The organism is Enterobacter cloacae complex sp. 394F7, from assembly GCF_057320385.1.
Genome location: NZ_JBXWCS010000006.1, coordinates 114,512 through 171,466 on the forward strand (window position 1 = coordinate 114,512; position 56,955 = coordinate 171,466).

The window sequence follows — 56,955 nt, forward strand, 5'->3', positions numbered from 1 at the left end:
ACTGATCGATCCGAAAGGCACTGACTTTGAGCGCTATCGCGGCGCAACGCTGCTGACGCCAAATCTCTCTGAGTTTGAAGCGGTGGCGGGCAAGTGCAAGTCGGAGGCGGAGATCGTCGAGCGCGGTATGAAGATCATCGCTGACTTCGAGCTATCTGCACTGCTGGTGACCCGCTCCGAGCAGGGAATGACGCTGCTGCAGCCGGGCAAAGCGCCGCTGCATATGCCAACCCAGGCGCAGGAAGTGTATGACGTGACGGGTGCCGGTGATACGGTGATTGGCGTGCTGGCGGCAACGCTGGCGGCGGGTAACTCCCTCGAAGAAGCGTGCTACTTCGCGAACGCCGCGGCGGGCGTGGTTGTCGGTAAACTCGGGACCTCTACCGTTTCGCCAATCGAACTGGAAAACGCTGTGCGCGGCCGCGCCGATACCGGTTTTGGCGTCATGACGGAAGAAGAGCTGAAAGTGGCCGTTGCCGCCGCGCGTAAACGCGGTGAGAAAGTGGTGATGACCAACGGCGTATTCGACATTCTGCACGCGGGCCATGTCTCTTATCTGGCGAATGCACGCAAGCTGGGCGATCGTCTGATTGTGGCGGTGAACAGCGATGCCTCGACCAAACGTCTGAAGGGCGAAACGCGTCCGGTGAATCCGCTGGAGCAGCGTATGATTGTGCTCGGCGCGCTGGAAGCGGTGGACTGGGTTGTGCCGTTTGAAGAAGACACGCCTCAGCGCCTGATTGCAGGCATTCTGCCTGACCTGCTGGTGAAAGGCGGCGATTACAAACCGGAGCAAATCGCGGGCAGCGAAGAGGTCTGGGCCAACGGCGGTGAAGTGATGGTGCTCAACTTTGAGGACGGGTGTTCAACCACCAACATCATCAAAAAGATCCAGAAAGACAGTCAGTAAAAAACGGGCCAGTTGGCCCGTTATTTCACCCTCTCCCCGTGGGAGAGGGCTGGGGTGAGGGCATCAGGCCGCACTTAGGCCTGGTCATCCACCGGCGGTATCGCTGGTGCCGGCTTCACTTCTTCCGGGGTATTGCGGTTTTCCAGCTCGGTAAGACGCTGTTCCAGTAGCGCCAGCTTTTCACGGGTGCGCAGCAGAACCTGTGTCTGCACGTCAAACTCTTCGCGGCTCACTAAATCAAGGCGAACTAACTGCGCCTGCAGCGTCTGGCGGATTTTCTTCTCAACGTCATCACCAAATTCACGAATGCCTTTTGGCATGGACTCATGAACCTGACGCGCAATTTGCTCAATTTTCTTCGGGTCAATCATAGTGGCTTCCCTTGATAAGACGGTGTTGATGAACATTGTAGCGCGTCATGCTCCAGGATAAAGCAGATTTGTTTGAAGCTTATGCATTGCCCAGGTTAATCAATAGCGTTATAGTTATCTCGCTTATTCTCAGGGCGGGGCGAAATTCCCCACCGGCGGTAAATCAGCGTCATGCTGAAAGCCCGCGAGCGCTTTGGGTGAACTCTCAAAGGTCAGCAGATCCGGTGTAATTCCGGGGCCGACGGTTAAAGTCCGGATGGGAGAGAGTAACGATCCAGTCGGGCATGGGCCCGCTCACGTTATCTTTTTGCCGCTTATACGGCGCTCCTAAGACTGCCCTGATTCTGGTAACCATAATGTTAATGAGGTTTTTTTACCATGAATCAGACGCTACTTTCCTCTTTTGGCACTTCAACTCAACGTGTTGAACATGCACTGGATGCCCTGCGCGAAGGCCGCGGCGTGATGGTGCTTGACGATGAAAACCGTGAAAACGAAGGCGACATGATTTTCGCCGCCGAAAACATGACCGTTGAGCAGATGGCACTGACCATCCGTCACGGCAGCGGCATCGTATGCCTGTGTATTACCGAAGACCGCCGTAAGCAGCTCGAGCTGCCGATGATGGTCGAAAACAACACCAGCGCCTTTGGTACCGGCTTTACCGTGACCATCGAAGCCGCGCATGGTGTGACTACCGGTGTCTCCGCGGCTGACCGTCTGACTACTGTCCGTGCAGCAATTGCCGATGACGCCAAGCCATCCGACCTGCACCGTCCTGGCCACGTCTTCCCGCTGCGTGCGCAGGCGGGCGGTGTGCTGACCCGTGGTGGCCACACTGAAGCGACCATCGATCTGGTGACGCTGGCAGGCTTCAAACCTGCAGGCGTACTGTGTGAACTGACCAACGATGACGGCACCATGGCGCGCGCACCAGAGTGCATTACCTTTGCACGCCTGCACAACATGCCGGTGGTGACAATTGAAGATCTGATCGAGTACCGTCAGGCGCACGAGCGCAAAGCCAGCTGAACGGTGCAAGAATGAAAAAGCCGGGGAAACCCGGCTTTTTTGTCTCTAGTGATAGTTAATTTTAAACAGCACGACCGTTTCAAAAGGGCCAGAATCGATACCCTTTCCCTCTGCACGTGAAAGCTCAGCGGTGTACGTGGTCTCGAAATGCAGCACCGAACCGGTAAAATCAGCGTACTCGTCATACTGATTGAAGGTGTAGGGCTGTGTGCCGTTAAGAATGCGCAGCTTCAGGCCATTACCAATCAGCAACGCCGTATCATTGGCCGTCAGCTCGCTATCGGTATAGAACGACGAGTCGATCTTAAATCCGTCTGAACACTGCGCATCCTGTACTTTACTGGTTTTAACCGAGAACGTTCGCGTACGCGTGCCCTGATTGACGATGTCACGTGCGCTGAAGGTGCCAAAGTCGATCTCCTGATTTTCAGGGTAAATACTGAACGTCGCTCCGCAGTCCAGTACCCTGATGTTTTCCAGCCCGTTAATGTGATATTTGAGGTTTTTGGCATCAGGAAGCGCATTTACGCCGCCTTTGCCGTCAAACTGCACGACGATGTAATCACCAAGCGTGCTGACGTAGCCCTGAGGCGGTATCGCTTTGAGCTTAACGTACAGCCTGAAGCGTGCCGCAAAGGTTCGTGAGGTATGTACATCCCACGCATTCCCCGAACAGATGTATTTCTCCCAGCCCATCGCTTTTAACTGTTCGGCCGTGTATTTGCTCAGGCTGTTGTTGTCCAGACACTGACGGGTATCCACGCCGTAGGTTTGCCCGATGGCATCGTAATCTCCACCCTCGTAGGTTACACCGAGTTCGTAGTAAGGATCCGACACCGAAGGATAAGGGTTCACCCAGGCGAAGACGTCTTCGTTCTCATGGTTTGACGCGGTATTTCTGTCGCAATACACGGGGATTTTGATATCGCTGGATTCCCAAATCTTTTGCCCAACCCTGGCTGTGCTGGGGATTGAGAATTCTGACACCGTTTTGGTTTGCTCCACCGGGCCATTTTGTGTGCCAAGGTAGCAGTTCAGCGCCAGCGCCTGCTTAAGGGGGCACATCACCAGCATAAAAAGGAAAAGCTTAGCGAGATGTCGCATTTTGCCCTGCCTTGCGCGGCGTTAGCGTGCATGGTGTTGACCCGGTACAGGTTAAATTGACCTTGCGTAGCGCACCATAATCATCAATATAACCAATGCTGTAGCCCGTGCCTTCTGTTTCACTCAGCGTCAGCGTACTGGTCGCAAACGGGCTAATCATCAGACTGTCGAAGCCTGGCATCATTGTTTTTCCGTTATTGCTCAGCCACGCCAGCGTAATGAAATAGGGCGTTGGGTTTTTCAGGTGCATGGTTTTGCCCGACAGCGTCACCGACAGCTGCATCTCCGTCTCTTCACCTGATTTTTTACGAATGCTGTCCGGCCGCCAGAACAACTTTATGCGGCTCTGCATAGCCACCTGCATGACGCTGCGCTCCTCTTTCAGGCTCCCGCTTTTGGGCGGCACTTCACGCAGATTGAAATAAAACAGCGTTTCCCGATCTTCAGGCAGCAGTTGCGTCGCGGCCTGTTTCACGATCCGCACCTGTGACGAGGCGCCGGGTTCAATGCGCTGAATAGGCGGCAGGACCATAAAATGGGTGTCCTCTTTGCGCCCGTCCCGATCCTCCACCCAGGCGAGGGCAAGATAGGGAAGCGATTTGCTCTGGTTTTCAATGGTCAGGCTGCTGGCTTTATCGCTTTCGGCAAAGACGATGCGCGTCCTGTCCAGGTTTATTGCCGCCTGCGAGACGCCGGAGCCACAAAACAGGAGTGCTGCTAAATAAACGTATGATTTCATAATGATAAGTTACTGGCAGGGCAGCATCAGCTGCGTAGTGTTGTCGAGAGAAGCTGGCAGGGAGAAATGACACTGCTGATCGTCTCCCCAGGTGACGATAAAGTGCTGTTCAGCTTTTACCGCCCCCAGCCAGATATGTCCGTCCTGGGCGATAATGCCCACCTCTTTGCCTGAATCCTGCTCACGCACCTGGGCGCCGAGAGGCGGCGTGCCGCTGGCGGTACGCACGATCCCGGCAACATCCTGACCCTGACGGGAGGCAATCAGCCGATAACCGATTGCACCCTCGGTCCAGGTGGAGCGAATGACGTGGTTATCGACATCGACACCCTCTGGCAGGTTATTCAGATTGACCTGTACGCTGGCGGGCATATAGCTCGAAAAGGCGGGCAGGACGCCAATACCAAACATGTTGGTGGCATCGCGGGACATATTTAGCGGTATATTGTCGATCCCTTCCGTGCTGACCATCACGCGCGGTTCGTTGCCGTAGCTCCGGCGATGAAGCGACGCCCCGTGGGCGGTTGCGGTAAACGAGCCGTTCCAGCTCGCGCTGACGGAACGGTAGTCATGGGCCTTGTAGCTTCCGGACAGGTTCAGATCTCCCGTCCCGGCATAGTGCTGATAATTGGCGCTGACTTGCGCCCCGGCGTCAGTTTTTTCGCTCTCGGTACCAGCGGATATCCCCCAGGTATTGTTACTGTCTGAAGAGTCATACCAGGAGAGCGTTTGACGCGTCGTGTCGCTGTTTCTCAGATCGTAATTGAGGCGATGATCCGGATCGAGGGGGAGGCTTAAAGAGAAGTAAACCTGCGTGTCATCGCCTTGATCCTGATAATGTGTTTTGCTCCATGAGGCCGTCACGCCAAGATTTTTCCAGCGGCCAAGGTCGAAGTTGTATCCTGCCGTGAGTGTGCCGGTGGTGGAGGGGGCTCTGTCCCACCAGGTCTGGCGCAGCAGACCAAGGTAAAGGTTTAGCGACAGGGCGGGAATGTACTGGCTGGCAGTGATGCTTAGCGTCTGTTTTTCCGTTTCCGCGTGATCCCGGTCTTTTTCAAGAAAGCGGGCATAGCTGAGAAAGCGGCTGTCGGAGTAGCGGTAGCTGGCAAGCGTGAGCTGACTCCCGGTGGTGTCGAAACGCTTGCTGTAGTTGATGCGGTAACTGTATCCCGTCTGCTTTGCTTCTCCCTCTTGCTGGCTGCTGGCCTGGGTGACATCAAATGACAGCGCGCCCAGCATATCCATGTTCTGCCCGATACCAGCCGCCAGCGCGCGGTAATCATTACCGCTGTTCAGGATCCCGCCGTACAGGGAGGTCCGGGACAGTACGCCCCAGGAGAATTCGCTGCTTAAAAAGGCCTCGCTTTCGACCTGATGCGAGCTGTCCTGACGGGGTTTACCGCCCGCCAGCTTATAGCGAACCTGGCCTTTTCGCGTCAGGAAAGGCACAGAAGCAGCAGAAACCTGAAAGGTGCTGGTATGACCGTCTTCTTCGGCGACGATGACATCCAACGTTCCCTGTACGGACTGGTTGATATCCTGGATGACGAAAGGGCCCGGTGGGACTTTGGTTTGATAGATAATTCTGTCTGCCTGGCTGACGGTCACGGTGGCATTCGTCTGAGCAATACCAGAAATTTGTGGCGCGTAGCCGCGCAGAGACCAGGGGAGCATGCGCTCGTCGCTGATAAGTGAGGCTCCGGTGTAGGAAAATCCGTCGAAAATATCCGACTGAAAATCTGACTCACCCAGCGTGAACTTTGAGCCAAGTGCAGGCAGAGGACGAAAAAGGTAGGCGCGAGAAAGGCGGCCGTCGCTCTGCGACCTCCCATCCGTACGGTTAAGGGCGTACTGATAATCTCCCCGCAGTCGCCAGGCGCCCAGGTTGGCGCCAGCGGTCCCGTAGGTATTGACGTTATCGCTGCTTGACCCCTCATCTGGCTGATAGCGGCTGGCAAACAGATTGTAATCCAGCAGCACGCCTGAGACACCGTTGTCCCAGGTCGCGGGTGGCATCCAGTTGGTGGAACGGTACTGTAGCCAGGCCTGAGGTAGGGTGACTTCCAGCGTTTGCGTCGCCTGAATAAACTCGAAACGAACCTGCGGCAGTGGGGAAAAGTCGACACAGCCCGCGTTAACCGTCAGCATGCTGCGGTATTTATCGTCCAGACCAAAAGTGTCCGCCAGATCGGACGGAATGCAGACTTCCGTTGTATCGCCTTTTTTATACCAGGCTAACTGCCAGCCGTTAGCGAGTGGCGTATTATTAATTGCAACGTTAACGAAATAATGACCCGGCGCAACGTGGTTCTTATCTTTGAACTGGGATAAATCAACATTGCCGCGCTGATCTTTATCGATAGCGTTAATATTAAATTCAACGGCGGCCAGTGGAAGAGGCGTAAGAAAGCCAGCAATGATGATCGAGAATGCACTGTATTTCATCATTCAGCTCTCAAATAAAATTACGGCAATGGCTGGCAAATATATTGCCAGCCGAAATATAATTAACGGTATGGGCTTATTTATACAACAGGACGTAATTCGCGGTAGATTCGACCTGGCCTGCCGTTGCTGTTTTACCATCGACCACTTCCATCTGCGCTTTGAAGTGCAGCGTCTGGGTCGTTGAACCCGCAGAAAGATCGACAGTTTGTGCCGTACCAAGCGTGATAGGGGACTCCGCATTATCCAGCAGACGAACGCCCACGTTTTGCGCGCCGCCCGCATAGGTGTTGCTCATCAGGCTGGTATCGGTTGCGTCGGTAGCGGTACTGCTGAAGGTTACGTCCACTTTGGTGACGGGCGTTGCGGTTTCATCCGCTGCGTCTAGCTGGCAGTTTTCCAGGTTGATATCAACCGGTACCGCCGTGGATTTTTTATTCACATTCATCACCGCCGTGGTGAACTGGCCAAGCTCAATCTCTTTATCAATACTGTCTGGTGCAATATTGCATGGTGCGTCAATAATAACGCCCTTAAAGGTGATTTTACCGGAGCCCTGATCGCTTGCCAGTGCATTGCCAGAGATAAAAGAGCCTAAAGCAACCGCCAAAAGTGTTTTTGAAATATTTCGCATGAAATATCCTTGTTATGAATAATATTTAAGAGATATTGATGTTTGAGGCGGTTGTATTCTAAAGCTAATTGTAACAATGCGTGATTAAAAAATAATTAAAGACTCTTTAAGTATGTGTTTATTAATTATTGAAGTGAATGGCTTACGCAGAAAAAAGAGATCGAGGGGCTAAATAAGCAGACCAACAGGAGATGCTGGTCTGCTTTTTGATCAATTATTGATAATTGATTTTGACAATAATGTCTTTACTGAATGGTCCAGGAATAACGGCTTCACCAGGTTTACGGGTTAGCTCCGCCGTATAGTCGTGCGTCAGCGTCGTCTCCGTATCATCAGGATGATAGGTTGCAAAAGGAAGATACTGGTTGTACGTCACGTCGCCGTTGGTTTTATCAATGAGACGCATGAGTAAACCATTTCCCATGTCCAGATGCGTATCATCGTAGAGCGTATCGGTGGTGTAAAAGCTGGTCGTTACGTCAAATTGTTCTGAACAGCCAGCAGTGGCATCCCGGATTGTCGAAATGCTAAACGGTGAGGTGACGGCGTTGGCGTTGACTGCGCTCTCCGTAAACTGGCCAAAATTCACAATCTGATTTTCAGGGTAGATCCGGATATCCACACCGCAGTCCAGGAAGTGAATATTTGACAGCCCGGTAATGTCGTAATGCAGGTTTTTTGCATTCGAAAGCGTGTTGATTCCGCCTGAACCGTCAAACGTCAGCACGGTGACGGAGGGAAAGGTATAGTCAAACTGCTCTTTTGGTATCGCTTTTAGCTTTACGTAGAGACGAAAGCGCACGCTAAACGTGACGTTTTTCTGAATTGTGACGCCATTGCAGGCTGCTTCCTTGTAGTCACCCCACTTATCATCCTGCTTATCAAGGCAGGCTCCCGTATCAATTTTGATATCGGGGATGTCATAGTCAATACCGTTATAGGTTACGCCAAACGCCAGATAGGGATTGTTGGTTATCAGGCTATCGGTGTTATGAAAACTGTCCAGGATATAGGCATAAACGTGTTCACTCCAGGGATCCTGCGAGACAGGTTTTGTACTGTCGCGGGTGGCGTGATCGCAATATACCGTCACCAGCAAATCGCCGCTTTCCCAAATTTTTTGTCCGGCTGGGGCGTTGGCTGGGACCGTGAACGTCGGGAGCGTTGTTGTGACCAGACTTTGGCCGCCCATTGAATCTTTGTAACAGTCCATCGCCCATGCGGAGGATGAGAACAAACATAAAAGGGCAATCACCGCGAGATATATTTTTTTCATCATTATCCCTTATTCACCGGCTTGCTCTGGCAGGCAGGCTGCACCGCGTTACAACTCACCTTAAACATTTCCAGACCGCCATAATCGCTGATATAGCCGACCTGAAATTCAGCGGGCAGATTAGCCAGTGACTGGCTGGCCTGACCAAACGGCTCAATCATTACGCTTTCTGCGCCCGGCAATAAGGTTTTACCGTTCAGTCCGATATAGCCCACGGTGATGTAATAGGGGCTGCTGTTTTTAAACTGCAGCGTACCCGAGGCGCGGGATATAACTACCTTATCCAGCGGAACAAACTGGCCCTCCTTCAGCTCAATGGCTTTTGGCCGCCAGAACAGCTTAAGGCGGCTTTGCATGGCGATTTGCATCACGTTCTTCTGCTCGGCTTTGGGGGGGATTTCCCGCATGTTGTAATAAAACAGCGACTCTCGATCGGCTGGAAGTCGGCTGAGGTTTTGCTGCGCCATCAGGCGAACCTGCGCCTGTTCCTCCGGCTCGATACGCAACAGTGGCGGAACAGGAGAGATAAACTCGCGCGTTTTTTTACCCTCTTTATCCTCAATCCACGACTGAGCCAGATAAGGATCGGTTTTACTCTGGTTTATCAGTCTGACCGACACGCTTTTTGCTGAGGCGTTGAAAATGATGCGTGTTCTGTCGGGCGATACGGTGGCCCAGGCAAAGCTGCACGTGCCAAGGAAACAGATAAGTCCTTTTGAAATCATCGTGATGTTCATTTTATTCATCCTGAATTAATGCACTGTTTTACAAGGTAAAAATATAGCGTCACCGTTAAGGTTACTTTGGTTCGGCGGCGTGATTTCACACGCTTTGTCAGACCAGGTGAGACGTAACGTACTGTTTTCCTGAATCCCGCTGAGATAAACGAACCCTTCTTCGGCAACCAGACCAACCTCTTTACCCGTAGCGCTGTCGACGATACTGACGCCCAAAGGAGGGAACTGACCGTTTTCCTGTCGAATAATGCCGACAATCTGGTAGCCCGTGGTGGCGTTCAGCTTGCTGTAACCAATGGCACCTTCCGTCAGCGTGGTGCGAATAACGGAGGTTGCTATATCCACGCCATCAGGCAGCGTGTTGCTGTTAACGCGCACCGTGGAGGTGGTGTAGTTACTGAGTGAGGGGACGACAGCAATACCGAATGCGTTAGTACGCGTGCGCGAACTGTTGACCTCAATTCCGTCAACACCATCGGCATCGATCATCATGCGGGCGTTATTGGCCGGGCTGTAATCATGCAGGGCTACGCCATGCCGCGTGGCGGTGATTGAGCCGTTCCAGCCCGCGCTGATTGAACGGTATTGATTGGGCTGAACGCTTCCTGAAAGATTGAGGCGTCCGTAAGGGGAATAGTGCTGATACCCGCCGCGTAATGAGGGTTCGCCTTCGCGCAAATCGTCTTCCGTCGTAGAGGCAGAGAGGTTCCACGTATTGTTGCGATCGGAGGCGTCATAGTAAGAAGCCATATGAGATGCGCTGTCGCCGCCTGAGCGCTGGTAGCTGTACATAATGCTACGACTTTGCTCCAGCGGGAGGGTGAAGGCGAAATAGACCTGGTTTTCGTCGCTGTCGTCCCAGCGCACGCGGCTTAGCGCCAGCGATGCGGATAAACCTCTTAAGTTGCCGATATCAAAATTGCGGCTCAGCGAAAAGGAGTAGTTTGTGTTGCTGCTGTTGTCCCAGTAGGTGTTACGGGTGACGTTGAGATAGGTATTTAATGCCAGCGAATCAAGGTACTGGTTGAAGGAGATAACATAACTCTCTTTTTCGTTTGTCGTTGAGGTATCTCCGTCCCGGGAGGCGAGATATTCACTCATTGAGACATATTCTTTATCCGAGAATCGATAACCTGCGAAGGTGATCTGGCTGCCGGTCGCCTCAAAACGTTTTGCGTAGTTGGCGCGATAGCTATACCCACGCTGTGTCTCATTTTTTCCCTGATGGAGCGTGGCCTCGGCGCCCGTCACATCAAAAGAGATCGAGCCGAACGAATCCAGGTTGAAGCCGATACCGGTGGTCATGGCCTGATAATCATCCGCCGTCAGCAGGGTGCCGCCATACAGTGACACATTACTCAGCCAGCCCCACGAGAGTTCACCTGTCCAGAAAAGCGGGTTATTGATGTCGTTATGGCCCGTAGCGGTGGGCTTACCGAGGGATGTTTTATAGCGCACCTGGCCTTTTCGGGTCAGGAAGGGGATTGAGGATGAACCCACCTGGAAGGTGGTTTTGCGCCCATCTTCCTCTTCGACCACCACATCCAGCTGTCCCTGGTAGGTTTCACCCAGGTCTGAAATGGTGAACGGGCCCGGCGCGACGGTTGTTTGATAAAGAACGCGGCCAGACTGGGAGACGGTCACTTTGGCATTGGTCTGTGCGATGCCGCTAATTTGTGGTGCATAACCTTGTAAATCAGGCGGCAGCATACTTTCATCACTTTCCAGTGAGGCACCGGTAAAGTGGAAGGTATCAAAAATATCTGAGCTTAAATCATATTGCCCCAGCGTCACTTTTGATGACAGCGAAGGGATAGGGCGGTAGAGATAGGTTCGTGCCAGACTGCTGTCGCTGCCTGTAGACTCACCGTGACGAAAGTTTTGGTTATACTGATAATCTGAACGCAGACGCCACGCGCCGAGGTTAAACCCGAGCGTGCCGTAGGCGCTGATATTCTGGCTGTCGTCGCCCCCGTGCGGATCGTACTGGCTGGCATAGAGATTATAATCAAGTAAAACACCCGCAATGCCTTCATCCCAATATTCCGGCGGCGTCCAGTTCTTCGCCTGATATTTCATCCATGCCTGGGGAACGGTGACGGAAAGCACCATCGTCCCTTTATTAAGGGAAAAGCCCAGTTCCGGAACAGCCGAAAGATCAAGGCAACGTCCGTCCTGAGAATAATGGAGCCGCGAAATAAAATCGGTGCTCAGCCCGAAAGCGGATAACTGCCCGGCATTCACGCAAATTTGCGAACCGCTTTCGTTTTCCGTTGCGATCCACTCCATTGTTGCGGATTGAGGCAACGTGTTTTTATTGACCTGAATGCGGACGAGATAGCTACCCGGCGCGATGTGGCCTTTTTTCTCAAACTGTGAAATATCAATATTACTTCGGTCTTCAACGTCAATCATATCTGTGTTGAATTCAACCGCGGAGACTGGCAACACGAATAAAGCTGAGTAAAGTGTGGCACTCAGCGAATACTTTATAAAAGCAGAGAGGCGGGAGAGTTGATGCGCTGAGTGTTTTAGCATAAATCCGTTTCGCTTTTAAAAAGAAGGCATAAAAGCCGATGAGTCCTTCATCGGCTACGTTTTCAGACGGCAATCTAATTACTTGTATTCAAGGATATAGTTCGCCTGGGCCTGAACGTTACCCGGGGTAGCCTGGCTGCCAGCTACCGGTTCCATGCGGGCTTTGAAGTTCAGTTCCTGATAGGCGTTTGTGGTAGGGAATGACACTTCAATCGGCGTACCCAGCGTGACTTTATTGCTGCCGCTATCCAGCAAGCGAACGCCCACACCTGTTGCACCGCCGATGTTGCCATCAAGCGTGTTTTTCATCAGACTGGTGTCGGTCGAAACGGTACTTGCGGAGGCAAAGGTGACCTTGACTTTGTCGATCGTGGTGGTGGTTTGTCCGGTGGTAGAAGAGAGAATGCAATCCTGCAGGTGGATATTCACGTCAACCGGCAGCGAGTTTTTACCGCTGTTCAGCACGCTATCCGCGACTTCACCTAATTCAATCGTCTGATTTTCATCTCCCGGGGTGATAGAGCAAGGCGCACTGATAACTTCACCGGTGAACGTGATCTTCCCCGAGCCCTGGTTATCTGCTGCCATAGCAGTAAATGACAGACCAGAAAGCAATGCAGTTGTCGCAACTGCCAGAATAGTCTTGTTAAACATGAAGATATAATCCTTTATCTAAGAGTGGATGGCGCAATACTTTTAATGAATTAATATTGCAACACTTTTATTTCATTAAAGCGGTCGAAATATACCAGTCGCAATATGGTTCATCTCGTGAGTATTTCTAAATGGGGAATTTAGAGGCTATTAATAAATCATTTGAAATTATAAATGGGAAAAATGCTGTTGCTCTGCAGCCAGAATGCTCGGTTTAAATAGTGATTGACATCAACCTTTTGAGTTTTTTTAAATACACGAAGCGGTAATTATTTTACGGGGAATAGTTATAAATAATATTTCTTAAGTGAATTCTATGGCGATTAGAAAGTATGGTGCCGGACTTTGTATCATTAATACTGATAGTTGGCATTCACTGACATTAAAAGAAATTGCGCTCCCTCAAATAAGGAAGCGCAACCGTTCAACCAATACCCGCCGTTTGTAACAACACCAGGCTTAATCCCATTACAGACATTCCGCACAACACCCCATAACTCGGATTGTTGTTAGGATCGATCTCTTTCGCCAGCGGCATCAGTTCATCAACCGACAGCGCCACCATAATCCCGGCAACCGCGGCCATAATGGCGGCCATCACCACCGGCGAAACCAGGCTTCCCAGTATCAGCCACGCCAGTACGCCCCCGAGAATTTCTGCCATTCCCGATATTCCGGCCCAGAACACGGCGGTGCGTTTTGACCCCGTGGCGGCATAAACCGGCCCGGCAACGGCCAGCCCTTCAGGAATATTGTGTAAGGCCACCGCCAGGGCGATACCCAGCCCCATCTCCAGATTGCTGCTGGCGGTGACATAAGTCGCGACACCCTCCGGGAAGTTGTGCAGGCTGATGCCGAGCGTCAGGAGGATGGCAGTACGTTTAATCTTTTGCGGCACCGGCGCGACGCTTTTTTGCATTAAATCCTGCGGATGTGCATGGGGCAACATGCGATCGAGGGCAAAATAGCCCAGCAGACCAAACACAAACATGCCATAACCCAGTACCGGAGACATGCCTTCTGTGCCCAGTGCGGCAGGCAGCATCTCCATCAGAGAGATGAGCAGCATAATGCCGGCAGCAAATCCCAGTGAAAAGGCCAGCACGCGGTTAGACGGCTTTTGACCAAGCACACCGAGGATCGCACCGATAAAGGTGGCGGCACCCGCCAGGATGGTCAGGATCAAGGGGACGGACATGCAAGGCTCCTTGTGATAATGATTCTCATTAATACTAATAATTCACGTTGGCCAAAGCGAGAGGGGAACCTCTGTTTTACATATTCCTTACATTCAAATTTCCTGATGATGATCTTCACGCTTATCTGCGTTCATCTTTGTCGTGTTAAGCGTAATGTAGCACCATCAAATTGACACCTTCTGTAAGGATATCACCATGACTTCTTCACGTATGCCAGCACTGTTTTTAGGCCACGGTAGCCCAATGAACGTTCTGGAAGACAACGTCTACACCCGCACATGGCGTCACCTGGGCGAGACGTTGCCGCGTCCGAAGGCGATTGTGGTGGTGTCTGCACACTGGTTCACCCGTGGCACTGGCGTAACTGCCATGGAGGCGCCAAAAACAATCCATGATTTTGGCGGTTTCCCGCAGGCGTTGTACGACACGCATTATCCGGCCCCCGGCTCGCCCGAGCTGGCACAGAAGCTGGTGAATTTGCTGGCACCTGTCCCGGTCGCGCTGGATAAAGAGGCCTGGGGCTTTGACCACGGCTCGTGGGGCGTGCTGATAAAAATGTACCCGGACGCCGACATCCCGATGGTGCAGTTGAGTATCGACAGTACTAAACCGGCAGCCTGGCACATGGAGATGGGCCGCAAGCTGGCTACGCTTCGTGATGAAGGCATTATGCTGGTGGCAAGCGGTAACGTGGTACACAACCTGCGCACGGCGCGCTGGCACGGTGAAAATACACCTTACCCATGGGCAACGTCCTTTAACGATTACGTCAAAGACAATCTGACCTGGCAGGGCCCGGTTGAGCAGCATCCGCTGGTGAACTATCTGGATCACGAAGGCGGTTCGCTCTCTAACCCAACGCCGGAACACTTCCTGCCGCTGCTGTACGTTCTTGGCGCGTGGGATGGTCAGGAACCGGTGACGATCCCGGTCGACGGTATTGAGATGGGGAGTTTGAGTATGCTGTCGGTGCAGGTGGGGTAATAAAAGCAAAGCGGCAACCTGCGGTTGCCGTTTTTAGTGTTTACACCCTCTCCCGTGGGAGAGGGCCGGGGTGAGGGCATCAGGCCGCACTCTACTCAACAAAAATATGCGGATAGAACCGTGACAGATCCTGGGTGATCAGCGCGCGATCTTCGCGGATGCCAATCCCGGCTGGCTGATCGTTGATGAGCCAGCTGCCAATCAGCGTATAGCTGTCGCCAAATTTCGGCAGCTGATAAAACGCCTGGACGATCATTCCTTCTTCGCCGTAAGGCCCTTCAACCGCTTCCAGCGTTTTACCGTTTTCGATAATGGAGACGTTTGCCCCCTCGCGGGAGAAGATTGGCTTCACGACATATTTTTTCATTTGCGGATAATCATCTTCCGCAAAGTATGCCGGCAGCAGGTTCGGGTGGTTCGGGAACATTTCCCACAGCATCGGCAGCAGGGCTTTGTTGGAGATGATGCTCTTCCACGCCGGTTCCAGCCAGCGCACGCCAGCGTCTTCCAGCTTGGTGGAGAACATCTCACGCAGCATATATTCCCACGGGTAGAGCTTGAACAGGTTACTGATCACCTGATCCTGCAGGTCAGTAAACTGACCTTTCTCGCCCAGACCGATATCTTCTATATAGAGAAACTCGGTGGCGACTTCCGCTTCGGCAGCACAATCCTGCAGATACTGAACCGTTCCACGATCTTCTTCCGTGTCACGGCAGCAGGCGAGATGCAGCAGGTTGAAACCGTGCTGTTCACGCAGCTCGGCGAAACGCTCAATCAACTTTTCCTGCAGGCTATTGAACTGGTCGCTCTCTTCCGGCAGGTTTCCGGCGTTCATCTGGTCTTCCAGCCAGATCCACTGGAAGAAGGCCGCTTCATACAGAGAGGTTGGCGTATCGGCGTTATTTTCAAGAAGCTTAGGTTCACCCACGCCGTCCCACGCCAGATCAAGGCGAGAATAGAGCGAGGGCTGGCTGGTTTTCCACGACTGGCGCACAAAGCCCCAGGTGTGCTTCGGAATGCGGAATTTAGCCATCAGCTCGTCGCTGTCGATCACTTTCTCGACAACCTTTAGGCACATCTGATGCAGTTCTGCCGTCACCGCTTCCAGTTTTTCCACCTGAGCGAGCGTCAGTTTGTAGTAAGCATCTTCACACCAGTACGGCTCGCCATACATGGTGTGGAAGTTAAAACCGTATTCGGTCGCTTTTTCGCGCCAGTCCGGGCGCTCGGTGATACTGACTCGTTCCATGATCAGCCGCCCATTGAGCGAGTTGACGTACCCGTCGCGCTGCGCTGCATGCTGGTCTGTTTCGCCACAGATTCACCGAACCCGCCGCGGGTGATGGTGCTGGTGGTAGCCGGTTTCGGAGCCATCGCCGTTTTCGGTACGGTCACGGTGCGGCCAGGCGTTGCTGCGCCATAGCCTTTGCCGCTGGCATCGGTGTATTGGCCGTAGGCCGGGCTGGCCGGGTTTTTCGAGCTAAACAGCGGCTGCTGCTGGTAACCCGCACCGCCGCCCATCAGGCGGCCCATCATATAGCCGGCCATCAGTGGCATCCAGAAGCTGCCGCTGGACTGAGCCTGCGCCTGATTTTCTGGCGCCGTTCCCGCCTGAGCCGGTGTCTGTTGACACTGGCCTTCACCGAACTCTGCCACGCAGTCTTCGCGTGTGGCATATTTCGGTGCGGTACGTTCCGCTTCTTTCAGGGCGTTGTTATAGGCGGTCTTACATTCTGCCGCGTTACCGGTTGCGGCTGAGCAGTCCTCTGCGTTTTGATACAGAGAGACCGTTTCATCGCTTTTCTCACAGCCTGCCAGCATAAAGACAGCGGTAACCGCCAGCGCAACAGGGGTGAGGTGACGCGCGTTCCAGCTTTTGCGGAACGAAGCGTGATTTATGGATTTTGTCCGTTTCATATTTGTCTTCCAGGACCCAGTGGTTATAACGCTCAGGATAGAGGATGAGTGGTTGAAAATGAAGCGAAGAGGGTCGGAATCAGGGGGATCTTTACGTTGGCTTACGTTCGGATGTGATTCAGATGCTCCCTCTCCCTGTGGGAGAGGGCTGGGGTGAGGGCATCAGGCCGCAGTGGGCCTGATGACACTCTTATTGACGGAACGGATTGCTGCCGGTGTTGGTACGCGCAGCGGCTGGCTGTGCAGCAGGCGCGCTGCTGTTAGCGTTGAAGTTATCAACCGCAGCAACCTGCTCCGGATTCTCCGGTGCCACGCTGTCCGGCGAGGTTGAGACCGGTTTACCCAGCGCATTGTTCAGCGCCAGCAGGTCCTGCTCGTTCAGCGTACCCAGCGCCTGCTTGATGTTCAGTTGGTTAATCAGGTACTGGTAACGCGCGCTGGAGAGCTGCTGTTTCGCGTTATACAGCGTGGTGGTCGCGTCCAGCACGTCAACAATGGTACGGGTACCGACGGAGTAACCGGCTTCCATTGCATCCAGGGAGCTTTGGGCAGACACAACGGCCTGTTTATACGCGTTGATGCTGCTGATAGAAGCGTTCACGTTGTTGAACGACGAACGCACGGTCTGCACCACGTTGCGGTGTGCGCTTTCCAGCTGCTCGCTTGCGCCAACAAAGTTGTACTGCGCCTGTTTCACCTGAGAATTCACCAAACCGCCCTGATACAGCGGCAGTGAGAAGCTCAGGCCGACTTTGTTCTGGCCCTGGTTGCTGTCGTCATACTGGGCGGTGTTGGTTTTAGAACCGCTGTAGCTGGTATCAGACACGCCGGTGGAGGCGCTCAGGCTCAGGGTTGGCAGGTGGCCATCCTGCGCCTGACGAATCTGCTCGCGGGCCAGGTCCTGGCTCAGACGCGCCTGCAGTAAGGTCAGGTTGCGGTTTTCTGCTTCTTTCAGCAGGGCATTCACCGCCTGCGGCTTATCGGTCTTGAAGTTATCTACGTTCAGGGAAGCCAGTTCAGGATAGTAATTACCGGTGACCTGACGCAGAGATTCCAGCGCGTTGTCGAGGTTGTTACGCGCGGTCACTTCGTTGGCCAGTACGCTGTCGTACTGTGAACGGGCGTTCTGCACGTCAGTGATGGCGACCAGGCCCACGTTGAAACGCTGGGTGGTTTGATCTAACTGACGGTAAATTGCCTGTTTCTGCGCTTCAGTATAGGAGAGCGAGTCAATCGCGCTCAGCACGTTGAAGTACGCAGTCGCCGTGTTCAGGATCAGCGTTTGCTGGTCGGTCTGATAGGTCACATCCTGGATACCCGCGCTCTTTTCCTGCAGGGTCAGGGCGCGCCATTTGGACATATCAAACAGCGTCTGTGTTAATTGCAGTGAGGCGCTGGTAGCATTGGAGTTAACGCCGTTAGCGTCGCGGAAACCGTTGCTGTAGGTATAATCTGCACCTAAACCTAACTGCGGCAGCAGTGGACTACGCGCTTCGTTAATCTTTTCAAACGCAGCATCACGATCGGCCGCTGATTTACGTAAATCAGGGTTGCCCAGACGTGCCTGCTGGTAGACCTGTAACAGGTTTTCCGCCTGGCTCATTGCACTGAAGCCCGTCAGGCTCAGGCCGATAAGGATGGGGAGCAATTTCTTCATTTGCATTCCTTGTTGTGAAGCAGTATTAGCGCTGATCTAATTAAAAATAATTGCCGATTCTAACAGAATCATCCACACCAAAAGGTTGGCGTAATGTGCCATGTGGCGTTAATTTGCACCAATCTACCATATAGCCTTGCAAACGGCAGCCAAACAGCCTTGAAATTCATAATTTCATCACCATTGCTACCAGGACTCGACTCATGCAAAAACCAGATAAGTTGCCCGTGACATTCGCCAAAAACGATGTAGAAATTATTGCACGAGAAACGCTTTATAGCGGTTTTTTTTCAATGGAACTTTACCGTTTCAGGCATCGCCTGTTTAACGGTGAGATGAGCGGCGAAATCAGGCGCGAAATTTTTGAGCGCGGGCATGCAGCAGTCTTGCTACCCTTTGACCCAGTGCGTGATGAAGTCGTACTGGTTGAGCAGATTCGCATTGCGGCGTATGACGTCAGTGAAAGCCCGTGGTTGCTGGAGATGGTCGCCGGCATGATCGAAGAGGGCGAGTCGGTTGAAGACGTTGCCCGCCGCGAGGCGCTGGAAGAGGCGGGGCTGATCGTTGGCCGCACAAAACCGGTGCTAAGCTATCTGGCCAGTCCGGGAGGCACCAGCGAGCGCTTGTCCATCATGGTGGGCGAAGTGGACGCCACGACCGCGGATGGGATCCACGGTCTGGCAGATGAAAACGAAGATATTCGGGTTCATGTGGTGAGTCGGGAGCAGGCTTACCAGTGGGTAGAAGAGGGGAAAATCGACAACGCAGCGTCTGTCATCGCCCTGCAATGGCTGCAACTGCATTATCAGACATTACGAAACGAGTGGAAAAAATGAAGCGTTATACACCTGACTTCCCAGAAATGATGCGCCTGTGCGAAACCAATTTCGCACAATTGCGCCGCCTGCTGCCGAGAAACGACGCACCCGGCGAAACGGTAAGCTATCAGGTGAGCAACGCGCAGTATCGATTAACGATAACAGAATCAACGCGCTACACTACGCTGGTGGAAATCGAACAAACGGCACCCAGCATTAGCTACTGGAGCCTGCCGTCAATGACGGTGCGGCTCTACCACGACGCGATGGTCGCTGAAGTGTGTTCAAGTCAGCAGATCTTTCGTTTTAAAGCGCGGTATGATTACCCGAATAAAAAGTTGCATCAACGCGACGAAAAGCATCAAATTAACCAGTTTTTAGCCGACTGGCTAAGATATTGTTTAGCACATGGAGCAATGGCGATTCCGGTTTGTTAGCGTCATAAACCTACCTAAGGACACCATTTGGAAAGCCTGTTGAACCTGACTGTTGCTGGTGGGGCACCAGTCAGGATATTACAAATCACCGATACTCACCTTTTTGCCGAAAAGCATGAAACGCTGCTGGGGGTGAACACCTGGGAGAGTTATCAGGCTGTACTTAGCGCTATTCACGCTGAAAATCGTGCCTGCGATCTGATCGTTGCAACGGGCGATCTGGCGCAGGATCAATCCTCCGCGGCCTACCAGCATTTTGCTGAAGGCATCGCGAGCTTTAGCGTGCCGTGCGTCTGGCTTCCTGGCAACCACGACTTTCAGCCTGCGATGTACAGCTCTCTTCAGGAGGCGGGGATCTCTCCGGCGAAGTGTGTGTTTGCCGGTGAGCAGTGGCAGATCCTGCTGCTCGACAGCCAGGTGTTTGGCGTCCCGCACGGTGAGTTAAGCGAGTTTCAGCTCGACTGGCTGGAGACCAAACTGGCCGCCGAACCGGCGCGACATACGCTGCTTTTGCTTCATCATCATCCGCTTCCGGCGGGCTGTAGCTGGCTCGATCAACACAGCCTGCGCAATTCTGCCGCCCTGGATAGCGTGCTGGTGAAATTCCCGCGCGTGAAGAATCTGCTGTGCGGACACATTCATCAGGAACAGGATCTCGACTGGAATGGCCGCCGTCTGCTGGCGACGCCGTCGACCTGCGTTCAGTTTAAGCCGCACTGCGCGAACTTTACCCTGGATACCATCGCGCCGGGCTGGCGCTGGCTGGAACTGCATGCGGATGGTTCACTGACCACGGAAGTCTGCCGTCTGGCAGGCGCGCAATTCCGCCCCGATACCGCTTCAGAAGGCTATTGATGTCTACGCTCCTCTACCTGCATGGGTTCAACAGCTCGCCGCGATCTGCCAAAGCGACACAGTTACGCCAGTGGCTGAGCGAGCATCATCCGCACGTTGAGATGATTATCCCGCAACTGCCGCCTTATCCGGCAGAGGCGGCGGAGATGCTGGAATCCATTGTTCTGGAACACGGCGGCGAATCTTTCGGCGTGGTGGGTTCCTCGCTGGGAGGGTATTACGCCACATGGCTCTCGCAATGCTTTATGCTGCCCGCCGTTGTGGTTAACCCGGCGGTTCGACCGTTTGAGCTGCTTCGGGACTTTCTTGGCGAAAACGAGAACCCCTACACCGGCCAACAATATGTGCTAGAGTCACGCCATATTTACGATCTCAAAGTTATGCAGGTCGACCCGCTTGAAGCACCGGACCTGATCTGGCTGCTGCAACAAACGGGTGATGAAGTGCTGGATTACCGCCAGGCAGTGGCGTATTACGCCTCCTGCCGCCAGACTATAGAAGAGGGCGGAAACCATGCTTTCACGGGCTTTGAAGATCATTTCACCCAGATTGTCGATTTTCTTGGACTGCACAGCCTCTGACAATCAATGCGAATTGCTAGTTTAAATCATGACGCAAACCTATAACGCTGATGCCATTGAGGTACTCACCGGGCTTGAGCCGGTTCGCCGCCGCCCGGGGATGTACACCGATACGACGCGCCCAAACCATCTGGGCCAGGAAGTTATTGATAACAGTGTCGACGAAGCGCTGGCAGGCCATGCCAAACGCGTCGACGTTATCCTGCATGCCGATCAGTCGCTGGAAGTTATCGACGACGGTCGCGGCATGCCGGTGGATATCCACCCGGAAGAGGGCGTACCGGCCGTTGAGCTGATCCTCTGCCGACTGCATGCGGGCGGTAAGTTCTCCAACAAGAACTACCAGTTCTCCGGTGGTTTGCACGGCGTGGGGATCTCCGTGGTTAACGCCCTGTCTAAGCGCGTGGAAGTGAACGTTCGTCGCGACGGCCAGGTGTATAACATCGCGTTTGAAAATGGCGAGAAAGTGCAGGATCTGCAGGTTGTCGGCACGTGCGGTAAACGCAACACCGGCACCAGCGTCCACTTCTGGCCTGACGAAAGCTTCTTCGACAGCCCACGTTTCTCTGTTTCTCGCCTGACGCACCTGCTGAAAGCCAAAGCGGTGCTGTGCCCTGGCGTGGAAATCACGTTTAAAGATAACGTCAACAATACCGAGCAGAGCTGGTGCTATGCCGACGGTCTGAACGACTACCTGTGCGAAGCGGTAAACGGCCTGCCGACGCTGCCGGAAAAACCGTTCGTCGGTAATTTCACCGGTGACACCGAAGCGGTGGACTGGGCGCTGCTGTGGCTGCCGGAAGGCGGTGAGCTGCTGACCGAAAGTTACGTCAACCTGATCCCAACCATGCTCGGCGGTACACACGTTAACGGGCTGCGTCAGGGTCTGCTGGATGCGATGCGTGAATTCTGCGAATACCGCAACATTCTGCCGCGCGGCGTGAAGCTGTCGGCGGAAGATATCTGGGATCGCTGCGCCTACGTGCTTTCCGTGAAGATGCAGGATCCGCAGTTTGCCGGGCAAACCAAAGAGCGTCTCTCCTCGCGTCAGTGCGCGGCCTTTGTTTCCGGCGTGGTCAAAGATGCCTTCACCCTGTGGCTGAACCAGAACGTTCAGGCCGCAGAGATGCTGGCGGAAATGGCGATCTCCAGCGCGCAGCGTCGTCTGCGTGCGGCGAAGAAAGTGGTGCGTAAAAAGCTCACCAGCGGCCCTGCGCTGCCGGGCAAGCTGGCGGACTGTACCGCGCAGGATCTTAACCGTACCGAGCTGTTCCTGGTGGAAGGGGACTCGGCAGGGGGATCGGCCAAGCAGGCGCGCGACCGTGAATACCAGGCGATCATGCCGCTTAAAGGTAAGATCCTGAATACCTGGGAAGTCTCGTCCGATGAAGTGCTGGCCTCGCAGGAAGTGCATGATATCTCTGTTGCGATCGGTATCGATCCGGACAGCGAAGATCTGAGCCAGCTGCGCTACGGCAAGATCTGTATCCTCGCGGATGCGGACTCCGATGGTCTGCACATCGCCACGCTGTTGTGCGCACTGTTCGTGAAGCACTTCCGCACGCTGGTGAAAAACGGCCACGTCTACGTCGCGCTGCCGCCGCTCTACCGTATCGATCTCGGCAAAGAGGTGTACTACGCGCTGACGGAAGAAGAGAAAGCGGGCGTGCTGGAGCAGCTCAAGCGCAAGAAGGGCAAACCAAACGTTCAGCGCTTTAAAGGGCTGGGCGAGATGAACCCAATGCAGCTGCGCGAAACCACGCTGGATCCTAACACCCGTCGTCTGGTTCAACTGACCATCAGCGATGAAGACGAACAGCAAACCAACGCCATGATGGATATGCTGCTGGCCAAAAAACGCTCGGAAGACCGACGCAACTGGCTGCAGGAGAAAGGCGATATGGCGGATATTGAGGCCTGATGCCTCAGCCATAGCAATTGTAGGCCCGGTAAGCGCTAGCGCCACCGGGCTTTTTTACATCAAAACGCCATCTTCACCGTAAACTGCACTTCGCGCGGGTCGCCAATCTGGTTGCCCAGGTTGTTGGTCGCAATGGACGAGGTGTAGTAGGTTTTATCAAACAGGTTCTTCACGTTCACCTGCAGCGTCACCGGATACTGCAGCTTCATTTTGTAGGCCATAAAGGCATCGGCAACAAAGTATCCCGGCAAATAATAATCCGCACCGTTGGTCGCTGAACGACGGCTCACGCCGTGTCCACCGCCGCCAAGCGTCAGGGTATTCCCGCCGATCGCGTTATGAATGTCGTAAGTCAGGAACAGGGAACCGGTATGACGCGGCACGTTCGGCAGGGGCTTACCCGCGTAGTCTGGATCTTCCAGCACTTTGGCGTCGGTGTAGCCGTAGCTGGCGATAATATTGGTATTCTCAGTCAGCGATCCGGCAAGATCCACCTCCACTCCCTGCGAGCGTACGCGGCCAGCGGTTTTGGCGATGGTTTCACCCCCCACGCTTTCGTTGTACAGCACGTTACGCTTGTGAATATCAAACAGCGCAATGTTGGCGGTAATGCCATCGAACAGGTCAAATTTAGCCCCCACTTCGTAAGCATTAGACGTTTCCGGCGGCAGGTCACCAATGTAGCTCGCAATGGACGATTGCGGCATAAACGTCTGAGAATAGTTAGCAAACAGCGAGACGGATGGCGTGAGCTTGTAGACCAGCCCCAGCTTCGGCGTCCACTGTTCGTCGCGGCTGTCGGTATTCACATTGAACGGGCGACCCTTGCCCGCATACTGGGTGTAATACTGGTAACGCAGCCCGGCAACGGCAATCCACTTATCGGTGAGATACAGGGCGTCCTGCGCGTAGGCGGAGTAGCTTTCCTGTTTGAGCGTCTGGTCGCTATCAGCGGTGGAGACGGTGGTGCATTTGCTGAGATTGCCGTAGGTCGGATGGTAGATGTTGAAATCTTTAACGTTCTTACAGCGCATCATGTCCGTACGCAGCAGATCGTAATTCTCATACGACACACCGGTCAGGATCTCATTGTAAAAGCCCGCGATATCCACGTTCCCCTGCAGATCCGCACGCGTACTGTGCATACGCTGAGTCGAGCCCTGGGTCGCATCCACGCGGCGGGTCAGGTTACCCGTTTTGGCGTCATAGGCCATCACGCGCGCCTGGTTATCACTGTATTTATCCTGGCTAAAGCTGTAGTCAAACTTCGCGGTCCACTGGCTGTTAAGACGGTATTCGGCGTTCAGCTGCGCCAGATCGGACTGCCCGTCGGTAACGTTAAACGGCTCGTCAAAGCGGGTTTTACGATCCACGTTTACCGGTTGTTTGGTGTTGAGATCGAAAATGGTTCCTCGATCGAACGGCGTTTTATAGTCGCGATGTGAATAGAGCACGGTCACGGTGGCATCATCACCAAACCAGGTCAACGACGGGGCGATAAAGGTGCTGCGCTCGTTGCCAAAATTACGCCAGTAATCTTCATCCTGATACTCACCCGTCAGGCGATACGCCAGCCGCGTGCCGTCAATCGGGCCGGTGACATCAATCTGCCCGGTGCCGCCGCCAAAGCTTGAGGAGGTAGCGGAAATTGAGCCGCCGAAGCGGGTTTCCGGGCGTTTGGTAACCACGTTGATCAGGCCGCCAGGATCGAGAATGCCATACAGCGTTGAGGCCGGCCCTTTCAGCACCTCCACGCGCTCGGTCGCGGCATTAAAGCTGCGCGGCAGCACGGTGCGCAGGCCGTTGGTCATTATTGACCCGTCGCGGTTCGCGCCAAATCCCCGGCGCACAAACGCATCCTGCGTACCGCCCAGGGTGTTGGTCTGCACCACGTTGCTGACGTTATAAAGGGCTTCATCAAGCGAAGTAGCGTGCTGATCTTCCAGCACTTTATCACTGACGGTATTCACCACCTGCGGAATATCCAGCATCGGCATGTTGGTTAGCGTGGCGGTGGAGGTGTTAAGCGGCTGATAGCCGTTTGTGGCCTCAGCCACGGCATGGGGATCGGCGGTGACGGTCAGCGTTTCGCCGTCGTTAGCCGTTGCGGTGTCGGCTGCCTGCACCAGCGGTGCCATAAACAGCAGTGAAAAGAGCGCGCGCCCTTTTACCCCAGAGAGAGAAGGTGTGAACGTAGCCATTACATCTGTTTTCCCAAAAGATCCCGCGCATGAAGGGCGCGGAAGAATGTATGAGTCATTGCCCTTAATTGTCTGCTCGTTAGCCGTGTGGCATCGAACATGTAATTGAGAATCATTCAATCATGCAGCAATGTAGTAGTAAATGGAAAAAAGCAAAAATCGGCTACAGCCTGAAACCTCCCGTCCTGATATAAGTGAATTGCATATAATTAATTGAAAATACTTAATTAAAAAATAAAAGCGTCGCTGTAGTACCTGTTATTTAACCCTGGCTTTATCAGGGTGTTTATCCCCTTGACTACTACATGGCGCAGCGGCAAACTTTCAAAAGAGAATGAGTTTTATTTTTATTTGTTCGATTTTTATTAAGTTGGCATTCACGTGGCGCACAACACCCATAAACCGGGGCTGGTTCTGGAGAACCTCTCCGCGGGCTATCAGAAAAAAATCATCGTCGATGATATCTCCCTTGCGATCCCCCGGCAGAAAATGACCGTGCTGGTAGGGGCGAACGGCTGTGGTAAATCCACGCTGCTGAGCACTATCGCGCGTCTGCTGCAACCGCTTGGCGGGGCCGTACTGCTTGATGGCAAAGCCATTCACGAGCAACCAACCAGAGCGGTAGCCCGCCAGCTGGGGATCCTGCCGCAATCTCCGCTGCTGCCGGAAGGGCTGACCGTGTTTGAGCTGGTATCACGCGGCCGTTTTCCCTGGCAAAATTTTATGCGCCAGTGGAGCGATGAAGACGAGCAGGCCGTTGAAGAGGCTCTGCACCTGACCGGTACGGCAGAGTTTGCACATCAGCCCGTCGAAAGCCTCTCCGGCGGCCAGCGCCAGCGCTGCTGGATCGCAATGGCCCTGGCGCAGCAAACGCCCTATATCCTGCTGGATGAACCGACAACCTTTCTCGATCTCCGCTATCAGGTGGAGATCCTCGAGTTGCTGCATACTCTGACCCGCCAGCATGGCCGTACGGTGGTGGTGGTGCTCCACGATCTCAACTTCGCCGTCAACTATGGCGATTCCCTGGTCTTTTTACGCCAGGGCAAAGTCGAGGGAGTATTGCATGAAGGCGACGTCTGCACGCCGGAACTCATCAAAGCGGTGTTTGATGTCGATGTCCATATGTCGGTTAATCCGCTGACCGGTAAGCCGTTCTTTATGCCATTCCGCCAGGCGGCGGAAAAATCATGATGCGAACGTCACTGGCTTTCCTGCTGTTTGCCTTGCTGTTGGTGATGGGCGCGATTGCCCATCTGGGTATCGGTGCGCGTGTCATTGCTCCCCAGACGGTGGTGCAGGCCTTGCTTCATTTCGACCCGCGCAATTTCGATCACAACGTGATTGTCAGATTACGCCTGATACGGCTGGCTGCCGCCATGGTCACCGGGGCGGCGCTTGGCGTGGCGGGCGTGTTGTTACAGTCGGTGATCCGTAACCCGCTGGGCGAGCCGCATATTCTGGGGCTTAACGCGGGGGCGGCGCTGGCAGTGGTGCTGACCAGCGCGCTCGGGTTTACCTTGCCGTTTGGCCGCCCGCTGATTGCCGCTGTCGGTGCCGCCGCGCTGTTTATGCTGGTGCTGACGTTCTCCTCTTCAGGGCGAACCGGCCTCACGCCGATGAAAATTACCTTATGCGGCGTGGCGATGTCGGCGTTTGCGTCGTCGATTACCGCCACGGTGCTGATTCTGGATGAACAGACGCTGCTTGCCATGCGCACATGGCTGGCGGGAGATCTTGCCGGGCTTAACGCGGAGATCGTTCGCAGCGCATCCTGGGTTGCCGCTGTGGGGTTCGCTCTGGCGCTCTGGCTGTCGCCATCGCTCAATATGCTGGCCCTGGGCGACCGGATGGCGCAGGGGCTGGGCGTGTCGCTGCTCAAAACTCGCCTTTTGGCTCTGCTGGCGATTGCGCTGCTTTGCGGCGCAGCCGTCTCCATTGCCGGACCAATTGGTTTTATTGGCCTGGTCGTGCCACAGCTTATCCGCCGTCTGGTGTCGGTGGACTTACGCGTGATGGTGCCGCTTTCTGCCCTGTGCGGGGCACTGGTGTTACTGCTGGCGGATATCGCGGCCCGTACGCTGTTTACGCCGTATGAGCTGGCGACCGGGATCATGACCGCGCTGGTGGGTGCTCCTCTCTTTATCCTGATGGCATCAAGGATGTTCAAATGAGCCGGGCCGGACTGCGTGCATGGCGTGTCGGGTCGTTTTCCGGGCTGGTACGCCCGGCGGCAGTGGCGCGCGTTACGCTTATCGCTCTAATGGGCATTCTCCTGCTGGGGTTTGGCCTGACGCACGGTTCGCTTCCCATTCCCACTTCCGCCATCGGGCGCGCGCTGTTCTCCGGAGAACCCCTGGAGGCCGATGCGCGCTATATCGTGATGGATATTCGCCTGCCACGGCTGCTGATGGCCATTTTAAGCGGCGCGATGCTGGGCATGGCGGGGGCGGCGATGCAGTCCATCACCCGCAACGGCCTGGCCGATCCGGGGCTTATCGGCGTGAAAGAGGGCTGCAGCGCGGCGGTACTGCTGCTGATTTTTCAGTTCCCTGCGCTCGGGCTGGCCTGGCGTCCGCTGGTCGGGATGGCCGGTGGTCTCATTACCGCGCTGCTGGTGGTGGCGCTGGCCCGCGATATCTCGCGTCCGCGTTTTATTCTGATTGGGATTGGCGTGTCATGGGCTTTCTCTGCGGCAATGGGGATCTTTATGACCACCGCCGACGTGCGCGATGTGCAGACGGCGATGCTGTGGCTGGCGGGGAGCCTGCACGCGGCAAACTGGACGCTGGTCGGTATCGCCGCAGCCTGGGCTGCCCCTGCGTTTGCGCTGCTGCTCTTTACTGCCCGCGCGGCTGACGTGGCATTGCTGGGTAACCATACCGCGACGGGGCTTGGGGTTCGCACCTCAAGATTAGCGCTGCTGCGCGTTCTCGCGCCGGTGGTGTTAACGGCGGCCTGTGTCTCCTGCGTGGGGAGTATTGGTTTTGTGGGGCTGATTGCGCCGCATATGGCGCGTCTGGTGATGCGCGGTGGGCAAACCGCGTTGTTGATGGGCAGTGCCGTGCTGGGTGCGCTGCTGGTGCTGCTGGCGGATACCGTCGGGCGGCTGGCATTCCTGCCGTTGCAGTTACCGGCGGGGATTGTGATTTCACTGACTGGCGGACCGTTTTTCCTGCTGCTGCTCTGGCAGCGTCGGGACAGATTTTAGAGGACTATGATGCGCGTACTTGTTTCGATGCTGTTGCTGATAGGGGTTGCGATGGGTGCGGCGGAGCCGACGCAGACGTTCACTGACGATCTGGGGCGTAAGGTGGAGGTGCCGCTTAACCCGAAGCGGATCGTCTCGCTGCACGACCTGGATATCACCATTCCACTGATTGAGCTTGGCGTACCGCCCGTCGCCAGCCATGGCCGCACGCGCCCGGACGGCAGCCATTTTCTGCGCGCCAGCGGCATGCTGACGGGGGTGGATTTCGATAATTCCGACATCAAATTCATCGGCACGGCGGATATCGACATTGAAGCCATTGCTGCCGCCAAACCCGATCTGATCATCACTGAGCCGACCCGCAACACGCCGGTGGAACAGCTGGAGAAGATTGCCCCGACGGTGAGTATCGACCATCTCGACGGCGGTGCACCGGAGATCTACCGCAAGCTGGCGCAGCTCACCGGTACGCAGGCGCGGCTGAAAATCCTGGAGCGCCGCTATCAGGAGCAAATCAAGGCGCTGAAGGCGACCATCAATACGCGCAAAATCACCGTGTCGGTGATTCAGGCTAACCAGGGAAAAATCAATGCCATGCACAGCTACCACTCTTTAGGCCGCGTGCTGCGTGACGCCGGATTTACCTTCCCGCCGCTGATTGAGAGTATTCCTGAAGGGGGACGGATTGACGTCAGCGCCGAACGTCTGCCGGAGCTGGACGCCGATTTTGTCTTTGCCACCTGGCGTGGCGACACCGGGGGTAAACCGCAGGACGAGCTGGCGGCGATGGAGGCGGTGATGCCGGGCTGGTGCCAGTTCCTGAACGCCTGTCGGACCGGCCACTACGTGCTGATTTCACGCGAAGAGGCCATTTCGAACTCCTTCGCCTCTTTAGGGCTGATGGCCGCGCAGGTACAGTCGCAGATTGCCGGGCGGCCATTGCCGGAGGTATCACCGTGATCCGTAAAGAGAAAGGGCGCGTGGATGTTTACGGGGAGCGCTTTCGCGCACGTGCGCATCATCTTACGCCGCGTCTGCTGCAGGTGGCGCGCTACATCAACGAGAACCGGGAAGCGGTGATGGAGCAGACGGCAATGGAGATCGCCACGCTGCTAAAAACCTCGGACGCCACCGTGGTCCGCGCGATCCAGGCGCTGGGTTTTGCCGGGCTGCGCGATCTGAAGCAGACGCTGGAGCAGTGGTTTGGTCCGGTGGTGACGTCCAGCGAAAAGATCTCCTCGACGGTTAACACGCTCACCAGCGACGTTAACGCGAGCATCGATTTTGTGCTGGAAGGGCATCAGCACACCTGTGAGGTCTTGTCGCAACCGCACAACCGCTATGCGATGGCGCAGGCGGTGTCGCTGCTGGCACAGGCCAGGCAGGTGGCGATCTTCGGCATTGGTGCCTCCGGTATTCTGGCCGAGTACACCGCCAGATTATTCAGCCGGATGGGGCTCCCTGCCATGCCGCTCAATCGCACCGGGATAGGCCTTGCCGAACAGTTGATTGCGCTCCAGCGCGGCGATGTGCTGGTGATGATGGCGCAAAAATCTGCACACCGGGAAGGACAAACCACGTTGCGGGAAGCCAAACGTCTGGGGATCCCGACGATTTTGCTGACCAACGCTCTGGACTCACGTTTCAGCAAAGAGGCCAGCGTGGTGATCCATGTGCCGCGCGGCGGAGAAAAGGGCAAAATCCCGCTGCACGGTACGGTGCTGCTGTGCCTGGAGATGATTATTTTGTCCGTCGCCTCCACCGAGCCGCAGCGCACCATCAAATCCATGAAGCGCATCAACGAGTTTCATCGTGGGTTAAAGCCGGGGAAGAAGAGCGGTTAAAGCATGCCGGGCGCTCACGCCGTTCATCGGTCAGCATGGTTCTTTCGGTACTGCAACGGCGTCTCGCCAATTCCCTTCTTAAACGCGCTGATAAACCACGTCACATCGGAAAATCCCACCTGGGTGGCAATCTCGCGTACGCTCGCCTCGCTGTGCAGCAGGCGCTCGCAGGCCTTGCGCAGCCTTAGCGTATTCAGATAGTTGTGGATCTTCTCGCCCGTTTCCGCATGGAATTTTCGCGATACGTAGCTGCGGGATTTCCCCAGCGTTTCTGCCAGTGCGTCCAGGCGAAATTTCTCCTGGTAATGTTCGTCCAGCCAGAACATCACCTGGCTGGCGAGCCCAAGGCTACTGCCCGGCGCACGGGCATTATCGTCCGGGAGCATGGCGAATAAACCAATCAACAGCGCGGCTATTCCCTCGCGGGTTAAAGGCGACGGGTAACAGCCGAGCAGATGATCGACATGGTGATGACAGTGCGCCAGATCGGCGACCCACGCTCCGGCGCCGCGGGCAGAAAGTTTCTGCAGCCGCTGCTGCGTGTGGGGAAAATCGCGCAGGGCTGTAAGCACCGCGTGAGGGTCGAGATGAATAATGGTACGTCGGTAAATCGCTTCTGCCTGCTCATCCACCCTCACTTTATGCAGGGTAAACGGCGGAAAGAAAAACAGCCGCCCGGGGCGCATGGTGTAGTGACGGTTATCGACAATGGCGACGCCAAATCCTTCTTCCACATACAGAATCTCCAGACACTGATGCCAGTGATGGTAACGCACGGTATTGGCAAACAGACGGCTGAATGACACGACGGTGTCATTTAAGGTGATCAGTTCCAGCCGGTCGGAGGTGGGCGTGTCGCGCATAGTGCAATAAAACTCAATTTTCTGCCGTTATCTTCTCGTTATAAACCACCTTTTTAAATTTTCTCAACTAGAGGTTTATTTGGCCTTCACGGCTGTGACGTGGCTAACATTTATCCCCCTTGCGGATTCACTATCCTTCGTCGCAGTTGATGACGAGGGCGAGCGTATGTCTAAAAAATCAAATCCATTGTCTTCGCGCCAGGAGGTGGTGGCGTCGTTACATGACCTGCTGGGCGCGCTGGATAAGTCCTTTCCGCAGGATTGTTCACGGTTCTCGCTGGGAGAAACCTGTGCGCACTACCCCACGGAGATTGCGCAGATGGAAGGGCTATCCCGCGCGCTGTGGGGGTTGTTTCCGCTGATGGCGGGCGGCGGGGACGAGCCGTTTAGTGAGAAGTACCTGACCGCCATTAAGCTCGGCACCGATCCGCAGAGCCCGGGCTATTGGGGGGAAACCGGCCCGTACGACCAGCGTCTGGTGGAGATGGCGGCTTACGGCCTGGGGCTGGCGCTGCTGGGGGATAAGCTCACCCGCCGCTTCAGCGAACGTGAGGTAATGAACCTGCACGCGTGGCTCAACCAGATCACCGATGCGCAGATGCCGGACAGCAACTGGAACTACTTCGCGATTATGGTGCAGCTTGGTTTCAAATGTGCCGGGCTGCCGTATGATCCGCGCGCCATCGACCGTCGGTTTGCGATGATGGAGGCGTATTATCTGGGTGACGGCTGGTATTCTGACGGTCCGGGCCGCCCGAAGGATTACTACATCTCAATGGCGTTCCACTTCTACGGCCTGATTTATGCCACCCTCAGCGGTGATGAAAAAAGGGCGGAGGTGTTACGCGAGCGTGCCCGTCAGTTTGCCGAAGATTTTATTTACTGGTCTGCCGCCGACGGCGCGTCGGTACCGTTTGGCCGGAGCCTCACCTATCGCTTCGCGATGGTCGCTTTCTGGAGCGCCGTGGCCTTTTCCGGGCTGAATGTCTTCTCGCCGGGCATCGTGAAGGGCATTGTGCTGCGCCATCTTCGCTGGTGGCAGCGGCAGCCGATGACCGATCGCGACGGTATTTTGACCCTCGGTTTTACTTATCCCAACCTGGTGATGTGCGAGGATTATAACGCCCCCGGCTCGCCGTACTGGGCGCTGAAAACGTACCTGATTCTGGCCTTGCCGGAGTCACACCCGTTCTGGCAGGCAGAAGAGCAGCCGCTCCCCTCGCTGGCGGAAAAACGCGTGATCCACCCAGCGCAGCACATCCTGATGCATGCGGATAACTCACAGCACGTCACGATGCTCACTGCCGGTCAGCTTGAGCTGAATAACTACGTCAACACCGAAGCCAAATACACCAAATTTGCGTACTCAAGCCGCTTTGGCTTCACCCTCGAACGGGGGCGCTTTGGCCTGAAACAGGCCGCCTGCGACTCGATGTTACTGCTGGCGGAGGGGGATAACTACTTCCGCGGGCGTCGTGAATGCGCGGAGGTGCGGGTGGATGAGAACTACCTCTATTCACGCTGGTCACCCTGGCATGATGTCCATGTCGAAACCTGGCAAATTCCCTTTGGCGAGTGGCACGTGCGTCTGCACCGCATTAACAGCGCTCGCACCCTTCAGGCAGTGGAGGGCGGTTTTGCGGTGATGAAAACCGAACACCACATTCATGAGCGTGGCTGTTACCTGACGGCCAGCAACGGCAGCAGCGTGATTGTCGATCTCTCCCCGGTCATTGCCCGGGAGCCAGACAGCATCGTCACGCCGCCGAACAGCAGCATTATGTTCCCGGAATGCGCATCCATTCCGTTGTTAAAAACCGATCTCCCTCAGGGAGAGAGCTGGCTCTGTTGCGCCGTCGTGGCCAGCGAGAAACCCCCCGCGGCATTGGCACCTGAACTGAAGATGACCCCTGACCAGGTCGCGATCCGCGAACCCGGAGGCGAACGTAAGCTGTCGTTCACATTATAAAAAATCTGACCCTACACGTCGGCGAGGATGATATGAAAAGTGCATCTACAACGAACAGAACCGAATATTATAAAATAAGCAGCTTTATATTTCTCTATTTCTTTACCTGGTCCGCCAGTATTGGGCTATTAGCCATCTGGCTCGGCCAAAAGGCGAATCTTAGCGGCTCGGTAATTGGCACTGTCTTTGCGGTCAACGGTGTCTTCTCAGTCATTCTTAAACCGATCTACGGCTATATTCTCGATAAGATCGGCATGAGTAAATACCTGCTCTATTTTGTGGTTGCCATGTCCGCGCTGATGGCACCGTTCTTTATTTATGTTTATCAGCCGCTGCTGATGTCCAATACCCTGGTGGGGATTATCATTGGCGCGCTCTATTTAAGCTTTGCCTGGTACGCGGGCGTGGCGGCGTGTGAATCCTATTCTGACCGCTTTAGCCGTTTAAACGGTATGGAGTTCGGGCAAATTCGCATGTGGGGATCGCTTGGCTGGGCCGTGGCGTCCTCGTTCTCCGGTCTGCTGTTTAATCTCTCTCCGGCGTATAACTTTATTCTGGGCAGCGTCGCATCCATCATCATGCTGATCGTCCTTGTGAGCCTGAAAGTGAACACTAACTCCGCTCACGCCAGCGAGGTGCTGACCAAAGAAAAAATCGCCCCTGCGGATGTCTATGCCCTGCTGCGTAACCGCAAGTTCTGGGCGTTCTGCCTGTATGTGGCGGGCGTGGCGTGGATGATGTTTATTGCCGAGCAGCAGTTCTCACGCTATTTCGTCACGTTCTTTGACGATATTCACCATGGTAACGCGGTGTTCGGTTATCTGGGAACCGTACAGTCGGGTATGGAATTTGTGATGTATATGGTGATCCCGCTGTTGGTGAATAGTATTGGTGCCAAGCGTGGGCTGTTAATTGTCGGGCTGGTGGTCGGTGCGCGACTGATTATTTCCGGCCTGTGCGATTCCCATCTGTTAATTTCCGTACTGAAACCGCTGTATGGCCTGGAAATATGTCTGCTGCTGGTCTCGGTCTTTAAATATATTGCTGAGCATTTCGATAAACGCGTTAACGCCACCATGTATCTGCTGGGCTATCAGGCCATGCTCTACGTGGGCAACGTGGTGGTCTCTTCGCCTGCCGGCTATCTGTATGACCGCATCGGCTTTGAGCACACCTATATCATTATGGGAGCCACGGCGCTGACCTTTACGTTTATCTCTGCCTTTACGCTATCCGCCTGCCAGAGCAAATGGCGCGGTACCCGCTCGCTGAACGCAGCAGAACCCTCATCCCGGTAATTTAAAGGACCCGAAACATGTTAAGTCGTATCAAAGAGGAACACCTGCAGGCTATTCCTGTCCCCGTTGAATCGCGGACATTACGTGATGAACTCAGCTCTGCCCGCAGCCACGTGCTTGAGCTGATTAGCCGTCATTTGGTGGCGTTCGGTGACCGATTCCCGGCAGAAACCTGCCAGGACGGGGTTTATCCGCTGACGGAGAACGTGGAGTGGACCACCAGCTTCTGGACCGGGCAGCTATGGCTGGCGTGGGAGATGAGCGGTGAGACAACGTTCCGCGAGATGGCTGAAAAACACGTGCGCTCGTTTGGCCTGCGCATCGCCGGGCGTAATGATACCAACACTCATGATTTGGGGTTCCTGTATACGCTCTCCTGCGTGGCGGCCTGGCGACTGACCGGCAACCGCGAGGCGCGCGGGTTCGCCCTGCTGGCGGCTGAAGCCCTGCTGGAGCGCTTTCACCCGAAGGCGAAGATTATTCAGGCCTGGGGCGATCTGTCAGACCCGGAGCAGGCCGGGCGGATGATTATCGACTGCAACATGAATCTGCCGCTGCTCTACTGGGCGACGGAACAAACCGGCGACGCGCGCTTTGCTGACGCCGCAAAAGCCCACGTGATGCAAGCCGCTACGTACCTGATTCGTGAAGATGCCTCGACGTTCCACACCTACTACATGGATGTGGTTACCGGCGCGCCTCGCTACGGCAACACGCAGCAAGGATACGCGGACGACTCCTGCTGGTCCCGCGGGCAGGCGTGGGGGATCTACGGTTTTATGCTGAGCTATCTCTATACCGGCGATAAGACGATGATTGCGCTGTCAAAACGCCTGGCAAATTACTTTCTTAATCGTCTGCCGGAGGATTATGTCTGCCACTGGGATCTGGCGCTGCTGGGGACAGATGCGCTGCGGGATTCCTCCTCGGCGGCCATTGCCGTCTGCGGGCTGCTGGAGCTGGTAAAACAGTTGCCGGTCACGGATCCGGATCGTGAACGTTATCTGGACTGGGCTAAAGGGATTATGTCGTCACTGACAAAGCACTATCTGATGGGCAAAGACGAGAAGGGGAACGGGCTGCTTAAGCACGCTGTCTATCACCTGGCGAGCAACAAAGGCGTGGATGAGTGTGCGAGCTGGGGCGATTACTTCTACGTTGAGGCGCTGGTGCGGTTCACCCAGAGCTGGAAGCCGTACTGGTAAAAGGTCGGGGGCGCGCCCCCGACGTGTGGGTTACGCCTTAGGAATACGCAGCGTCTGGCCGGGATAAATCTTGTCCGGGCTGGAGAGCATCGGGCGGTTCGCTTCAAAAATCTTGTTGTACTGGTTGGCATCCCCGTAAACGGTTTTGGAGATGGCGCTGAGGGTGTCGCCTGATTTCACCGTATAGTAGGTGGCTTCATCTTTGGCATCAGTGGCGGTGATGTTGTTTTCCACCTCGCTGACGCCCGCAATATTGCCGACGGCGACCTGGATTTTTTCTTTCTGCTCTTGGGTCAGCCCGTCGCCCGTTACGCTGGCTTTACCGTCGGTAACGTTGACCTGCACTTTATCCGCGCCGGGAATGTTGAGTTTCTTGAGATGCTCGGTGATTTTGTCGCTCTGGCCTTTATGATCGGTCAGGTTGTCCCACAGCTTTTCGCCTGCTTCTTTTACGAAGTTAAAAAGTCCCATTCCTTCCTCCTGTTAATCATGAAGTCAGAATAAGCATAGCAGGTCAGAGAGATTTCCCTCTCCGAAAGGAGAGGGAAGGCAGGTTTTACACCCCTTGCTCCAGAATACGGATGTGGGTTTCCAGCACGTCACCTTTTACCGCATCGCTCCACGCTTTCATGTGTGCGGTCTGCAGGTGCGCTTCGAGATGCGCCACGGTTTCCCACTGCTCAACCATGATGATGGAGTCCGGCGCGGTGGCCTGGAAGCTGGCGTTGGTTGCGGCGTCAACCATCGGCGCATAGCCGTGGCAGCCTTCTTCTTGCAGTACGGTTGGGATAATTTTCGCGAACTGATCCAGCACCGCCTGGCGGTGATGTTGGCCAGGACGGGTACGGATTTCAGCAATAACGGTAAGCATAATTAACTCCTTCTAATTCCAGGTTACCAGTTAAGCAAAAATTTCAGCCAGATGCTTGCGATATTCTGCGATATAGCGCGGGACGTCAGGCATTTTAATCACGTCGTTGACGATAAAGGTCGGCAGCGGGTCCATGCCGAGGAACTGGTTAGCCTTGTGGAACGGCAGGTATGCGCCGTCTACCCCTACGCCTTCAAAGAACTGATCTTTATCGGTGAACGCGTCCAGCGGGGCGTTCCAGGTCAGGGAGAGCATATATTTCTTACCCTGAATCAGGCCGCCTGAACCATATTTTTTAGACGCGTCGGAACGGGTACGGCCGTCGCTGGCATACAGTGAACCGTGGCCCTCAGTGAACACGTCATCCATGTATTTTTTCACGGTCCACGGTGCGCCCATCCACCAGCCCGGCATCTGCCAGATAACCACGTCAGCCCACAGGAAGTTCTGCACTTCGGCTTTCACGTCGTAATGGCTGTCTGCGCGCACAACCTTAACATCATGCCCGGCGTCGCGCAGGAAGCCGTCCGCGACCTCGGTCAGGGTGTCATTCAACTGGCCTTTAGAGTGGGCGAATTCTTTCGCACCGTTGATAATCAGAATGTTGCTCATTATTTGTCCTCGTCGATGAGAGTATGGCGAGTATTCTACGCGCGAGGGCGATACGGTAAAATGAGCAAAATGTGCAAAGTCTTTTGCGTTAAATGCAATAATTCCTTACCAGCACACCTTCACATCAACGCCGCCTTTCGCAGCATTATCCAGTGAAACGCGCATACCGTGCAGGGCAGCAATGCGTTTTACAATGGATAACCCCAGCCCGCTGCCCGTGGCATCCTGCCCGGGTGGACGATAAAAACGCTCGCCAATACGGGCCAACGCCTCGGGGGCGATCCCCGGTCCGTTGTCGCGTACGGAGAAGCAACGGGCGTCCAGCGTAACGTCAACCACGCTGCCGCGCGGGCTGTAACGCACGGCGTTATCCAGCAGGTTACGCACCAGCAGGCTCAACAGCAGCGGCTGACCCGTGCGTTCAGCCTGCGGGGCGTTGATGTTCAGGCGAACGTCGATACCCGCCTGCTGCGCCGGATGCCAGATGTCCAGAACCGCTGATTGCAGCAAATCGGCCATCTTTATCGGTTCGACATCGTCGAGATTTTCCAGAGAGTCCAGACGCGAGAGAGTGAGGAGTTGATCCACCAGCCGGGATGCCCGGTCGATCCCCGCGTGGAGCTGCGAGAGCGCTTTTTCCTGCGCCTGCGGGTCGTCCAGAGAGAGTTGCGCCACGTCGGTTTGCACCTTCAGGGCCGCCAGCGGGCTACGTAATTCGTGGGCGGCATCGGAGGTAAAGCGGCGCTCGCGGCTCATCATCTCCTGGGTTCGGGTAAAGAGGTGGTTCAGGGAGTCCAGAAGGGGGCGTACTTCTGATGGCACGCCCTGTGTCGGCAGGGTGTCGGTGGCATCCGGCGAGCGCAGGCGCAACGTCTGCGCCAGTTTTTTCAATGGCTTAAGCTCCCGGCTCAGCAGGACAATCAGCAACAGCAGCATCACCGGTAGCGCCACCAGCCACGGCGTCAGCTGCGAGCTGACCACATCCAGCGCCATCTCCTGCCGGTATTCCCACTCCTGACCGACCACCACGCGGTACTTCCCGTCCGGCGAGGTCAGCCATAAGAAACGCCAGTCATCGTTGTCGTCTTTGAGCCTGCCGTCATCAAACCCATCGCGGCGATAGTGATACGGGATGTCGCGGCCGTTTTCCCCGTCATTGAGGATCATCGTGCCGTCGGTAGCGTAAATGGCGAAGGCCAGAGCATCGTCGTCCAGGCGACCGTGCTTCACTTTTTTGGGGATCTCGCGCATCCGCTCCGGAGCGCGGATCTCATCCAGATCCATCGTCAGCAGCCGTTTAGCAAACAGCATCTGCTGGGTATCAAACAGCTTATCGAGCTTGTGGGTCGTCTGCTGCCAGGCGACAAGGCTTGCGGCAAACCAGGCCGTCAGCGACAGCAGCAGAAAAAGAAGCGTCAGACGGAGTTTCAGGCTCAGTTTCATGCGTCACCCAGGGTATAGCCGATGCCATGAACCGTGCGGATAAACTCGCTGCCCAGCTTACGCCGCAGATGATGGACGTGAACTTCCACGGCGTTACTGGAGACGTCATCGTCCCACGTATAGAGCTTCTCTTCGATCGCTTTACGCGGCAGGACGCGGCCCGCATTGCGCATCAGTAACTCCAGCAGGGCGAACTCTTTGGGCTTGAGGGCCAGCGTTTCTCCCTCCAGCGTGGCAATAAGGCTCGTCGGGTCGAGCGTCACTTTGCCATGACGCAGCTCGCTGCGCGTCTGACCGTGGCTGCGACGCACCAGCGCCTCAAGGCGGGCGGCCACTTCGATCAGCGCGAAGGGTTTGCAGAGATAATCATCGGCTCCCAGGCGTAGCCCCTCGACGCGCTGATTCAGCGCATCCCGCGCGGTCAGGATAAGCACCGGCTCGCTGCGCCCGCTTTCGCGCCAGGCGCGCAGGATCGCCAGACCGTCGATCTCCGGTAGCGTCAGGTCAAGCACCACCGCATCGTAAGGGGCAGAACAGAGCGCCGCCTGGCCGGTTTTTCCGTCGGTGAACCAGTCCACGCTGAAGCCCATTTTGCTTAAGCCCGCTTTGATGCCATCACCAATCAGCTTGTCGTCTTCTACCAGTAATATGCGCATATCCCCTCCTTGATGGCGTCAGTAAACCCTCTGGATCCGCCTGCTGTACAGTAAAAAAATATAAATTTCCCCCTTAAGAAGTTGTTAAGGATTACCCTGTTTAATGGATTGCGACACCACATTAAAGGGAGAAATGAATATGAAAAAATTCGCTGCAATGGCTGCTATCATGATGATGACCACCGCACCGGTCTTCGCTGCTCAGGGCGGTTTTACGGGCCCATCAGCTACCCAACCCCAGACTCAGACGCAGGCAGGCGGTTTTGTTGATAACAACGCCAACCTGACAACGGCCGCGAAAGTCAAAGACCTGAAGGACGACGCCTGGGTGAAGCTGCGCGGGAACATCACCGAACGCCTGTCCGATGACCGCTACACCTTCCGCGACGAGACCGGCACGGTGGTGGTTGAGATTGATCATAAGCGCTGGAACGGTGTGACCGTGTCCCCGCAAGATAAAGTCGAGCTGCAGGGTAAGGTCGATAAAGACTGGAACGAATTTGAAATCGACGTGAAGCAGGTTATCAAGCTGACGAAATAACCCAGAAAGGGCCGCTTATCCGGCCCTTTTTCTTTGTGACTCAACTCGCCAGATAGGGTAGTATCTGCGGCAATATTGCCTGAAACCCATCGGTTTCTGAGTTGAGGAATCACACGTAATGAGCGATATGGCAGAGCGCCTCGCGCTACATGAATTCACGGAAAACGCCTACCTGAACTACTCCATGTACGTCATCATGGACAGGGCATTGCCGTTTATCGGGGATGGCCTGAAGCCCGTTCAGCGTCGCATCGTCTATGCGATGTCCGAGCTGGGGCTGAACGCCACCGCCAAGTTCAAGAAATCCGCCCGTACCGTCGGTGACGTACTGGGTAAATACCATCCGCACGGCGACAGCGCCTGCTATGAAGCGATGGTGCTGATGGCCCAGCCGTTCTCTTATCGTTACCCGCTTGTGGACGGTCAGGGGAACTGGGGGGCTCCGGACGATCCGAAATCCTTCGCGGCGATGCGTTATACCGAATCTCGCCTGTCTAAATATGCCGAAGTGCTGCTGGGCGAACTCGGCCAGGGGACGGTGGACTGGGTGCCAAACTTCGACGGCACGCTGCAGGAGCCGAAAATGCTGCCTGCGCGTCTGCCGAATATCCTGCTGAACGGCACCACCGGTATCGCGGTCGGTATGGCGACGGACATCCCGCCACACAACCTGCGTGAAGTGGCGAAAGCCGCCATCACCCTGATTGAACAGCCGAAAACCTCGCTGGACGAGCTGCTGGATATCGTTCAGGGGCCGGACTTCCCGACCGAAGCTGAGATCATCACCTCGCGTGCGGAAATCCGCAAAATCTACCAGAACGGCCGTGGCTCCGTGCGCATGCGCGCGGTGTGGACCAAAGAGGACGGCGCCGTGGTGATCACCGCGCTGCCGCATCAGGTCTCTGGCGCCAAGGTGCTGGAGCAGATCGCCTCCCAGATGCGCAATAAAAAGCTGCCGATGGTGGACGACCTGCGCGATGAATCCGACCACGAAAACCCAACCCGTCTGGTGATCGTGCCGCGCTCTAACCGCGTGGACATGGAGCAGGTGATGAACCACCTGTTCGCCACCACCGACCTGGAAAAAAGCTACCGCATCAACCTGAACATGATCGGTCTGGACGGACGCCCGGCGGTGAAAAACCTGCTGGAGATCCTCTCCGAATGGCTGACCTTCCGTCGCGATACGGTGCGCCGTCGTCTGAACCACCGTCTGGAGAAAGTGCTTAAGCGCCTGCATATCCTCGAAGGTTTGCTGGTCGCGTTCCTCAATATCGATGAAGTCATTGAGATCATCCGTACCGAGGACGAGCCGAAGCCCGCGTTAATGTCGCGCTTTGGTATCAGTGAAACCCAGGCTGAAGCGATCCTCGAACTGAAGCTGCGCCATCTCGCTAAGCTGGAAGAGATGAAGATCCGCGGTGAGCAGAACGAGCTGGAAAAAGAGCGCGATCAGCTGCAGGCGATCCTCGCGTCCGAACGCAAAATGAACACCCTGCTGAAGAAAGAGTTGCAGGCCGATGCCGATGCCTTCGGCGACGACCGCCGTTCTCCGCTGCATGAGCGCGAAGAAGCGAAGGCGATGAACGAGCATGACATGCAGCCTTCAGAGCCGGTCACCATCGTCCTGTCCCAGAGCGGCTGGGTGCGTAGCGCCAAAGGCCATGATATCGATGCGCCGGGGCTGAGCTACAAAGCGGGCGACAGCTTCAAGGCGGCCGTGAAAGGCAAGAGCAACCAGCCGGTGGCGTTTATTGACTCCACGGGCCGCAGTTACGCCATCGATCCGATCACGCTGCCTTCCGCGCGTGGTCAGGGCGAACCGCTGACCGGCAAGCTGACGCTGCCGCCGGGGGCGACGGTTGACCACATGCTGATGGAAGCCGACGACCAGAAACTGCTGTTGGCCTCTGATGCGGGTTACGGCTTTATCTGTACCTTTAACGATCTCGTGTCACGTAACCGTGCCGGTAAAGCCATGATCAGCCTGCCGGATAACGCACACGTTATGCCGCCGCTGGTGGTTGAGAACGAGAGCGACATGCTGCTGGCCATCACGTCTGCCGGGCGCATGCTGATGTTCCCGGTCAGCGACCTGCCGGAGTTGTCGAAAGGTAAGGGCAATAAGATCATCAACATCCCGTCGGCGGAAGCCGCGAAAGGTGAAGATGGCCTGGCGCATCTCTTCATTCTGCCGCCGCAGAGCACGCTGACCATTCATGTCGGCAAGCGTAAAATCAAGCTGCGTCCGGAAGAGTTGCAGAAGGTGGTGGGCGAGCGCGGACGCCGCGGTTCGCTGATGCGCGGCCTGCAGCGTATCGACCGCGTGGAGATCGATTCTCCTGCACGCAGCAGCACGGGCGACAGCGAAGAGTAACGCGTTTCGATCCCCCTCTGTTCCGGAGGGGGATATCCAATAAAATTTCCCGTAAAACCGTTGTTAATTCGTGCGTTGCGATTAACAATACGCGCTCGTAATAAAGTCCTTACCTGGCCACAGGTGAAGTATAATTGTCAGCTGTCAGGGCTTCAGAGGTCGCTATGCTATACATTGTTCGTCTTATTCTTACCGTTATCTATTGCATTCTGGTCTGTGTTTTCGGCTGCATCTATTGCCTGTTCAGCCCGCGTAACCCGAAGCATGTCGCCACCTTCGGCCACATGTTTGGTCGTCTTGCGCCGCTGTTTGGCCTGAAGGTTGAAAAGCGTCTGCCGGAAGGGGCGGAGAATTTCGGTAACGCCATCTATATCGCAAACCATCAAAATAATTACGATATGGTGACTGCCTCTAACATCGTGCTGCCGCCGACCGTGACGGTGGGTAAGAAGAGCCTGCTGTGGATCCCCTTTTTCGGCCAGCTCTACTGGCTGACGGGTAACCTGCTGATTGACCGTAATAACCGCGCAAAAGCGCACGGTACCATTGCGGAAGTGGTGAACCACTTCAAAAAGCGCCGCATTTCTATCTGGATGTTCCCGGAAGGCACGCGCAGCCGCGGTCGCGGTCTGCTGCCGTTTAAAACCGGGGCGTTTCATGCCGCAATTGCGGCGGGCGTTCCAATTATTCCCGTGTGTGTTTCCAATACATCGAATAAGATTAATCTTAACCGCCTGAATAACGGGCTGGTGATTGTCGAGATGCTGCCGCCGGTCGATACCAGCAAATACGGTAAAGATCAGGTCCGCGAGCTGGCAGCGCACTGCCGTGAACTGATGGTTCAGCATATTGCTCAGCTCGACAAAGAAGTCGCAGAGAGAGAAGCCGCCGGGAAGATCTAATCCGGCGTTAAAAGGGAAAACGAATTCCCGCGTTGTTAGTCGTTTCAGATGGAGCTTATATGTCACTCAGTCGGCGTCAGTTTATTCAGGCTTCAGGGATCGCCCTTTGTGCGGGTGCGATGCCGCTGACAGCCAGCGCCGCCGGGCAGCAACAGCCGCTGCCCATTCCGCCGTTGATTGAATCCCGTCGCGGGCAGCCGCTATTCCTGACGCTACAGCGAAGCCACTGGTCGTTTACCCAGGGAACCCGCGCGCCAGTCTGGGGCATTAACGGGCGCTACCTTGGGCCGACCATCCGCGTGTGGAATGGCGATGACGTAAAGCTCATCTACAGCAACCGCACGCCTGAAAATGTGGCGATGACCATCAGCGGGTTGCAGGTTCCCGGCCCGTTGATTGGCGGGGCCGCGCGCATGATGTCGCCTAACGCCGACTGGGCTCCCGTACTGCCGATCCGTCAGAGCGCGGCGACGCTGTGGTATCACGCTAATACCCCTAACCGCACTGCCCAGCAGGTTTATAACGGCCTGGCCGGGATGTGGCTGATAGAAGACGAGGTCAGTAAATCTCTGCCCATTCCAAACCACTACGGCGTGGATGATTTCCCGGTCATTATCCAGGACAAGCGTCTGGATAACTTTGGCACACCGGAATACAGCGAGCCGGGTAGCGGTGGCTTTGTTGGCGACACGCTGCTGGTCAACGGCGCGCAAAGTCCGTATGTCGAAGTCTCGCGCGGCTGGGTTCGCCTGCGTCTGCTGAACGCCTCTAACTCGCGCCGCTATCTGTTGCAGATGAGCGATGGCCGCCCGCTGCACGTGATCTCCGGCGACCAGGGCTTTTTACCGGCGCCGGTGTCCGTTAAACAGCTGGCGCTTGCCCCGGGTGAACGCCGTGAAATCCTCGTGGATATGACCAACGGCGATGAAGTCTCGGTGACCTGCGGCGAAGCGGCGAGCATTGTGGATCGCATTCGTGGCTTCTTTGAGCCGTCGAGCATTCTGGTCTCCACGCTGGTGCTGACCCTGCGCCCAACCGGTCTCCTGCCGCTGGTGACCGACAGCCTGCCCATGCGCCTGCTGCCGCAGGAGATCATGAGCGGTTCGCCGGTGCGCAGCCGTGATATCAGCCTCGGCGACGACCCGGGCATCAACGGCGCGCTGTGGGACGTTAACCGTATCGACATTACCGCGCAGCAGGGCACCTGGGAGCGCTGGACCGTTCGCTCCGACATGCCGCAGTCGTTCCATATTGAAGGTGTGTCATTCCTGATCCGCAACGTGAACGGCGCGATGCCGTTCCCGGAAGACAGGGGCTGGAAAGACACCGTCTGGGTGGATGGTCAGGTTGAACTGCTTGTCTACTACGGCCAGCCTTCCTGGCCGCACTTCCCGTTCCTGTTCCACAGCCAGACGCTGGAGATGATGGACAGGGGCTCCGTAGGGCAAATGCTGGTTAACCCGGCGCCGTAAGCACAGCATTCCCGGTGCGCCGGGAATGCGTTATGCCCGCCAGAAAAAGCGCGAGCACAGGATCAACACCGGATAAATTTCCAGACGTCCTAAGATCATCGCCGCGCACATCAACAGCTTGGCCTCTTCCTTTAACGTCCCGAAGGTTGATGCCGTTTCGCCAAAGCCCAGCCCCATATTGTTGATACAGGCAGCCACCGTCGCAAATGATGTAAAGAGGTCATAGCCCATCAGATTGAGCGCCCAGACGAAAAAGCCTGTGATCATCACGTAGAGAAAGAAGAAGCTCCATACCGAACGCAGGACGCGCTCATTCACCACGCTGTTGCCAACCTTGATGGTCAGCAGCGCCCGCGGATGCGCCAGCTGATTCATCTCCTGAATGCTCTGCTTGAACATCATCAGAAACCGCAGGGCCTTAATCCCACCGCAGGTCGAACCCACGCAGCCACCAAAAAAGCTGGCGCTCAGCAGCAGGAATATGGTGTGGGCAGGCCAGTGGGCGTAATCGGCCGTTGAAAGGCCGTTATCGGTCATCATTGAGCTTGCCAGGAAGAAGGCGTGCACCAGGCTGTCGAGAGGGTTATACATTCCCGCGTGCCAGACCTGCCAGGCGGTAATGGCGATAAGCACCGCGGCAGCGGCCAGAAAGAATCTCACCTCCGGGCTGCGGCGAATCGGCTTCAGCGTGCGTCTGACAAGGGCGACATACCAGAGGGTAAAGTTAAACGCCGAAAGCAGCGAAAAGGTGCCGGCGACAAGCTCAATCGCGTGGCTGTCATAAAAACCGATGCTCTCGCTGCGGGTTGAAAAGCCGCCCAGGGATACGGTGGAGAGCCCGTGACAAACGGCATCAAAAAAGGGCATCCCCGCCAGCCAGTACGCCAGCGTGCAGGTTATGCCCAGCGCCAGATAGGTGACCCACAGGGTGCGTGCGGTATCGGCGAGCCGGGGCGTCAGACGCTCCTCTTTAAACGGGCCGGGCATTTCTGACTGGTACAGCTTCATGCCACCGATGCCCAGCAGCGGCAGGACCGCGACGGCCAGCACGATGACGCCCAGCCCGCCAATGAAATTGAGCTGCGCGCGATAATAGAGGTACGATTTGGGCAGGGCGCTGACGTCGCCGATCACCGTTGCGCCCGTGGTGGTGATCCCGGAAACGCCTTCAAAAAGTGCGTCAGCAAAGGAGAGTTGCAGGCCATCGTCCATCCAGAGCGGCATGGCGCTGATTAATGAGAACAGCAGCCAGAACAGGACGATAATCACGAATCCGTCGCGGGTGCGTAGCTGTATACCGGCGTGACGGGTTGCCCGCCAGGCCAGGCCGCCGAGGCTGAAAAAAGTCAAAAAGGTGGTCAAAAAAGCAAAATAGGTTCGCTCTTTATTCAGCAGAGCGATAACCATCGGCGGCAGCATAGACAGGCTGTACAGAAGAACCAGAAACCCGCAGAGATGAAGCACAACCCGCAGCTGGGAGACATGTAACGAATCGTTGAACTTCACAACAGAACTCCGCGCAAGAACCTGTTCCGGGGGAAAATCACCGGAAGTTAGAGTGAATATTATGAGCCAAAATAATCAGGGCGCTGTATTTTAACGACTTCTGTGAATATCTGTCTGCCTCTTGCATCCTTTTCTTCAAATCTGGCGGATGAACAGCGTATAATCCGGCTCCTTTTGTCTATTTTTTCTTCGGAAGCATTATGAGCGCAATTTCCCTGATCCAGCCGGATCGTGACCTTTTCTCGTGGCCCCAGTACTGGGCGGCCTGCTTTGGATCGGCGCCGTTCCTGCCGATGTCCCGGGAAGAGATGGACCAACTGGGCTGGGATAGCTGCGATATCATTCTGGTCACGGGCGATGCCTACGTTGACCACCCGAGCTTTGGTATGGCCATCTGCGGCCGCATGCTTGAAGCGCAGGGCTTCCGCGTGGGGATCATCTCCCAGCCAGACTGGAACAGCAAAGACGACTTTATGCGTCTGGGTAAACCGAACCTGTTCTTCGGCGTGACCGCCGGTAACATGGACTCGATGATCAACCGCTATACCGCCGACCGTAAGCTGCGCCATGACGATGCGTACACACCGGATAACGTGGCGGGCAAACGCCCTGACCGCGCCACGCTGGTCTACACCCAGCGCTGTAAAGAAGCCTGGAAAGATGTGCCGGTGATCCTGGGCGGCATCGAGGCGAGCCTGCGTCGTACCGCGCACTATGATTACTGGTCTGATACCGTGCGCCGCTCGGTGCTGGTGGACTCCAAAGCCGACATGCTGATTTACGGTAACGGCGAGCGCCCACTGGTAGAAGTGGCGCACCGTCTGTCGCAGGGCGAGCCGGTGAGCAGCATCCGCGACGTGCGCAACACCGCCATCATGGTGAAAGAAGCGCTGCCGGGCTGGCGCGGGGTGGATTCCCGCATCATCGATATGCCGGGCAAAATCGATCCTATCCCGCACCCGTATGGCGAAGATCTGCCGTGCGCGGATAACAAACCGGTTGAGCCAAAGAAAGCGGAAGCGAAGGCAATCGTCGTGCAGCCGCCGCGTCCGAAACCGTGGGAAAAGACCTATGTGCTGCTGCCGTCCTACGAGAAGGTGAAAGCCGATAAGGTGCTCTATGCCCATGCGTCCCGTATTCTGCACCATGAAACCAACCCCGGCTGTGCGCGTGCGTTGATGCAGAAGCACGGCGAGCGTTTTATCTGGATCAACCCACCGGCGATCCCGCTCTCCACCGAAGAGATGGACAGCGTCTTTGCGCTGCCGTACAAACGCGTGCCGCACCCGGCGTACGGCAACGCCCGTATCCCTGCGTATGAGATGATCCGCTTCTCGATCAACATCATGCGCGGCTGCTTCGGCGGCTGTTCCTTCTGCTCCATTACCGAGCACGAGGGGCGCATTATTCAGAGCCGTTCTGAAGATTCGATCATCAACGAGATCGAAGCCATTCGCGATACCGTGCCTGGCTTTACCGGGGTGATCTCCGACCTCGGCGGCCCAACGGCCAATATGTACATGCTGCGCTGTAAATCGCCGCGCGCGGAGCAAACCTGCCGCCGTCTCTCCTGTGTCTATCCAAGCATTTGCGAACATATGGACACCAACCACGAGCCGACGATCAACCTCTATCGCCGCGCGCGTGATCTGAAGGGCATCAAGAAAATCCTGATTGCCTCCGGGGTACGTTACGACATCGCTGTGGAAGATCCGCGTTACATCAAAGAGCTGGCGTCGCACCACGTCGGTGGCTATCTGAAGATTGCGCCGGAGCACACCGAAGAAGGCCCGCTGTCAAAAATGATGAAGCCGGGGATGGGCAGCTACGATCGCTTTAAACAGCTGTTCGATACCTACTCAAAGCAGGCAGGGAAAGAGCAGTACCTGATACCGTACTTCATCTCCGCCCACCCGGGTACGCGCGATGAAGACATGGTGAACCTGGCGCTGTGGCTGAAACAGCGTCGCTTCCGTCTGGATCAGGTGCAGAACTTCTATCCGTCACCGCTCGCCAACTCCACAACCATGTACTACACCGGCAAAAACCCGCTGAGTAAAATTGGTTACAAGAGTGAAGACGTGGTGGTGCCGAAAGGGGATAAACAGCGTCGTCTGCACAAAGCGCTGCTGCGCTACCACGATCCGGCTAACTGGCCGCTGATCCGCCAGGCGCTGGAAGAGATGGGGAAAAAGCATCTGATTGGCTCGCGTCGCGACTGTCTGGTGCCGGCACCAACGCTGGATGAGATGCGCGAAGCGCGTCGCCAGAACCGCCATACGCGCCCGGCGCTGACCAAGCATACGCCGATTGTGCATCAGCGTTCGAACGGTAGCGCGGGAACGAAAAAGAATGTGAAACGTAAGAGCGGCTAGTCTCATTGCCCGGTGGCGCTTCGCTTACCGGGCCTACAACTCAGATCGTAGGCCGGGTAAGGCGCAGCCGCCACCCGGCTTTTTACTACCCGCCAAACTGATCCGGATCGGGCCCTAAACGCTTGCCCTGATCCAGTTTCGCAATCTCGCCCAGCTCATCTTTATCCAGGCGGAAATCCCAGACGTCGAAGTTCTCGGCGATGCGCGATGGCGTGACCGATTTCGGGATCACCACCAGGCCGTTGTCCAGGTGCCAGCGAATGACAATCTGCGCCGGGGTTTTGCCATATTTATCCGCCAGATCGCGGATAATTTTCTGGTCGAACACCCCTTCACCGCCCTGAGCCAGCGGGCTCCAGGATTCGGTCTGGATTTTGTGTGTGGCGTTCCAGGCGTGAAGCTGGCGCTGCTGCATCAGCGGGTGCAGTTCAATCTGATTAATCACCGGCACAACGCCCGTTTCGTCAATCAGACGCTGCAGGTGATGAACCTGGAAGTTACAGACGCCGATGCTTTTCACCAGCCCCTCTTTTTGCAGTTCAATCATCCCTTTCCAGGCATCAACATAATGGTCGATAGCCGGAACCGGCCAGTGCATCAGATACAGATCGACGAAATCGAGCTGGAGTTTCTCCAGGCTCTCCTGTAGCGCTTCGCGCGGGCGCTTTTGGTCGTCGTTCCACAGTTTGGTGGTGATAAAAAGGTCGTCGCGGGACATACCGGCGCTGGCCAGTGCTTTCCCCACGCCGTCCTCGTTTTTGTAGGCGGCGGCGGTATCAATGGACCGATAGCCGACTTCCAGTGCTTTATGAATGGCGGAGACGACCTCGTCGTTACCGGCTTTCCATACACCTAGCCCCAACTGGGGCATCACGTTGCCGTCCTGCAGCTTGATTACGGTTTGGTTTGCCATTTTTCCTCCTTCAGGTACGCATCGCCGGAGGGGGACTCCGGCGATGGGGTGTGCATTAAGTCTGGACGAAATGTCAAAAAACGAAAGGCAGGATGCCAAAAACGCTTAGCGCGCCGCCTCGTAGATACGACGGCTAACGTCCAGCGTAATGTCGCCGTGTTCGCCCAGCTGAGTCATGCCGTGTTCTTCAAGTTTAGCCAGCAGGGCAGGGATAGAGCTGCCATCCAGACCATAGCCGGACAGACGCGTCGGCACGCCCAGGCCTTCAAAGAAGTTGCGGGTCGCTTCGATTGCCGCATCGATACGCGCGTCGTCAGAACCTTCGGTGATGTTCCAGACGCGTTCCGCGTACTGCAGCAGTTTGGCACGTTTGGTATCACGTTTTTCGTTCCACAGGGCTGGCAGAACCACCGCCAGCGTCTGGGCGTGATCCAGACCGTGCATCGCCGTCAGTTCATGGCCCAGCATGTGGGTTGCCCAGTCCTGCGGCACGCCTGCGCCAATCAGGCCGTTCAGGGCCTGCGTTGCAGCCCACATCACATTGGCACGCACGTCGTAGTTTTCTGGCTCTTTCAGCGCCTTCGGACCCTCTTCGACCAGCGTCAGCAGAATGCCTTCCGCAAAACGATCCTGAATTTTGGCATCCACCGGATAAGTCACGTACTGCTCAACGGTGTGAACAAAGGCGTCGACCACGCCGTTCGCGACCTGACGCGCGGGCAGGGTGTAGGTGTACACCGGATCGAGGATCGCGAATACGGGCTGAACGTGCTCGTTCATAAAGGCCTGTTTGTCTCCGGTGGTTTTACGGGAGATCACCGCGCCTTTGTTGGATTCAGAACCGGTGGCTGGCAGGGTCAGCACGGAGCCCATCGGGATCGCGCTTTTAATGTCGCTGCCGCGGGTTTCCAGGATATGCCATGGGTCGATACCGTCGGCGTAGTGTGCTGCCGCGGCGATGAACTTCGTGCCGTCCAGCACGGAACCCCCGCCGACAGCCAGCAGGAAGGTGATGTTTTCTTCGCGGGCGATTTTCACCGCGTTCATCAGCGTTTCATAAGAAGGGTTTGGCTCGATACCGCCAAACTCGCGCACGTCCAGACCTTCCAGTGCGCTGTAAACCTGATCCAGCACGCCGGTTTTTTTCACGCTGCCGCCACCGTAGGTGATCAGCACGCGGGCGTCAGCGGGGATCTGTGCACGCAGATCGGCGATAGCGCCTTTACCAAACAGGATGCGGGTTGGGGTGTGGAGATTAAAATTATTCATGGCTCGTTCCCTATCGTGGGTGAAAAATCGTGGCGGCGCGGATGGCTACCTGATGCTGCACATTGTGGCTGCCCGGGGATATCCTCTCAATGCACATTCCTGCCGATGTCTTGCCCATTTCTACAGAGCACTGGAGAAACGTCAGGAAAATGCGCAGACTGTGAGGGTCGCAAACCGTACCCGGAGTAACGCTAAATGAACCGTGAAGCCATCTGTCTTCAGCTCACTTCGCAGATTAAGAGACTGATTGATAAGCAAAATAACCCAGGCGAACTGCTGCCGGATATTCGCCTGCTCTACGGGACGCAGCCGGGAAAGCGGACGCCGGTGATGTATCAGCCGGGCATCGTTTTTCTCTTTTCCGGCCATAAAATTGGTTATATCAATGAACGCGTGTTCCGTTATGACACCAATGAATATCTGCTGCTGACAGTACCTTTACCCTTCGAATGTGAAACCTTCGCGACAGAGGAGGTACCGCTGGCGGGGATCCGCGTAAATGTCGATATTCTTCAGCTTCAGGAGCTGCTGATGGACATTGGCGAAGACGAGCTTTTCCAGCCGTCGATGGCGGCGAGCGGCATTAACTCAGCCACGCTGTCAGAGGAGATCCTCTGTGCCATTGAGCGTCTGCTGGACGTGATGGAGAGGCCGCTGGATGCGCGTATTCTGGGTAAGCAAATCATCCGCGAAATTCTCTATCATGTGCTGCTGGGGCCGGGTGGCGGGGCACTACTGGCGCTGGTCAGTCGGCAGACCCACTTCAGCCTGATAAGCCGCGTGCTCAAGCGCATCGAAAGCCAGTACACGGAAAACCTCAGCGTTGACCAGCTGGCGGCGGAAGCGAACATGAGCGTCTCGGCGTTTCACCACAACTTTAAGTCAGTGACCAGCACCTCGCCGCTGCAATACCTTAAAACCTACCGTCTGCATAAGGCGCGGATGCTGATGATCCACGACGGCATGAAGGCCAGCGCGGCGGCGATGCGGGTCGGATATGAGAGTGCGTCGCAGTTTAGTCGGGAGTTTAAGCGCTACTTCGGCGTCACGCCGGGGGAAGATGCGTCACGCATCCGAACCATGCAGGGAGTCTGACGGCAAACGTAGGCCGGGTAAGCGATAGCGCCACCCGGCTTTTATTTATGCACTGCAGTACTTCTTCTTAATCACCACCGCAATCGTTCCCACCAGTCCAGCCACCAGCAGGAACATCGGCAGCACCATCAGGAAGGTCATTACCTGGTCTTCATGGTGCTTCACAAACGGGATCATGTTCAGCGCGTAGCCGAGAGTGGTAACGACACCCACCCATAACAACGCGCTCAGCCAGTTGAAGAACTGGAAGCGGCGGTTCGACAGGCCGGAAATGCCTGCCATGGTGGGCAGCAGGGTGCGAACAAAGGCCAGAAAACGCCCGGCCAGCAAGGCCAGCAGGCCATGCCTGTCAAACATGCAGGTCGCACGCTGATGGTATTTATGCGGTAGCTGCGCCAGCCAGCCCTTCACGACGCGCGTGTTGCCGAGCCAGCGGCCCTGCAGATAGCTCAGCCAGCAGCCCAGGCTTGCCGCGGAGGTGAGGATCACCATGGTCGGCGTGAAGTCCATGACACCTTTACCGATTAACGCCCCCGCAAGCAAAAGGAGGCTATCACCGGGTAAAAATGAGGCTGGCAGTAATCCATTTTCCAGAAACAGGGTCGCGAACATCACGAAATAGACGATACCTACAACGTGAGGATCGGTCAGTGCGGCGAAGTCGTGTTGCCAGAGCGCCGCGATAATATCTTGAATAACAGCCATGGACTTTCCTGTGGAACAACAGATATAGCACTATTGTACTCCCTTATTTGCCCGATGGGGTTGATCGCGGGCGCAACTAATGCAGACTTTTCTGGTGGCGGTGTCCACAAAAGCATCCATGGAGTACATGTTTGCCAGCACTCTACACGATACGCGCAAACCCTGCTGCTAAATCGGCAATTAAATCGTCCGCGTTTTCTAAACCGATATGCAGGCGAATCAGGGTGCCGCTGAAGTCCACTTCACCGCCAGGGCGCAGGGCCGCAATCTGCTCCGGCTGATTTGGCAGGATCAGGGATTCAAACCCGCCCCAGGAGTAGGCCATGCTGAAGAGGGTAAAATTATCCAGATAGCTTGCCAGCTCGTCATTATTCAGCCGTTTTTTTAGAACGAATGAGAACAAACCGCTGCTGCCCGTAAAGTCTCGTTGCCAGAATTCATGCCCTTTACTGCCCGGCAGTGCCGGATGGTTAACGCGCTCAACCTGCGGGTGCTGCGCCAGCCACTCAGCTATCTTCAGGCTGCTTTCGTGATGCTGACGCAGGCGCACCCCCAGCGTGCGAATGCCGCGGCTGGTCATGTAGGCGGTATCGGCATCGACCATCTGCCCCATCAGGTAGGCATTTTCCCGCAGCTGATCCCAGCAGCGGGCGTTAGAAACGGCCGTGCCGATCATGCCGTCTGAGTGGCCAATCAGATATTTGGTCGCCGCCTGAATGGAGATATCAATGTCGAATTCCAGCGCTTTAAACAGCACGCCTGCCGCCCAGGTGTTGTCGATCATGATAATCGCCTCTGGCGCTTTGCTGCGCACGGCTTTCACGATGACCGGCACGTCGTGTACTTCCATGGTGATCGAACCCGGAGATTCCAGGAACACAATGCGCGTGTTGGGCTGAATAAGCTCTGAGATGCCTTCGCCAATCAGCGGATCGAACCAGCCCGTGGTTACGCCGAGTCGGGAGAGGATTTTGGTGCAGAAATCCTGACTCGGTTCATAGGCGGTGTTGGTCATCAGAATATGGTCGCCTTGTTCCACGAACGCCAGAATGGTGTTGGCGACTGCCGCCGCACCGCACGGAAACAGCGCGCAGCCTGCGCCGCCTTCCAGCTCGCACATGGCTTCCTGCAGTGAGAAGTGGGTTAGCGTGCCACGACGTCCGTAAAACAGCCCGCCTTTGGCGCGGTTACGCGTGGCGATTTTTTTGTCCTCTACGGTATCAAACACCAGCGAGGAGGCCCGTTGGATCACGCTGTTCACCGAACCCTGAGTATATTTCTTGCTGCGCCCGGCCTGTACCAGCGTGGTATCAAGATGCTTCTTGGTCATGTTCGCTAACCCTGTTTTTATACGTCTGGACGTCCAGACTACCACGAATGTGAAAATCTGCACCCGGATGCTTATCGAATAAGCAGAAAATATTAGCAAAAAACCGCATAAGAAATTTTTACTGCGTAAGCGCAAGGAATATGAGCGAAAATTGCGGCACTATGTAAATAGTAATGAGAACGACTATCAATTCGACGATGTTTTGATATTATTACGTTCAGATTTTGTGATTTGCGTCCTGGAGATACAGAGTGGGTAATAATTTGATGCAGACGGATCTCTCCGTTTGGGGCATGTATCATCATGCTGACATCGTGGTTAAGATTGTGATGATCGGCCTGATTCTGGCGTCCGTGATCACGTGGGCTATCTTCTTTGGCAAGAGCGCCGAGCTGATTTCTCAGAAGCGCCGCCTCAAGCGTGAGCAACAGCAGCTGGCTGCAGCCCGCTCTCTGGATCAGGCGTCTGATATGACCTCATCCTTCCACGCGAAAAGCCTGACCACCCTGTTAGTTAACGAAGCGCAAAACGAGCTGGAACTCTCCGCAGGCAGTGAAGATAACGAAGGTATTAAAGAACGTACCGGCTTCCGTCTGGAGCGTCGCGTCGCCGCCGTGGGCCGTCATATGGGCCGGGGCAATGGATATCTGGCGACCATCGGGGCCATCTCGCCGTTCGTGGGGCTGTTCGGTACGGTCTGGGGCATCATGAACAGCTTTATCGGGATTGCGCAAACCCAAACGACGAACCTGGCGGTAGTTGCACCGGGTATCGCCGAAGCGCTGCTGGCGACCGCTATCGGTCTGGTTGCGGCGATCCCTGCGGTGGTTATCTATAACGTCTTCGCGCGCATGATTGGCAGCTATAAAGCCACCCTCGGTGATGTCGCCGCACAGGTTCTGCTGCTGCAAAGCCGCGATCTTGATCTGAATGCCAGTGCCGCTAAACCGGTGCACGCGGCGTCCAAACTGCGCGTAGGTTAATGAATTATGGCAATGCGTCTTAATGAAAATCTGGACGATAACGGCGAAATGCATGAAATCAACGTGACGCCGTTTATCGACGTTATGCTGGTTCTGCTGATTATCTTCATGGTTGCTGCGCCGCTGGCGACGGTCGACGTGAAGGTAAACCTGCCGGCCTCGTCCAGCCAGCCGCAGCCGCGCCCGGAAAAGCCCATCTATCTGTCGGTGAAAGCAGATAAATCGATGTTCCTCGGCAACGACCCGGTGACGGCTGACTCTGTCATCCCGGCGCTGGATCAGCTCACTGGCGGTAAGAAAGACACGACGGTCTTCTTCCGTGCGGATAAAACCGTTGATTACGAGACCATGATGAAGGTCATGGATACGCTGCATCAGGCGGGTTATCTGAAGATTGGGCTGGTCGGCGAAGAGAAAGCGGCCGCGAAATAACGAAGAAGCTGGCGAAAGCCGGCTTTTTTTATCCCTGTCGGGTTATTCGTGTTTGTTATCCGTCGACGCGGGAGAGAGGGCTGCCAGCGCGTCCTCGTCAAGCGCGACGCTGGTGACGTTTGAGGTACGATACTCGCCGTCAGACAGTTTGCGCGTCAGGCGCAGGGTCGCGGTTTCTCTGGCCAGCAGATACTGATAATTGGCCTCCAGACGCCCCAGAAGCTTCTCTTTCAGCTCGGGCCGTTGTTCGATGATGGCATTCATCACGGCGCCGTAAATCTCTTCCTTGACCTGTAAGGGATAAATCTCGCGGCGGTTCTGCCATTTCAGGCGCACCAGCGTCGCCGGAATGGAAACCAGATCCTGGGTAATACGCGTCATCTCGGCGTTTTTGGTGTTACGCAAAGCCTCGAGATTTTGCTTTAAGATAAATTCGTCACTTTTTTTCTCATCTAAAGTCAAATAAACATCGTTATCTTTAACGTCTTTCACATTAATCTTCCCCCAGGTTATAAAAAATAGGGTTGTTTTTTTCTCGCGTAATTAGATTAAGCCAAATTTCATTGCCCGCTTCATTTATTTCTTTGGTCTTTTCGGCCATTATTTGACTTAGTTTCTGGGCATCTATTTCGCCTTCTGCCTGCAGGTCATTCAACAGGTGGACAAAGGCTTCAATTTTGATGGCGCGAAATAACCGATCCTTTATATGACGATCGTGCTCTTCCAGCAACATATTACGGGATTTGCCGCTACGGGAAACACCAATTAATATGTCTGGTTCAAAATCAGCGAGCTTTCTTTTTCCCTGAGTGAAATTAGCCTCTTTTTCTGCTTCCGTCGGTTGCTGTTCCACAGGCGTGATGTGGTACTTAGCCGGGACGAGATAGTCGGGCAACATTTTTTAATTTCCTTTAATTTCAACAAGGTGGGGAAGATAAAGGCGTGAGATTCGTTGACAATATCATGAGGCAATTTTAAAATCAAAAAAAATGGAGCCAACCCATGAACAGCATCTTTTTTACGGTCATTACATTACTATTACTGACCGCTGGTGTTCTTTTATTGATGCAGGAGTTCAATAAAACGAAAGAGTCGAAAGACACCAGTGAAACCCCACAGCCTGAACTGATGACTAAAGAGGAAGGTGAAGACCATTTCTCTGTTTTGATGAACTCGGTGACGCCGGTTTGGTACTGGCGGGTGAACCATGAATATATCGACTTTTTGCACGCGACAATAAAGCGGATGAAAATGTCGGAAATTAATGACACGCCGGGCCTGTTTGAAGCGCAGCGTCGCTGCAGTGACCTGAATTCAGCGGTCTATAAATATTACGACAATATCAAAAAGCGCTGTCTGAATGGTGAGAAGGTCTCGTATTCCGATTTAGACGTATTAAACCTGCGTCAGTGCTTTCGCGAGTTCAGCCTGGAAGCCTATCCGGAGCTGGTGGTGCTGGTCTGGCCGGAGTATGCGCGCCCTGAGGTGGATCCTGACAACGTGTAATGGTTAGTTGTTGCAAACAGTTAGCGCCGTTGCGATATACTGAGTGCTGGTTTCGTTTGCAGACAGGACTTTATGGAACGCTTCTTTGAAAACGCTATGTACGCCTCGCGCTGGATACTGGCACCCGTCTATTTTGGCCTTTCGCTGGCGCTGATTGCGCTCACGATTAAGTTCTTCCAGGAAATCTTGCATGTTCTGCCGAACATCTTTTCCATTGCCGAAGCAGATTTGATTCTGGTTCTGCTGTCACTGGTGGATATGACGCTGGTGGGGGGCTTACTGGTGATGGTGATGTTCTCTGGCTATGAGAATTTTGTCTCCCAGCTTGATATCGACGCGCGTAAAGAAAAGCTGAGCTGGCTGGGCAAAATGGATGCCACGTCGCTGAAGAATAAAGTGGCCGCCTCGATTGTGGCGATCTCCTCTATTCACCTGTTACGCGTGTTCATGGACGCAAAGAATGTCCCGGACAACAAACTGATGTGGTATGTCATTATCCATCTCACGTTTGTGCTTTCGGCGTTTGTGATGGGGTATCTGGATAAGATCAGCAAGAAGTAATTT

53 protein-coding genes and 1 riboswitch (1 of these 54 running past the window's edge) are annotated in these 56,955 nt (G+C 55.4%); of the genes, 26 read left to right on the top strand and 27 right to left on the bottom strand.

The window, feature by feature from the left end; all coding sequences use genetic code 11:
* A protein-coding gene (gene hldE, locus AC2FAK_RS11010) for a bifunctional D-glycero-beta-D-manno-heptose-7-phosphate kinase/D-glycero-beta-D-manno-heptose 1-phosphate adenylyltransferase HldE (protein ID WP_013098758.1) crosses the window boundary here: on the top strand, window positions 1-910 show its 3' portion. Its footprint begins 521 nt before the window's first position; only the last 910 of its 1,431 coding nucleotides appear in the window; the start codon falls outside the window, past its left edge; it ends in the stop codon at window positions 908-910.
* Window positions 911-984: 74 nt separating this feature from the next.
* Here hldE and ubiK read toward each other — a convergent pair whose 3' ends face one another.
* Window positions 985-1,281: a ubiquinone biosynthesis accessory factor UbiK gene (gene ubiK, locus AC2FAK_RS11015; protein ID WP_013098757.1), complete on the bottom strand. Its 297-nt coding sequence runs from the start codon at window positions 1,279-1,281 to the stop codon at window positions 985-987.
* A 121-nt stretch (window positions 1,282-1,402) separates the two neighbouring features.
* Window positions 1,403-1,553, top strand: a riboswitch (FMN riboswitch).
* A 106-nt stretch (window positions 1,554-1,659) separates the two neighbouring features.
* Between ubiK and ribB the strand changes: the two genes are divergently transcribed.
* Entirely contained in the window at window positions 1,660-2,313 is a 654-nt protein-coding gene (gene ribB, locus AC2FAK_RS11020; protein WP_008502964.1) for a 3,4-dihydroxy-2-butanone-4-phosphate synthase, read from the top strand.
* A 45-nt stretch (window positions 2,314-2,358) separates the two neighbouring features.
* Here the strand turns inward: ribB and AC2FAK_RS11025 are convergent, their stop codons facing one another.
* The 9 genes from AC2FAK_RS11025 to zupT all read right to left on the bottom strand — a co-directional run bounded on the left by AC2FAK_RS11025 (window position 2,359) and on the right by zupT (window position 13,638).
* Complete coding sequence (locus AC2FAK_RS11025; RefSeq protein WP_095454891.1) at window positions 2,359-3,417, bottom strand: fimbrial protein; 1,059 nt, start codon at window positions 3,415-3,417, stop codon at window positions 2,359-2,361.
* Window positions 3,401-4,156, bottom strand: a complete 756-nt coding sequence (locus AC2FAK_RS11030) for a fimbrial biogenesis chaperone (RefSeq protein WP_095454892.1) — start codon at window positions 4,154-4,156, stop codon at window positions 3,401-3,403. Before AC2FAK_RS11030 ends, AC2FAK_RS11025 begins: the two co-directional genes overlap by 17 nt.
* Before the next feature lie 9 nt (window positions 4,157-4,165).
* Window positions 4,166-6,604 (bottom strand): fimbria/pilus outer membrane usher protein, encoded by a 2,439-nt coding sequence (locus AC2FAK_RS11035; RefSeq protein ID WP_095454893.1) that lies wholly within the window; start codon window positions 6,602-6,604, stop codon window positions 4,166-4,168.
* A gap of 73 nt (window positions 6,605-6,677) precedes the next feature.
* Window positions 6,678-7,235: a fimbrial protein gene (locus AC2FAK_RS11040; protein WP_040021797.1), complete on the bottom strand. Its 558-nt coding sequence runs from the start codon at window positions 7,233-7,235 to the stop codon at window positions 6,678-6,680.
* Window positions 7,236-7,449: 214 nt separating this feature from the next.
* Window positions 7,450-8,511: a fimbrial protein gene (locus AC2FAK_RS11045; protein WP_058680858.1), complete on the bottom strand. Its 1,062-nt coding sequence runs from the start codon at window positions 8,509-8,511 to the stop codon at window positions 7,450-7,452.
* Between the two features lie 2 nt (window positions 8,512-8,513).
* Complete coding sequence (locus AC2FAK_RS11050) at window positions 8,514-9,248, bottom strand: fimbrial biogenesis chaperone (protein WP_095454894.1); 735 nt, start codon at window positions 9,246-9,248, stop codon at window positions 8,514-8,516.
* Window positions 9,249-9,263: 15 nt separating this feature from the next.
* Window positions 9,264-11,786, bottom strand: a complete 2,523-nt coding sequence (locus AC2FAK_RS11055) for a fimbria/pilus outer membrane usher protein (RefSeq protein ID WP_095454895.1) — start codon at window positions 11,784-11,786, stop codon at window positions 9,264-9,266.
* A 78-nt stretch (window positions 11,787-11,864) separates the two neighbouring features.
* Window positions 11,865-12,440: a fimbrial-like protein gene (locus AC2FAK_RS11060; protein WP_058682964.1), complete on the bottom strand. Its 576-nt coding sequence runs from the start codon at window positions 12,438-12,440 to the stop codon at window positions 11,865-11,867.
* A gap of 424 nt (window positions 12,441-12,864) precedes the next feature.
* The gene (zupT, locus tag AC2FAK_RS11065; protein WP_013098748.1) at window positions 12,865-13,638 is read right to left on the bottom strand and encodes a zinc transporter ZupT; all 774 of its coding nucleotides are present in this window, start codon (window positions 13,636-13,638) and stop codon (window positions 12,865-12,867) included.
* A gap of 196 nt (window positions 13,639-13,834) precedes the next feature.
* Between zupT and ygiD the strand changes: the two genes are divergently transcribed.
* Window positions 13,835-14,623 (top strand): 4,5-DOPA-extradiol-dioxygenase, encoded by a 789-nt coding sequence (gene ygiD / locus AC2FAK_RS11070; RefSeq protein ID WP_095454896.1) that lies wholly within the window; start codon window positions 13,835-13,837, stop codon window positions 14,621-14,623.
* 91 nt (window positions 14,624-14,714) lie between these two features.
* Here ygiD and AC2FAK_RS11075 read toward each other — a convergent pair whose 3' ends face one another.
* The 3 genes from AC2FAK_RS11075 to tolC all read right to left on the bottom strand — a co-directional run bounded on the left by AC2FAK_RS11075 (window position 14,715) and on the right by tolC (window position 18,200).
* Window positions 14,715-15,875, bottom strand: a complete 1,161-nt coding sequence (locus AC2FAK_RS11075; RefSeq protein WP_095454897.1) for a glutathionylspermidine synthase family protein — start codon at window positions 15,873-15,875, stop codon at window positions 14,715-14,717.
* A 2-nt stretch (window positions 15,876-15,877) separates the two neighbouring features.
* Window positions 15,878-16,543 carry a DUF1190 family protein gene (locus AC2FAK_RS11080; RefSeq protein ID WP_013098745.1) on the bottom strand — a complete coding sequence of 222 codons (666 nt, stop codon included), beginning with the start codon at window positions 16,541-16,543 and terminating at the stop codon, window positions 15,878-15,880.
* Window positions 16,544-16,733: 190 nt separating this feature from the next.
* Window positions 16,734-18,200 carry an outer membrane channel protein TolC gene (tolC, locus tag AC2FAK_RS11085; protein WP_095454898.1) on the bottom strand — a complete coding sequence of 489 codons (1,467 nt, stop codon included), beginning with the start codon at window positions 18,198-18,200 and terminating at the stop codon, window positions 16,734-16,736.
* A 203-nt stretch (window positions 18,201-18,403) separates the two neighbouring features.
* Between tolC and nudF the strand changes: the two genes are divergently transcribed.
* The 5 genes from nudF to parE are packed head-to-tail and all read left to right on the top strand — an operon-like array spanning window position 18,404 to window position 22,812.
* On the top strand, window positions 18,404-19,036 hold the full coding sequence (gene nudF, locus AC2FAK_RS11090; RefSeq protein WP_013098743.1) for an ADP-ribose diphosphatase: 633 nt from the start codon (window positions 18,404-18,406) through the stop codon (window positions 19,034-19,036).
* Window positions 19,033-19,455: a DUF1249 family protein gene (locus AC2FAK_RS11095; RefSeq protein WP_003862516.1), complete on the top strand. Its 423-nt coding sequence runs from the start codon at window positions 19,033-19,035 to the stop codon at window positions 19,453-19,455. Before nudF ends, AC2FAK_RS11095 begins: the two co-directional genes overlap by 4 nt.
* A gap of 27 nt (window positions 19,456-19,482) precedes the next feature.
* A complete protein-coding gene (gene cpdA, locus AC2FAK_RS11100) occupies window positions 19,483-20,310 on the top strand; it encodes a 3',5'-cyclic-AMP phosphodiesterase (protein ID WP_020689480.1) in 828 nt (275 codons plus the stop codon).
* Window positions 20,310-20,891, top strand: coding sequence for an esterase YqiA (gene yqiA, locus AC2FAK_RS11105; protein ID WP_014833291.1), 582 nt, complete (start codon window positions 20,310-20,312; stop codon window positions 20,889-20,891). Before cpdA ends, yqiA begins: the two co-directional genes overlap by 1 nt.
* Before the next feature lie 28 nt (window positions 20,892-20,919).
* Window positions 20,920-22,812, top strand: a complete 1,893-nt coding sequence (parE, locus tag AC2FAK_RS11110; RefSeq protein WP_013098740.1) for a DNA topoisomerase IV subunit B — start codon at window positions 20,920-20,922, stop codon at window positions 22,810-22,812.
* A gap of 59 nt (window positions 22,813-22,871) precedes the next feature.
* On the opposite strand, the gene AC2FAK_RS11115 is transcribed toward parE, so the two are convergent.
* Window positions 22,872-25,013: a TonB-dependent siderophore receptor gene (locus AC2FAK_RS11115; protein ID WP_095454899.1), complete on the bottom strand. Its 2,142-nt coding sequence runs from the start codon at window positions 25,011-25,013 to the stop codon at window positions 22,872-22,874.
* Window positions 25,014-25,394: 381 nt separating this feature from the next.
* Here AC2FAK_RS11115 and AC2FAK_RS11120 point away from each other — a divergent pair, with 381 nt between their 5' ends.
* The 5 genes from AC2FAK_RS11120 to AC2FAK_RS11140 are packed head-to-tail and all read left to right on the top strand — an operon-like array spanning window position 25,395 to window position 30,068.
* A complete protein-coding gene (locus AC2FAK_RS11120; RefSeq protein ID WP_095454900.1) occupies window positions 25,395-26,207 on the top strand; it encodes an ABC transporter ATP-binding protein in 813 nt (270 codons plus the stop codon).
* Window positions 26,204-27,187 carry a FecCD family ABC transporter permease gene (locus tag AC2FAK_RS11125; RefSeq protein ID WP_029883035.1) on the top strand — a complete coding sequence of 328 codons (984 nt, stop codon included), beginning with the start codon at window positions 26,204-26,206 and terminating at the stop codon, window positions 27,185-27,187. Before AC2FAK_RS11120 ends, AC2FAK_RS11125 begins: the two co-directional genes overlap by 4 nt.
* A complete protein-coding gene (locus tag AC2FAK_RS11130; RefSeq protein ID WP_095454901.1) occupies window positions 27,184-28,224 on the top strand; it encodes a FecCD family ABC transporter permease in 1,041 nt (346 codons plus the stop codon). The genes AC2FAK_RS11125 and AC2FAK_RS11130 overlap by 4 nt, the downstream gene beginning before the upstream one ends.
* 9 nt (window positions 28,225-28,233) lie before the next feature.
* On the top strand, window positions 28,234-29,184 hold the full coding sequence (locus AC2FAK_RS11135; protein ID WP_095454902.1) for an iron-siderophore ABC transporter substrate-binding protein: 951 nt from the start codon (window positions 28,234-28,236) through the stop codon (window positions 29,182-29,184).
* Window positions 29,181-30,068 (top strand): MurR/RpiR family transcriptional regulator, encoded by an 888-nt coding sequence (locus tag AC2FAK_RS11140; RefSeq protein WP_013098734.1) that lies wholly within the window; start codon window positions 29,181-29,183, stop codon window positions 30,066-30,068. The genes AC2FAK_RS11135 and AC2FAK_RS11140 overlap by 4 nt, the downstream gene beginning before the upstream one ends.
* Before the next feature lie 23 nt (window positions 30,069-30,091).
* Here the strand turns inward: AC2FAK_RS11140 and AC2FAK_RS11145 are convergent, their stop codons facing one another.
* Window positions 30,092-30,931, bottom strand: coding sequence for a helix-turn-helix transcriptional regulator (locus AC2FAK_RS11145; protein WP_058678713.1), 840 nt, complete (start codon window positions 30,929-30,931; stop codon window positions 30,092-30,094).
* A gap of 166 nt (window positions 30,932-31,097) precedes the next feature.
* Here AC2FAK_RS11145 and AC2FAK_RS11150 point away from each other — a divergent pair, with 166 nt between their 5' ends.
* The 3 genes from AC2FAK_RS11150 to AC2FAK_RS11160 are packed head-to-tail and all read left to right on the top strand — an operon-like array spanning window position 31,098 to window position 35,403.
* The gene (locus AC2FAK_RS11150; protein ID WP_095454903.1) at window positions 31,098-32,900 is read left to right on the top strand and encodes a DUF2264 domain-containing protein; all 1,803 of its coding nucleotides are present in this window, start codon (window positions 31,098-31,100) and stop codon (window positions 32,898-32,900) included.
* A 32-nt stretch (window positions 32,901-32,932) separates the two neighbouring features.
* Window positions 32,933-34,198 (top strand): oligosaccharide MFS transporter, encoded by a 1,266-nt coding sequence (locus tag AC2FAK_RS11155; RefSeq protein WP_095454904.1) that lies wholly within the window; start codon window positions 32,933-32,935, stop codon window positions 34,196-34,198.
* A 17-nt stretch (window positions 34,199-34,215) separates the two neighbouring features.
* Window positions 34,216-35,403 carry a glycoside hydrolase family 88 protein gene (locus tag AC2FAK_RS11160; RefSeq protein ID WP_095454905.1) on the top strand — a complete coding sequence of 396 codons (1,188 nt, stop codon included), beginning with the start codon at window positions 34,216-34,218 and terminating at the stop codon, window positions 35,401-35,403.
* 30 nt (window positions 35,404-35,433) lie between these two features.
* On the opposite strand, the gene lysM is transcribed toward AC2FAK_RS11160, so the two are convergent.
* From lysM to qseB, 5 genes are all read right to left on the bottom strand, one after another.
* Complete coding sequence (gene lysM / locus AC2FAK_RS11165) at window positions 35,434-35,874, bottom strand: peptidoglycan-binding protein LysM (RefSeq protein WP_013098729.1); 441 nt, start codon at window positions 35,872-35,874, stop codon at window positions 35,434-35,436.
* 85 nt (window positions 35,875-35,959) lie between these two features.
* Window positions 35,960-36,274 (bottom strand): putative quinol monooxygenase, encoded by a 315-nt coding sequence (locus AC2FAK_RS11170; RefSeq protein ID WP_013098728.1) that lies wholly within the window; start codon window positions 36,272-36,274, stop codon window positions 35,960-35,962.
* Between the two features lie 30 nt (window positions 36,275-36,304).
* On the bottom strand, window positions 36,305-36,886 hold the full coding sequence (locus tag AC2FAK_RS11175; protein ID WP_013098727.1) for an NAD(P)H-dependent oxidoreductase: 582 nt from the start codon (window positions 36,884-36,886) through the stop codon (window positions 36,305-36,307).
* A gap of 105 nt (window positions 36,887-36,991) precedes the next feature.
* Entirely contained in the window at window positions 36,992-38,329 is a 1,338-nt protein-coding gene (gene qseC / locus AC2FAK_RS11180) for a quorum sensing histidine kinase QseC (protein WP_057072632.1), read from the bottom strand.
* On the bottom strand, window positions 38,326-38,985 hold the full coding sequence (gene qseB, locus AC2FAK_RS11185; protein ID WP_013098725.1) for a quorum sensing response regulator transcription factor QseB: 660 nt from the start codon (window positions 38,983-38,985) through the stop codon (window positions 38,326-38,328). The genes qseC and qseB overlap by 4 nt, the downstream gene beginning before the upstream one ends.
* A gap of 139 nt (window positions 38,986-39,124) precedes the next feature.
* Between qseB and AC2FAK_RS11190 the strand changes: the two genes are divergently transcribed.
* From AC2FAK_RS11190 to ftsP, 4 genes are all read left to right on the top strand, one after another.
* Complete coding sequence (locus AC2FAK_RS11190) at window positions 39,125-39,526, top strand: YgiW/YdeI family stress tolerance OB fold protein (RefSeq protein WP_020689494.1); 402 nt, start codon at window positions 39,125-39,127, stop codon at window positions 39,524-39,526.
* A 118-nt stretch (window positions 39,527-39,644) separates the two neighbouring features.
* Complete coding sequence (parC, locus tag AC2FAK_RS11195; protein WP_095454906.1) at window positions 39,645-41,903, top strand: DNA topoisomerase IV subunit A; 2,259 nt, start codon at window positions 39,645-39,647, stop codon at window positions 41,901-41,903.
* Between the two features lie 164 nt (window positions 41,904-42,067).
* Entirely contained in the window at window positions 42,068-42,805 is a 738-nt protein-coding gene (gene plsC, locus AC2FAK_RS11200; protein ID WP_013098722.1) for a 1-acylglycerol-3-phosphate O-acyltransferase, read from the top strand.
* A gap of 59 nt (window positions 42,806-42,864) precedes the next feature.
* Entirely contained in the window at window positions 42,865-44,277 is a 1,413-nt protein-coding gene (ftsP, locus tag AC2FAK_RS11205; protein WP_013098721.1) for a cell division protein FtsP, read from the top strand.
* A 30-nt stretch (window positions 44,278-44,307) separates the two neighbouring features.
* Here the strand turns inward: ftsP and AC2FAK_RS11210 are convergent, their stop codons facing one another.
* The gene (locus AC2FAK_RS11210; RefSeq protein WP_013098720.1) at window positions 44,308-45,783 is read right to left on the bottom strand and encodes a TrkH family potassium uptake protein; all 1,476 of its coding nucleotides are present in this window, start codon (window positions 45,781-45,783) and stop codon (window positions 44,308-44,310) included.
* 200 nt (window positions 45,784-45,983) lie between these two features.
* Here AC2FAK_RS11210 and AC2FAK_RS11215 point away from each other — a divergent pair, with 200 nt between their 5' ends.
* A complete protein-coding gene (locus tag AC2FAK_RS11215; RefSeq protein ID WP_095454907.1) occupies window positions 45,984-48,158 on the top strand; it encodes a YgiQ family radical SAM protein in 2,175 nt (724 codons plus the stop codon).
* An 85-nt stretch (window positions 48,159-48,243) separates the two neighbouring features.
* On the opposite strand, the gene dkgA is transcribed toward AC2FAK_RS11215, so the two are convergent.
* Window positions 48,244-49,071, bottom strand: coding sequence for a 2,5-didehydrogluconate reductase DkgA (gene dkgA, locus AC2FAK_RS11220; protein ID WP_013098717.1), 828 nt, complete (start codon window positions 49,069-49,071; stop codon window positions 48,244-48,246).
* A gap of 105 nt (window positions 49,072-49,176) precedes the next feature.
* Entirely contained in the window at window positions 49,177-50,340 is a 1,164-nt protein-coding gene (gene yqhD, locus AC2FAK_RS11225) for an alcohol dehydrogenase (RefSeq protein WP_013098716.1), read from the bottom strand.
* A 195-nt stretch (window positions 50,341-50,535) separates the two neighbouring features.
* Between yqhD and AC2FAK_RS11230 the strand changes: the two genes are divergently transcribed.
* Window positions 50,536-51,435 carry an AraC family transcriptional regulator gene (locus tag AC2FAK_RS11230; protein WP_095454908.1) on the top strand — a complete coding sequence of 300 codons (900 nt, stop codon included), beginning with the start codon at window positions 50,536-50,538 and terminating at the stop codon, window positions 51,433-51,435.
* Between the two features lie 45 nt (window positions 51,436-51,480).
* Here AC2FAK_RS11230 and yghB read toward each other — a convergent pair whose 3' ends face one another.
* Entirely contained in the window at window positions 51,481-52,140 is a 660-nt protein-coding gene (yghB, locus tag AC2FAK_RS11235; RefSeq protein WP_014833270.1) for a DedA family general envelope maintenance protein YghB, read from the bottom strand.
* Window positions 52,141-52,282: 142 nt separating this feature from the next.
* A complete protein-coding gene (gene metC, locus AC2FAK_RS11240) occupies window positions 52,283-53,470 on the bottom strand; it encodes a cystathionine beta-lyase (RefSeq protein WP_320736875.1) in 1,188 nt (395 codons plus the stop codon).
* Window positions 53,471-53,721: 251 nt separating this feature from the next.
* On the opposite strand from metC, the gene exbB reads away from it, so the two are divergent.
* On the top strand, window positions 53,722-54,453 hold the full coding sequence (gene exbB, locus AC2FAK_RS11245; RefSeq protein ID WP_023622105.1) for a tol-pal system-associated acyl-CoA thioesterase: 732 nt from the start codon (window positions 53,722-53,724) through the stop codon (window positions 54,451-54,453).
* Between the two features lie 6 nt (window positions 54,454-54,459).
* Window positions 54,460-54,885 carry a TonB system transport protein ExbD gene (gene exbD, locus AC2FAK_RS11250; protein ID WP_014833267.1) on the top strand — a complete coding sequence of 142 codons (426 nt, stop codon included), beginning with the start codon at window positions 54,460-54,462 and terminating at the stop codon, window positions 54,883-54,885.
* Window positions 54,886-54,927: 42 nt separating this feature from the next.
* Here exbD and AC2FAK_RS11255 read toward each other — a convergent pair whose 3' ends face one another.
* The gene (locus tag AC2FAK_RS11255) at window positions 54,928-55,377 is read right to left on the bottom strand and encodes a hypothetical protein (protein WP_029883022.1); all 450 of its coding nucleotides are present in this window, start codon (window positions 55,375-55,377) and stop codon (window positions 54,928-54,930) included.
* 1 nt (window position 55,378) lies between these two features.
* Window positions 55,379-55,783 carry a hypothetical protein gene (locus AC2FAK_RS11260; protein WP_013098709.1) on the bottom strand — a complete coding sequence of 135 codons (405 nt, stop codon included), beginning with the start codon at window positions 55,781-55,783 and terminating at the stop codon, window positions 55,379-55,381.
* A 104-nt stretch (window positions 55,784-55,887) separates the two neighbouring features.
* On the opposite strand from AC2FAK_RS11260, the gene AC2FAK_RS11265 reads away from it, so the two are divergent.
* Both AC2FAK_RS11265 and AC2FAK_RS11270 read left to right on the top strand, forming a co-directional pair.
* Window positions 55,888-56,391, top strand: a complete 504-nt coding sequence (locus tag AC2FAK_RS11265) for an ESA_00282 family adhesion-associated protein (protein WP_013098708.1) — start codon at window positions 55,888-55,890, stop codon at window positions 56,389-56,391.
* 72 nt (window positions 56,392-56,463) lie between these two features.
* On the top strand, window positions 56,464-56,952 hold the full coding sequence (locus AC2FAK_RS11270) for a TIGR00645 family protein (RefSeq protein WP_013098707.1): 489 nt from the start codon (window positions 56,464-56,466) through the stop codon (window positions 56,950-56,952).
* Window positions 56,953-56,955: the final 3 nt, after the last annotated feature.

Bases quoted from the DNA above. Each gene is read 5' to 3' on its own strand.
- AC2FAK_RS11050 (WP_095454894.1), bottom strand. From the start codon at position 9,248: ATGAACATCACGATGATTTCAAAAGGACTTATCTGTTTCCTTGGCACG.
- yqiA (WP_014833291.1), top strand. From the start codon at position 20,310: ATGTCTACGCTCCTCTACCTGCATGGGTTCAACAGCTCGCCGCGATCT.
- AC2FAK_RS11270 (WP_013098707.1), top strand. From the start codon at position 56,464: ATGGAACGCTTCTTTGAAAACGCTATGTACGCCTCGCGCTGGATACTG.
- yqhD (WP_013098716.1), bottom strand. From the start codon at position 50,340: ATGAATAATTTTAATCTCCACACCCCAACCCGCATCCTGTTTGGTAAA.
- metC (WP_320736875.1), bottom strand. From the start codon at position 53,470: ATGACCAAGAAGCATCTTGATACCACGCTGGTACAGGCCGGGCGCAGC.
- AC2FAK_RS11055 (WP_095454895.1), bottom strand. From the start codon at position 11,786: ATGCTAAAACACTCAGCGCATCAACTCTCCCGCCTCTCTGCTTTTATA.
- qseC (WP_057072632.1), bottom strand. From the start codon at position 38,329: ATGAAACTGAGCCTGAAACTCCGTCTGACGCTTCTTTTTCTGCTGCTG.
- AC2FAK_RS11175 (WP_013098727.1), bottom strand. From the start codon at position 36,886: ATGAGCAACATTCTGATTATCAACGGTGCGAAAGAATTCGCCCACTCT.
- AC2FAK_RS11135 (WP_095454902.1), top strand. From the start codon at position 28,234: ATGCGCGTACTTGTTTCGATGCTGTTGCTGATAGGGGTTGCGATGGGT.
- AC2FAK_RS11060 (WP_058682964.1), bottom strand. From the start codon at position 12,440: ATGTTTAACAAGACTATTCTGGCAGTTGCGACAACTGCATTGCTTTCT.
- AC2FAK_RS11145 (WP_058678713.1), bottom strand. From the start codon at position 30,931: ATGCGCGACACGCCCACCTCCGACCGGCTGGAACTGATCACCTTAAAT.
- plsC (WP_013098722.1), top strand. From the start codon at position 42,068: ATGCTATACATTGTTCGTCTTATTCTTACCGTTATCTATTGCATTCTG.
- AC2FAK_RS11080 (WP_013098745.1), bottom strand. From the start codon at position 16,543: ATGAAACGGACAAAATCCATAAATCACGCTTCGTTCCGCAAAAGCTGG.
- AC2FAK_RS11030 (WP_095454892.1), bottom strand. From the start codon at position 4,156: ATGAAATCATACGTTTATTTAGCAGCACTCCTGTTTTGTGGCTCCGGC.
- AC2FAK_RS11230 (WP_095454908.1), top strand. From the start codon at position 50,536: ATGAACCGTGAAGCCATCTGTCTTCAGCTCACTTCGCAGATTAAGAGA.
- AC2FAK_RS11160 (WP_095454905.1), top strand. From the start codon at position 34,216: ATGTTAAGTCGTATCAAAGAGGAACACCTGCAGGCTATTCCTGTCCCC.
- AC2FAK_RS11040 (WP_040021797.1), bottom strand. From the start codon at position 7,235: ATGCGAAATATTTCAAAAACACTTTTGGCGGTTGCTTTAGGCTCTTTT.
- parC (WP_095454906.1), top strand. From the start codon at position 39,645: ATGAGCGATATGGCAGAGCGCCTCGCGCTACATGAATTCACGGAAAAC.
- AC2FAK_RS11260 (WP_013098709.1), bottom strand. From the start codon at position 55,783: ATGTTGCCCGACTATCTCGTCCCGGCTAAGTACCACATCACGCCTGTG.
- AC2FAK_RS11115 (WP_095454899.1), bottom strand. From the start codon at position 25,013: ATGGCTACGTTCACACCTTCTCTCTCTGGGGTAAAAGGGCGCGCGCTC.
- AC2FAK_RS11025 (WP_095454891.1), bottom strand. From the start codon at position 3,417: ATGCGACATCTCGCTAAGCTTTTCCTTTTTATGCTGGTGATGTGCCCC.
- lysM (WP_013098729.1), bottom strand. From the start codon at position 35,874: ATGGGACTTTTTAACTTCGTAAAAGAAGCAGGCGAAAAGCTGTGGGAC.
- ribB (WP_008502964.1), top strand. From the start codon at position 1,660: ATGAATCAGACGCTACTTTCCTCTTTTGGCACTTCAACTCAACGTGTT.
- exbD (WP_014833267.1), top strand. From the start codon at position 54,460: ATGGCAATGCGTCTTAATGAAAATCTGGACGATAACGGCGAAATGCAT.
- yghB (WP_014833270.1), bottom strand. From the start codon at position 52,140: ATGGCTGTTATTCAAGATATTATCGCGGCGCTCTGGCAACACGACTTC.
- AC2FAK_RS11035 (WP_095454893.1), bottom strand. From the start codon at position 6,604: ATGATGAAATACAGTGCATTCTCGATCATCATTGCTGGCTTTCTTACG.
- dkgA (WP_013098717.1), bottom strand. From the start codon at position 49,071: ATGGCAAACCAAACCGTAATCAAGCTGCAGGACGGCAACGTGATGCCC.
- zupT (WP_013098748.1), bottom strand. From the start codon at position 13,638: ATGTCCGTCCCCTTGATCCTGACCATCCTGGCGGGTGCCGCCACCTTT.
- AC2FAK_RS11045 (WP_058680858.1), bottom strand. From the start codon at position 8,511: ATGAAAAAAATATATCTCGCGGTGATTGCCCTTTTATGTTTGTTCTCA.
- parE (WP_013098740.1), top strand. From the start codon at position 20,920: ATGACGCAAACCTATAACGCTGATGCCATTGAGGTACTCACCGGGCTT.
- ygiD (WP_095454896.1), top strand. From the start codon at position 13,835: ATGACTTCTTCACGTATGCCAGCACTGTTTTTAGGCCACGGTAGCCCA.
- nudF (WP_013098743.1), top strand. From the start codon at position 18,404: ATGCAAAAACCAGATAAGTTGCCCGTGACATTCGCCAAAAACGATGTA.
- AC2FAK_RS11170 (WP_013098728.1), bottom strand. From the start codon at position 36,274: ATGCTTACCGTTATTGCTGAAATCCGTACCCGTCCTGGCCAACATCAC.
- AC2FAK_RS11190 (WP_020689494.1), top strand. From the start codon at position 39,125: ATGAAAAAATTCGCTGCAATGGCTGCTATCATGATGATGACCACCGCA.
- qseB (WP_013098725.1), bottom strand. From the start codon at position 38,985: ATGCGCATATTACTGGTAGAAGACGACAAGCTGATTGGTGATGGCATC.
- AC2FAK_RS11155 (WP_095454904.1), top strand. From the start codon at position 32,933: ATGAAAAGTGCATCTACAACGAACAGAACCGAATATTATAAAATAAGC.
- AC2FAK_RS11075 (WP_095454897.1), bottom strand. From the start codon at position 15,875: ATGGAACGAGTCAGTATCACCGAGCGCCCGGACTGGCGCGAAAAAGCG.
- AC2FAK_RS11130 (WP_095454901.1), top strand. From the start codon at position 27,184: ATGAGCCGGGCCGGACTGCGTGCATGGCGTGTCGGGTCGTTTTCCGGG.
- AC2FAK_RS11125 (WP_029883035.1), top strand. From the start codon at position 26,204: ATGATGCGAACGTCACTGGCTTTCCTGCTGTTTGCCTTGCTGTTGGTG.
- AC2FAK_RS11265 (WP_013098708.1), top strand. From the start codon at position 55,888: ATGAACAGCATCTTTTTTACGGTCATTACATTACTATTACTGACCGCT.
- tolC (WP_095454898.1), bottom strand. From the start codon at position 18,200: ATGAAGAAATTGCTCCCCATCCTTATCGGCCTGAGCCTGACGGGCTTC.
- AC2FAK_RS11095 (WP_003862516.1), top strand. From the start codon at position 19,033: ATGAAGCGTTATACACCTGACTTCCCAGAAATGATGCGCCTGTGCGAA.
- ftsP (WP_013098721.1), top strand. From the start codon at position 42,865: ATGTCACTCAGTCGGCGTCAGTTTATTCAGGCTTCAGGGATCGCCCTT.
- AC2FAK_RS11150 (WP_095454903.1), top strand. From the start codon at position 31,098: ATGTCTAAAAAATCAAATCCATTGTCTTCGCGCCAGGAGGTGGTGGCG.
- AC2FAK_RS11215 (WP_095454907.1), top strand. From the start codon at position 45,984: ATGAGCGCAATTTCCCTGATCCAGCCGGATCGTGACCTTTTCTCGTGG.
- ubiK (WP_013098757.1), bottom strand. From the start codon at position 1,281: ATGATTGACCCGAAGAAAATTGAGCAAATTGCGCGTCAGGTTCATGAG.